The 57,671-nt window shown below is 33.8% G+C and carries 45 protein-coding genes and 1 riboswitch (1 of these 46 running past the window's edge); of the genes, 18 read left to right on the top strand and 27 right to left on the bottom strand.

Translation table 11 applies throughout. The annotated features are described in order from the left end of the window. The 9 genes from NNH57_RS04345 to NNH57_RS04305 form a co-directional block, all read right to left on the bottom strand. Positions 1–73: the start of a glycoside hydrolase family protein gene (locus NNH57_RS04345; RefSeq protein ID WP_108808322.1), read on the bottom strand. It extends 1,061 nt beyond the left edge of the window; 73 of the gene's 1,134 nt are visible here — the first part of the coding sequence; its start codon is at positions 71–73; the stop codon falls past the left edge of the window. Positions 74–322: 249 nt separating this feature from the next. Continuing rightward, entirely contained in the window at positions 323–1,378 is a 1,056-nt protein-coding gene (locus tag NNH57_RS04340; protein ID WP_025665113.1) for an NAD(P)/FAD-dependent oxidoreductase, read from the bottom strand. After that, the gene (locus tag NNH57_RS04335; protein WP_025665114.1) at positions 1,375–1,968 is read right to left on the bottom strand and encodes a precorrin-2 dehydrogenase/sirohydrochlorin ferrochelatase family protein; all 594 of its coding nucleotides are present in this window, start codon (positions 1,966–1,968) and stop codon (positions 1,375–1,377) included. The genes NNH57_RS04340 and NNH57_RS04335 overlap by 4 nt, the downstream gene beginning before the upstream one ends. 21 nt (positions 1,969–1,989) lie before the next feature. Continuing rightward, entirely contained in the window at positions 1,990–2,757 is a 768-nt protein-coding gene (gene cobA / locus NNH57_RS04330) for a uroporphyrinogen-III C-methyltransferase (protein ID WP_108808321.1), read from the bottom strand. A gap of 8 nt (positions 2,758–2,765) precedes the next feature. Further along, entirely contained in the window at positions 2,766–4,856 is a 2,091-nt protein-coding gene (locus tag NNH57_RS04325; RefSeq protein ID WP_074408514.1) for a HEPN domain-containing protein, read from the bottom strand. Between the two features lie 106 nt (positions 4,857–4,962). Further along, on the bottom strand, positions 4,963–6,210 hold the full coding sequence (locus NNH57_RS04320; protein WP_108808320.1) for a sulfate adenylyltransferase subunit 1: 1,248 nt from the start codon (positions 6,208–6,210) through the stop codon (positions 4,963–4,965). A gap of 148 nt (positions 6,211–6,358) precedes the next feature. Then, positions 6,359–7,318 carry a sulfate adenylyltransferase subunit CysD gene (gene cysD / locus NNH57_RS04315; protein WP_234423394.1) on the bottom strand — a complete coding sequence of 320 codons (960 nt, stop codon included), beginning with the start codon at positions 7,316–7,318 and terminating at the stop codon, positions 6,359–6,361. Positions 7,319–7,339: 21 nt separating this feature from the next. Next, a complete protein-coding gene (locus NNH57_RS04310; RefSeq protein ID WP_108808319.1) occupies positions 7,340–7,966 on the bottom strand; it encodes a phosphoadenosine phosphosulfate reductase domain-containing protein in 627 nt (208 codons plus the stop codon). Positions 7,967–7,998: 32 nt separating this feature from the next. After that, positions 7,999–8,265: a DUF2061 domain-containing protein gene (locus tag NNH57_RS04305; protein WP_025665120.1), complete on the bottom strand. Its 267-nt coding sequence runs from the start codon at positions 8,263–8,265 to the stop codon at positions 7,999–8,001. A 326-nt stretch (positions 8,266–8,591) separates the two neighbouring features. On the opposite strand from NNH57_RS04305, the gene NNH57_RS04300 reads away from it, so the two are divergent. The 3 genes from NNH57_RS04300 (at position 8,592) to NNH57_RS04290 (ending at position 9,764) form a co-directional block, all read left to right on the top strand. Further along, a complete protein-coding gene (locus NNH57_RS04300; RefSeq protein WP_074408517.1) occupies positions 8,592–9,134 on the top strand; it encodes a hypothetical protein in 543 nt (180 codons plus the stop codon). 239 nt (positions 9,135–9,373) lie between these two features. Beyond that, positions 9,374–9,559, top strand: coding sequence for a hypothetical protein (locus NNH57_RS04295; protein ID WP_108808318.1), 186 nt, complete (start codon positions 9,374–9,376; stop codon positions 9,557–9,559). 13 nt (positions 9,560–9,572) lie between these two features. Continuing rightward, positions 9,573–9,764, top strand: coding sequence for a hypothetical protein (locus tag NNH57_RS04290; protein ID WP_074408518.1), 192 nt, complete (start codon positions 9,573–9,575; stop codon positions 9,762–9,764). Between the two features lie 99 nt (positions 9,765–9,863). Here NNH57_RS04290 and NNH57_RS04285 read toward each other — a convergent pair whose 3' ends face one another. The 5 genes from NNH57_RS04285 to NNH57_RS04265 form a co-directional block, all read right to left on the bottom strand. Then, a complete protein-coding gene (locus NNH57_RS04285) occupies positions 9,864–11,042 on the bottom strand; it encodes a trans-sulfuration enzyme family protein (protein WP_074408519.1) in 1,179 nt (392 codons plus the stop codon). Continuing rightward, positions 11,039–11,464: an OsmC family protein gene (locus NNH57_RS04280; protein WP_074408520.1), complete on the bottom strand. Its 426-nt coding sequence runs from the start codon at positions 11,462–11,464 to the stop codon at positions 11,039–11,041. Before NNH57_RS04280 ends, NNH57_RS04285 begins: the two co-directional genes overlap by 4 nt. 146 nt (positions 11,465–11,610) lie before the next feature. Next, on the bottom strand, positions 11,611–14,025 hold the full coding sequence (gene thrA / locus NNH57_RS04275) for a bifunctional aspartate kinase/homoserine dehydrogenase I (RefSeq protein ID WP_108808460.1): 2,415 nt from the start codon (positions 14,023–14,025) through the stop codon (positions 11,611–11,613). A 13-nt stretch (positions 14,026–14,038) separates the two neighbouring features. Beyond that, complete coding sequence (locus tag NNH57_RS04270; protein ID WP_108808316.1) at positions 14,039–15,001, bottom strand: alpha/beta fold hydrolase; 963 nt, start codon at positions 14,999–15,001, stop codon at positions 14,039–14,041. Between the two features lie 82 nt (positions 15,002–15,083). Next, positions 15,084–16,370 carry an O-acetylhomoserine aminocarboxypropyltransferase/cysteine synthase family protein gene (locus tag NNH57_RS04265; protein ID WP_074408522.1) on the bottom strand — a complete coding sequence of 429 codons (1,287 nt, stop codon included), beginning with the start codon at positions 16,368–16,370 and terminating at the stop codon, positions 15,084–15,086. Positions 16,371–16,486: 116 nt separating this feature from the next. Next, positions 16,487–16,595, bottom strand: a riboswitch (SAM riboswitch). Between the two features lie 330 nt (positions 16,596–16,925). Between NNH57_RS04265 and metK the strand changes: the two genes are divergently transcribed. The 3 genes from metK (at position 16,926) to NNH57_RS04250 (ending at position 19,609) form a co-directional block, all read left to right on the top strand. Beyond that, positions 16,926–18,182, top strand: coding sequence for a methionine adenosyltransferase (gene metK / locus NNH57_RS04260; RefSeq protein WP_074408523.1), 1,257 nt, complete (start codon positions 16,926–16,928; stop codon positions 18,180–18,182). Between the two features lie 214 nt (positions 18,183–18,396). Further along, positions 18,397–18,762: a hypothetical protein gene (locus NNH57_RS04255; RefSeq protein ID WP_108808315.1), complete on the top strand. Its 366-nt coding sequence runs from the start codon at positions 18,397–18,399 to the stop codon at positions 18,760–18,762. A gap of 505 nt (positions 18,763–19,267) precedes the next feature. Next, entirely contained in the window at positions 19,268–19,609 is a 342-nt protein-coding gene (locus tag NNH57_RS04250) for a hypothetical protein (RefSeq protein ID WP_132065762.1), read from the top strand. A 77-nt stretch (positions 19,610–19,686) separates the two neighbouring features. Here NNH57_RS04250 and NNH57_RS04245 read toward each other — a convergent pair whose 3' ends face one another. Beyond that, positions 19,687–20,109: a DoxX family protein gene (locus NNH57_RS04245; protein ID WP_074408526.1), complete on the bottom strand. Its 423-nt coding sequence runs from the start codon at positions 20,107–20,109 to the stop codon at positions 19,687–19,689. Between the two features lie 181 nt (positions 20,110–20,290). On the opposite strand from NNH57_RS04245, the gene NNH57_RS04240 reads away from it, so the two are divergent. Then, positions 20,291–21,439, top strand: a complete 1,149-nt coding sequence (locus NNH57_RS04240) for a hypothetical protein (protein WP_074408527.1) — start codon at positions 20,291–20,293, stop codon at positions 21,437–21,439. A 191-nt stretch (positions 21,440–21,630) separates the two neighbouring features. Here NNH57_RS04240 and NNH57_RS04235 read toward each other — a convergent pair whose 3' ends face one another. Continuing rightward, positions 21,631–22,797: a heparan-alpha-glucosaminide N-acetyltransferase domain-containing protein gene (locus NNH57_RS04235; RefSeq protein WP_108808314.1), complete on the bottom strand. Its 1,167-nt coding sequence runs from the start codon at positions 22,795–22,797 to the stop codon at positions 21,631–21,633. Positions 22,798–23,009: 212 nt separating this feature from the next. On the opposite strand from NNH57_RS04235, the gene NNH57_RS04230 reads away from it, so the two are divergent. Continuing rightward, positions 23,010–23,351 carry a hypothetical protein gene (locus NNH57_RS04230; RefSeq protein WP_074408529.1) on the top strand — a complete coding sequence of 114 codons (342 nt, stop codon included), beginning with the start codon at positions 23,010–23,012 and terminating at the stop codon, positions 23,349–23,351. Positions 23,352–23,425: 74 nt separating this feature from the next. On the opposite strand, the gene NNH57_RS04225 is transcribed toward NNH57_RS04230, so the two are convergent. The 3 genes from NNH57_RS04225 to NNH57_RS04215 form a co-directional block, all read right to left on the bottom strand. Further along, complete coding sequence (locus NNH57_RS04225) at positions 23,426–23,944, bottom strand: DUF302 domain-containing protein (protein WP_074408530.1); 519 nt, start codon at positions 23,942–23,944, stop codon at positions 23,426–23,428. 50 nt (positions 23,945–23,994) lie between these two features. Then, entirely contained in the window at positions 23,995–26,739 is a 2,745-nt protein-coding gene (locus NNH57_RS04220; protein WP_108808313.1) for a carboxypeptidase-like regulatory domain-containing protein, read from the bottom strand. A gap of 111 nt (positions 26,740–26,850) precedes the next feature. Then, positions 26,851–27,675 carry a GLPGLI family protein gene (locus NNH57_RS04215; protein WP_108808312.1) on the bottom strand — a complete coding sequence of 275 codons (825 nt, stop codon included), beginning with the start codon at positions 27,673–27,675 and terminating at the stop codon, positions 26,851–26,853. A 123-nt stretch (positions 27,676–27,798) separates the two neighbouring features. Between NNH57_RS04215 and NNH57_RS04210 the strand changes: the two genes are divergently transcribed. The 4 genes from NNH57_RS04210 to NNH57_RS04195 all read left to right on the top strand — a co-directional run bounded on the left by NNH57_RS04210 (position 27,799) and on the right by NNH57_RS04195 (position 31,438). Then, positions 27,799–29,307 (top strand): sensor histidine kinase, encoded by a 1,509-nt coding sequence (locus tag NNH57_RS04210; RefSeq protein WP_074408533.1) that lies wholly within the window; start codon positions 27,799–27,801, stop codon positions 29,305–29,307. Beyond that, positions 29,300–29,980 carry a response regulator transcription factor gene (locus NNH57_RS04205; RefSeq protein WP_074408534.1) on the top strand — a complete coding sequence of 227 codons (681 nt, stop codon included), beginning with the start codon at positions 29,300–29,302 and terminating at the stop codon, positions 29,978–29,980. Before NNH57_RS04210 ends, NNH57_RS04205 begins: the two co-directional genes overlap by 8 nt. Positions 29,981–30,152: 172 nt before the next feature. After that, positions 30,153–30,767 carry a deoxynucleoside kinase gene (locus NNH57_RS04200; protein WP_024770627.1) on the top strand — a complete coding sequence of 205 codons (615 nt, stop codon included), beginning with the start codon at positions 30,153–30,155 and terminating at the stop codon, positions 30,765–30,767. A 14-nt stretch (positions 30,768–30,781) separates the two neighbouring features. Beyond that, the gene (locus NNH57_RS04195) at positions 30,782–31,438 is read left to right on the top strand and encodes a DUF2461 domain-containing protein (protein ID WP_074408535.1); all 657 of its coding nucleotides are present in this window, start codon (positions 30,782–30,784) and stop codon (positions 31,436–31,438) included. Between the two features lie 48 nt (positions 31,439–31,486). On the opposite strand, the gene NNH57_RS04190 is transcribed toward NNH57_RS04195, so the two are convergent. Beyond that, the gene (locus tag NNH57_RS04190) at positions 31,487–32,728 is read right to left on the bottom strand and encodes a 3-deoxy-D-manno-octulosonic acid transferase (protein WP_108808310.1); all 1,242 of its coding nucleotides are present in this window, start codon (positions 32,726–32,728) and stop codon (positions 31,487–31,489) included. A 105-nt stretch (positions 32,729–32,833) separates the two neighbouring features. Between NNH57_RS04190 and NNH57_RS04185 the strand changes: the two genes are divergently transcribed. The 4 genes from NNH57_RS04185 to NNH57_RS04170 all read left to right on the top strand — a co-directional run bounded on the left by NNH57_RS04185 (position 32,834) and on the right by NNH57_RS04170 (position 39,351). After that, entirely contained in the window at positions 32,834–33,979 is a 1,146-nt protein-coding gene (locus NNH57_RS04185; RefSeq protein WP_074408537.1) for a DegT/DnrJ/EryC1/StrS family aminotransferase, read from the top strand. A 151-nt stretch (positions 33,980–34,130) separates the two neighbouring features. Further along, entirely contained in the window at positions 34,131–37,031 is a 2,901-nt protein-coding gene (locus tag NNH57_RS04180; RefSeq protein WP_108808308.1) for a DEAD/DEAH box helicase, read from the top strand. A 298-nt stretch (positions 37,032–37,329) separates the two neighbouring features. Next, complete coding sequence (locus NNH57_RS04175) at positions 37,330–38,604, top strand: metal-dependent hydrolase family protein (RefSeq protein WP_108808307.1); 1,275 nt, start codon at positions 37,330–37,332, stop codon at positions 38,602–38,604. A gap of 6 nt (positions 38,605–38,610) precedes the next feature. Further along, entirely contained in the window at positions 38,611–39,351 is a 741-nt protein-coding gene (locus NNH57_RS04170; RefSeq protein WP_108808305.1) for a phosphodiester glycosidase family protein, read from the top strand. 109 nt (positions 39,352–39,460) lie between these two features. On the opposite strand, the gene NNH57_RS04165 is transcribed toward NNH57_RS04170, so the two are convergent. From NNH57_RS04165 to NNH57_RS04135, 7 genes are all read right to left on the bottom strand, one after another. Continuing rightward, positions 39,461–40,117, bottom strand: a complete 657-nt coding sequence (locus NNH57_RS04165; RefSeq protein ID WP_132065760.1) for an IS1 family transposase — start codon at positions 40,115–40,117, stop codon at positions 39,461–39,463. A 435-nt stretch (positions 40,118–40,552) separates the two neighbouring features. Then, positions 40,553–41,095 carry a hypothetical protein gene (locus tag NNH57_RS04160; protein ID WP_074408544.1) on the bottom strand — a complete coding sequence of 181 codons (543 nt, stop codon included), beginning with the start codon at positions 41,093–41,095 and terminating at the stop codon, positions 40,553–40,555. Between the two features lie 7 nt (positions 41,096–41,102). Beyond that, positions 41,103–45,875, bottom strand: a complete 4,773-nt coding sequence (locus NNH57_RS04155) for a DUF6443 domain-containing protein (protein WP_254504110.1) — start codon at positions 45,873–45,875, stop codon at positions 41,103–41,105. An 8-nt stretch (positions 45,876–45,883) separates the two neighbouring features. Continuing rightward, entirely contained in the window at positions 45,884–49,084 is a 3,201-nt protein-coding gene (locus NNH57_RS04150) for an RHS repeat domain-containing protein (RefSeq protein ID WP_254504109.1), read from the bottom strand. Between the two features lie 310 nt (positions 49,085–49,394). Continuing rightward, positions 49,395–49,667 carry a DNA-binding protein gene (locus NNH57_RS04145; protein ID WP_108808768.1) on the bottom strand — a complete coding sequence of 91 codons (273 nt, stop codon included), beginning with the start codon at positions 49,665–49,667 and terminating at the stop codon, positions 49,395–49,397. Positions 49,668–50,296: 629 nt separating this feature from the next. Further along, positions 50,297–51,283: a 6-phosphofructokinase gene (gene pfkA, locus NNH57_RS04140; RefSeq protein ID WP_074410229.1), complete on the bottom strand. Its 987-nt coding sequence runs from the start codon at positions 51,281–51,283 to the stop codon at positions 50,297–50,299. A 59-nt stretch (positions 51,284–51,342) separates the two neighbouring features. After that, on the bottom strand, positions 51,343–55,749 hold the full coding sequence (locus tag NNH57_RS04135) for a translocation/assembly module TamB domain-containing protein (RefSeq protein ID WP_234423415.1): 4,407 nt from the start codon (positions 55,747–55,749) through the stop codon (positions 51,343–51,345). 105 nt (positions 55,750–55,854) lie between these two features. Here NNH57_RS04135 and tsaD point away from each other — a divergent pair, with 105 nt between their 5' ends. Further along, entirely contained in the window at positions 55,855–56,877 is a 1,023-nt protein-coding gene (gene tsaD / locus NNH57_RS04130) for a tRNA (adenosine(37)-N6)-threonylcarbamoyltransferase complex transferase subunit TsaD (RefSeq protein ID WP_074410230.1), read from the top strand. A 51-nt stretch (positions 56,878–56,928) separates the two neighbouring features. Further along, the gene (locus NNH57_RS04125; protein WP_074410231.1) at positions 56,929–57,633 is read left to right on the top strand and encodes a 16S rRNA (uracil(1498)-N(3))-methyltransferase; all 705 of its coding nucleotides are present in this window, start codon (positions 56,929–56,931) and stop codon (positions 57,631–57,633) included. Positions 57,634–57,671 lie beyond the last annotated feature (38 nt).

Raw genomic sequence — 57,671 nt, 5'->3', positions numbered from 1 at the left:
TTTCAGTTTCAGCTTTATTTTTACAAGCAATTAACACAAAAACAATCGAAAGAATAGAAAATAGCTTTTTCATAAGAACGTTTAAAAAAAATTAGAACCATAGGTAAAGAAAAAAAACAGGGTTTAAAATTTTTTTCTACAAAACACATCATTTCATAGAAGTACAACCTATTTTGTAATCTATTATACCATTTTTAATAACGTTAAAATGAGATATTGAAGCAATTTAATCTTTGTTCATAGGGTTCTAAAAAAAGGACAGGTGTATACCGAAAATTGATTTTCGGTATACACCTGCTTTATTTTTAAAATAAACTCTTTTCTAATTAATAGCTTTTACTACTTCTTTTTTAGCTTCTTTTTTAGTTCCATCAAATCCTTCTACTCCACCAACGGTTGTATATTTCATCACATACTTTTTATCTGGAAAGATTCTTTGATAAGCACTCTGACACATAATGGCTGCTTCATGAAAACCAGAAAGGATTAATTTTAGTTTTCCTTTATATGTATTTACATCACCAATAGCGTAAATTCCCGGGATATTAGTTTGGTAATCGTATGAATTATCTACTTTGATCGCATTTTTTTCGATCTCTAATCCCCAATCTCCTATTGGTCCTAATTTTGGGGATAATCCAAATAACGGGATGAAGTAATCTGTATCTAAAATAATTTCACCTTTGGTTTTATGTTTTATACCAACTGCTGTAATGTGGTCATCACCTTTCAATTCTTTTACTTCAGCTTCAGTAATCAGGTTTACTTTTCCTAATTTGGAAAGCTCTGCTACTCTTTCTACCGAATCTAAAGCGCCACGAAATTCGTTTCGCCTGTGCACTAGAGTTACTTCACTGGCCACATCTGCCAAGAAAATCGACCAATCTAAAGCAGAGTCTCCTCCTCCTGCAATTACAACTCGTTTATCTCTATATACTTCTGGATCACGTATGATATACGCTACTCCTTTATCTTCGAAATCAGCAATATTTGGAATCGGTGGTTTACGAGGCTCGAAAGAACCCAATCCTCCAGCAATTGCAACTACCGGTGCATTATGTTGTGTTCCTTTATTGGTAGTTACCAAAAAAGTATCATCTTCTAATTTCTCGATAGTTTCTGCTCTTTCTCCTAGAGTAAACCCGGGTTTAAAAGGTTTTATTTGCTCCATTAGGTTATCTACCAATTCTCCTGCAAGTATTTCTGGAAAACCAGGAATATCATATATTGGTTTTTTGGGATATATTTCTGAACATTGCCCACCTGGTTGTGGTAAGGCATCAATAAGATGCGTCTTTAACTTCAGTAATCCTGCTTCAAAAACAGTAAATAGTCCTGTTGGTCCCGCTCCGATTATTAAAATATCAGTCTTGATCATTTTTCAACTTCTTTTTTTCCTATTAATCCTTTGGTAAATTCGTTTAGTGTCTCCACTTTTTCTTCAAAATTACCTTTTATTGTTTTTCTGTACTCGTTTAAATTTTTAACTAAATCATCAATATTTTCAGGTATCGCTTCCTCAAAAAACTGACGTAATCGTTTGGCTGTAGTTGGTGATTTCCCATTAGTAGAGATTGCCACTTTTACATTGCCTTTGGTTACAATCGCGCCCATATAAAAATCACAATACGGCGGATTATCTGCTACATTAACCAGTATACTTCGTTTCCTACAATCTTTATACACCTGCATATTAACTTTAGGAACATCTGTGGTAGCAATCACAATATGTTTTCCTTTAAGAAAACGTTTGTGATATTTTTTATGTATCATTTCCACTCCAAACTTATTTGCTAATGCTATTGTACCTTCTCTAAACATTGATGACACTATAGTCACCTTAGCATCTGGGCTAGATTTTAATAAGAACGTAAGTTTTTCTTCTGCTACATTTCCTCCTCCTACGATAAGGGTTTCAAGGTTTGCAGCCTTTAAAAAAACTGGATATAAATTGTTTCTTTCTTTCATCTTTAAGCTAGTCCCAAACTATTAAGATACAATTTCTTCTCGAACTTCATTATAAATCGAAGCTAGTCGAACTCGTTGGCTTACCACTTCTCCTATTATAATAATTGCTGGTGAGGATAATTCTTTTTCTAAAACTACTTCCTCAATATTCTCTATTGTACTGTATCCAAACTTCTCTTTTTCTGTGGTTCCGTTTTGGATAATAGCTACTGGAATGTCTTGCTTATTTTCGGCAGCAAAGATACTAACTATTTCATTCAACTTACTCATTCCCATCAAAATTACCACAGTTGCATTTGATTTTGCTGCCAGGCATATATCCTGTGATAATTTGTGGGATTTTGTAGTTCCTGTAATTACCCAAAAGCTTTCTGAGGATCCTCTTTTTGTTAACGGGATTCCCTGGTATGCTGGAACAGCTAAAGATGATGATATCCCCGGAACCATATTGGTTTCTACATCAAACTGTTGTACATAATCAATCTCTTCTGCTCCACGTCCAAAAATAAAAGGATCTCCTCCTTTTAATCGCACTACATGCCCATGGCTCTTGGCTCTACTTACTATTAATTCATTAATCTGTTCTTGTTGATATGCATAGCATCCTTTTCTTTTACCAACAAATATCTTCTCTGCATTAGACGCGTAACCCAATAAGGTTTCATTAATGAGTGCATCATATAACACCACATCTGCAGACTCTAAAGCTTTAATTGCTTTAAGAGTGATCAAATCCGGATCTCCCGGACCTGCTCCTACTACTGTTAATTTTGGTGTTTTACTATTCATTATTTTCTTTATGCATTTTCTACTTCAACAGCTCTAAACTCCTGCACTTTTTGCAAAAATTGCTCTGCATTTTTTATATAATCTACTGCAAAATCTCTAGTGGGTGCATTTTTTTGAAGTTGATAAATCAAGTCTGCAAATGTTCCTTCTAATTGTACTTTTCCGCTTGCGACAAATTCTTCGTCAAACTGACGAATGATTCCTGCATGTGTATTTGTTTTTTTGTTTTCGGCTAATAATAATGCTTTTGCAGAATTAACTAATGAGCTGTATGCATGATATACAGCATCAGAGTATATTTCATTCTCAAAAGATATTTTCGCATTTTCTATTTTCTCTTCACTTTCTAAGAACAAAGTAGCTATTAAATCTATAACTACTCCTGCACATTCTCCTACTCCGATTGCTTTTACATAATTCTCTTCTGTTCCCCAATCAATAAAATCTTCTTGAGTAAGACTATCTACATTAGATAAATCGGTAAGAAAATCATAGAAATACTTTTCTCCTTGCTCGGTATAATAGTCTATAAAAGTTTTACCGTTAGCATTTGCTTCAAAATCATTAAGAATTCTACGTAATGCTTCTGGCCCTCTTCTACTTGGTATTTTTACTACTTTATCCGCAAAACGACCATTACCATCTCCTAAGTTCCCTCCTCCTAATAATACTTGTAATGCAGGTGCAACTAATTTATCCTTAGTACGCACAGACATTCCCTGAAAACCAATATTTGCCATATTGTGTTGCCCGCAAGCATTCATACATCCACTAATTTTGATCACCAAATCTTCTTTTTCAAGATATTGAGGGTATTCTGTCTTGATTACTCGTTCTAGTTCCTCGGCAATACCTGTACTACTTGCAATTCCTAGATTACAGGTATCTGTTCCTGGGCAAGCGGTTATATCTACTGCTTTATTGTAACCAGATTCTACAAATCCTAATTTTTCTAATTCTTGATAGAAAAACGGTACTATATCTTCTTTTACAAAAGGGATCAAAATATTCTGGCGCAATGATAATCTTATTTCTCCTGCCGCATATTTCTCAACTAAATCTGCTAGTAATCTAGCTTTATCAGTATAAAAATCTCCTAATAGTACTTTGACACCTATGGCTACATACCCCTCTTGTTTTTGTGCTATTACATTGGTAGATTTCCACAGGTCAAAGGTTTTTTGGTTTTTGATCTCTACTTGAGGTGCTTCAACTTCAACTGGAACTGAAGTTTTATATGCTTCTGCATCAATCACAACAGTTTTCTGTTCTATTGCGTTTTGTTCTGCTTCTACTAATTCTTTGAACGCTTCAACTCCTATGTCTTTAAGTAAAAACTTCATTCTTGCCTTGGCTCTACTTTTTCGTTCACCATGACGATCAAAAATCCTCAAAACCCCTTCCATCAAAGGAATAATCTTTTCTGATGGCAAGAAATTGTACAACTCATCTGCATGTCTTGGTTGCGACCCTAATCCACCGCCTAGCATTACTTTAAATCCTCTAACTCCATTTTCAATTTTAGCAATAAAGCCAAGATCATGCATATAGGATAGTCCTGTATCTTCTTCAGTTCCTGAAAAAGAAACTTTGAATTTACGTCCCATTTCCTGACAGATAGGGTTTCTTAAAAAGAAACGAAATAATGCATCTGCATAAGGTGATACATCAAAAGGTTCTTTTGGATCAATTCCGGCAGTTTCTGATGCAGTTACATTACGAACTGTATTACCACAAGCTTCTCTTAACGTTACATCATCTTTTTCTAACTCTGCCCAAAGTTCTGGGGTTCTATTTAAATCTACATAATGAATCTGAATATCCTGGCGTGTCGTGATATGCAATCTTCCTCTGGAATACTCATCAGAAACTTCGCAAATACGTCTTAGTTGATTACTCAACACTTTACCATAGGGTAACTTAATACGAATCATCTGCACTCCTTCCTGGCGTTGACCATATACACCACGTGCCAAACGAAGGCTACGAAATTTTTCTTCATCAATCTTACCCTTATGGAATTGCTCAATTTTATTAGCTAATTCTATAACATCTTTTTGAACAATTGGGTTTTCTATTTCGGTTCTAAAACTTTGCATCTTTTTTCGTATTTCTGCCTTTAAAAAAGGTCATAGTTATGACTTTTGTATGATGGTTTTATGATTCTAATTTTTTGTTTTTCTTCCTATAAAGAATGACTTATATTTATTCTATAAAACCAACTCCTGAAGTAGTATTGGTTTGTGAATCTATTAATATAAATGATCCTGAAGCTTTATTCTTGCTATAAGAATCAACTGCTAAAGGTTTGCTCAACTGTATCTGAACTTTTCCTATTTCGTTTAAACTCAAAGCATTTTTTGAAGTATCGTCTCCAGAAAAATCGGTTGCTATGGTTCCGTTTATACTTTTCACTTTTACTAGAATTCTATTACTTCCACTTTGTATAAAGTAATTTGTTCCTGGATTTAGGTCTTTACTATCCATCCAACATACTGTTGCAGTCAATTGTTTTTCTACCCGAGGCTTCTCTGATGATTTTACAATCATATCTCCTCGACTTACATTTACATCATCTTCTAAAGTAATAGTACAAGAACTCCCTCTACCTGCGGTATCAAATTTCTGATCAAAGAAGTAAATTTCTTTTACTTTTGACGTAGTTAATGAAGGTAAAATTGTTACTTCATCTCCAACAGAAAGGTCGCCTCCGTATAATTTACCTGCATATCCTCTAAAGTCATGAAACTCATCTTTTTTAGGACGAATTACCGTTTGAATTGGAAAACGTACCTGAGCTTTTTCATATACATCCTGCGCATCTAATTTCTCTAAGTGCTCTAGTAAAGTTTGCCCGGTATACCATGGGGTATTCTCAGATTTATCTACCACATTATCGCCCTGCAATGCACTTACCGGGATAAATGTTATATTCTGTTCTTTGTAGTCACTTTTTTCGATCAATGTTTCAAAATCGGCTTTAATAGCTTCATATTTTTCCTGAGAAAAATCTACCAAATCCATTTTGTTAACTGCTACAATCACGTCTTTAACTCTTAACAGGTTATTGATAAAAAAGTGACGATAAGTTTGTTCTATTACACCTTTACGAGCATCTACCAAAATGATAGAGGCTTGTGATGTCGATGCTCCGGTAACCATATTTCTGGTATATTCAATATGCCCAGGGGTATCGGCTATAATATAACTTTTGGTTTTTGTAGAAAAGTAGATATGAGCAACATCAATAGTAATCCCTTGTTCACGTTCGGCTACTAATCCATCTGTAGCCAACGAAAAATCTAAATAATCAAAACCATTGGCTTTACTTCTGGTTTCAATTGCTTCTAATTTATCTGTCGTTAATGATTTTGTATCATATAGAATACGACCGATCAAGGTACTTTTACCATCATCTACACTTCCTGCTGTTGCTATTTTTAATACATCCATCTTAATTTGATTGATGGTTAATAGTTTTTTGTTGAAGATCTTTTTTATGACTTATAAAAGATTCCTTTACCAATACTATCACCAATTATTTTGATCCTTAATTTATATTCTCACTAATCATTAGAAAACTAATAACCAGGAACTAATTTTAGAAATATCCTTGTTGTTTTCGTTTTTCCATCGCAGCTTCTGATCGTTTATCATCGATACGAGCTCCTCGTTCTGAAATTGTAGATTCTCTGATCTCTGATACTACTTTATCTATAGTGATTGCATCAGAAAGGACTGCTGCGGTACATGACATATCACCAACAGTTCTAAAGCGCACCATTCTTTCTTCTACCACTTCATCATCTTCTCTATACACAACATCATCTTCGGCAGACCAAATCATCCCATCTCTCACAAATGTTTTACGGGTATGAGCAAAATATATAGACGGAATTTCGATTCCTTCTTTTTGGATATAGCTCCATACATCTAATTCTGTCCAGTTACTAATTGGAAACACTCTTACATTTTGGCCTAAATCAATTTTTCCGTTAAGATGATCAAACAATTCAGGACGTTGGTTTTTCTCGTCCCATTGACCAAAATCATCTCTAACAGAGAATATACGTTCTTTGGCTCTGGCTTTTTCTTCATCCCTACGAGCTCCACCAATAGCTGCATCAAACTTAAATTCTTCCAGAGCATCTAAAAGTGTGGTAGTTTGTAAACTATTACGGCTAGCGTATTTTCCTTTTTCTTCTATAACCTTACCTTGATCGATAGAATCCTGAACATTGCGAACAATAAGTTCTACCCCTAACTCTTTAACTAATCGATCTCTAAATTCTATAGTTTCGGGAAAATTATGCCCCGTATCAATATGTAATAAAGGGAAAGGAATTTTTCCTGGATAAAATGCTTTCTGGGCCAATCGTACCAAAGTAATAGAGTCTTTTCCTCCAGAAAAAAGTAATACTGGTTTTTCAAACTGTGCTACTACTTCTCTAAAAATATAAATTGCTTCACTCTCCAAAGGATTTACCTTAAGAACAGATGCTCCAGCCAGATTTCCTGCCGTCCCTTCTAATTGTTCTATTTTCTTTTCTAGTATTTCCATTCTTATCTTTTTCGTATTTTATTAGTTAGTATGTAATCCACACTCTCTATTTTCCAATACTTTAGTTGGATCAAAATATTTAAATTCGTTAGGTAATTTATGTTCTTCTAAATACACATCTAACTCTTCATCATTGTAATAGTAAAATGGACTTACTTTTAAAATTCCATCTTTACCCATACTTACAATATCCAGCGAATCTCTAAGTGCCGTTTGTCCTTTCCTTAGGTTTGTAAACCAAACATCAGGAGTAAAATCCGACATTGCTCTTCTAAATGGTTCTAATTTTACTTGTTCTGTAAAAATTTTATGTTTGGGATCATCAATATCCGGAATTCCCATAGTTACATCTCTATGTGCTGTGGTCTGTTTAGGAACATATAATTTAACATTTAGTGCTAGCATATCAATAACCTCTTCGGCATGTCTATAGGTGTTTGGAGTATTGTATCCAGAGTCACACCATATTACCGGAATATCTGACAATGCTTTTGAACAAACATTAAGAATTGCAACCTCATATGGTCTAAAATTAGTAGTTACAACCGGAGTTTTCGCATTTAAAACTGCCCATTGTACAATTTCTAAAGGTGTTTTATCCTTTAGAGATTTATTTAAATTTTCTATTTCTTTTCCTGTTAAACTCATAGCCTACTATACTTGTTTTTCTACTATAGCAATTATTTCCCCCATTTAATACGATTCCAAATTCTTTCGTGAAAAAAATACAGAATCATTTTTGTCACAAAATCAATAGATGCAATCGAAGTAGCAAGAGCGATCTCTCCCGTTAACACATAAGACACTATTAATGTATCTAATGTACCCACGACTCTCCAGCTTACTGCTTTTGCGATACTACGTATTGGTTTCTCAGAGGTTTTATCATCCTGATACGTTGTTTTCTGTGTAGCTACTTTATCTAATATCATTTGATCTAAAATCATTTTTTTTCAAAAAATCTATTACCCTATCGGAATAGTAGATTATTAAACAAATGTATATATAATATTTTGTTTAAAGCATAAAAATCTCAAAAGTTCTTGTAGAAAATCGTAAGAATTATGATATTTTCAACAAAAACCCTAGTAACTTAGTAGATTATTAAGTCAACCCTGTAATCTTTGTATAATTTATTGAAGAACATCCTATTAAACTTTTATTAATTATCCTTAAAAATCACATAAAAAGAGATTTTGTCTAGAAAAATTGACAATATGTGAATTTCTAACTCGTTGATAAAAGTAATATTAACCCAAAATATATAATCGAAATGAAAAGATTTGCAATGCTTTTATGTTTAGCAAGTACCCTACTATTTGTTTCTTGTAACAACGATGATGATTCTCCAATTGAAATTGATCAATCCTTAATCCCTGGCGAGTGGAGTCTTTCAGATGTCAAATCTGAAAATGGGAAAGTTACTGCTACTATTGAAAACATACCTGTGAGTGGCAGTTATTCTATATCGGGTAAAGATTATACTGCAGAAGCAACTTTTACAGAAGTTTCTGATACCGATAAACCCAATACTTTTATTAGCTCTGGAGGGTTTACATTAGTAGCAAAAATAACTATCCCTACACAATCTATTGATTATGAAGAATCAATTCCAGATTTTATTGGAGCTGGGGAGTGGAAAATAGATGGGACCAAATTAATTACTACTGTTGCCGAAAAAGATGCGTCTTTTGATATTATTGCATTAACAGCACAAACCATGAGTATAAAAAAAGACATCAAAGAAACGGTAGAACAACAAGGAATTACTTTTGAAGTTACCGGAAGTCAAATTTTTACTCTGACAAAAAAATAAGGCCATAAGCTTCTAAATTCTTTGAATAAAAAAACTGAGGAATTCCTCAGTTTTTTTATTTGCTCATTTTCCTAAAACCTGTTTTTATAATCAAAAACACATATTCCCCTGTTTACGGGGGTATATATCCTTTATTCAAATTTTAAATTTGAGAAACTAAATCTATAGAATTGTTCATTTAACCAATAATACCCCGATTTAAAGGCGCAATTCTATTCATTCTTAAAACAAATTACATTATGAAAAAAGTTTTAAACTTAGGAGGAGTTACCCTATTAAGTAAAAATGATCAAAGTCAAATTTTGGGTTCGCGCAGCGGGACTCCTTGTTTTCAAAACGGAAATCAGTGCTGTAGAGAAACTGGTAACGGAAATTTCTGTGATGTAGGGCAATGCCTACCTAATGGATATTGTGTGTATTCTTAAAACAAATTATTTTATGAAAAAAATTTTAAATTTAAAAGGAGTTTCCTTATTAAGTAAAACCGAACAAAGTTCAATCTCTGGTTCGGGAGCAAGAGGTTTTGGTTGTTATCAAAACGGATATCAATGCTGTACCTGGAGAGGTGGAGTACGTTTATTTTGTGATGCAGGTACATGCATGTCAAACGGGCGTTGTCATTTTATATAACCGTAAAAATTAATTAATTTTCATCAAAAAATGCTCTGAAAAATTAATTTTCAGAGCATTTTTCATTTTATACTAATACTACAAGAAGTTTTATAGCTTCTATATTTTTTCTAATGCTTGTTCTATATCCGATATAACATCATCGATATGCTCTAACCCCACAGAACAACGCACCATTCCATCTGTAATCCCAACAACAAGCTTATCTTCTTCGGCTAGTTTACTATGTGTTGTTGAAGCGGGATGTGTAATTATGGTTCTGGTATCACCAAGATTGGCAGACAGAGAACACATTTGTACACTATTAAAAAAAGTTTTACCTCCTTGTACACCTCCTTTTACTTCAAAAGCAACAACATTACCTCCCATTTTCATTTGCTTTTTGGCAACTTCATATTGTGGATGAGATTTCAAAAATGGATATTTCACCCAGTTTATTTTAGGATGTGATTCTAAAAACTCTGCTAGTTTTAGTGCATTCTCACAGTGACGATCTACCCGAACCGCCAAGGTTTCTAAACTTTTAGACAATATCCACGCATTAAAAGGCGATAGTGATGGTCCGGTATTACGCGAAAAGAGGTAAATTTCTCTTATCAGTTCTTTTTTACCAACAGTCACTCCTCCCAGAACCCTTCCCTGGCCATCAATTAGCTTAGTTGCAGAATGAATTACTAAATCTGCACCAAACTTAATCGGGTTTTGCAAATATGGAGTCGCAAAACAATTATCAATAACCAAAAGCACGTTGTGTTTTTTTGCTATCGCTCCCAACAATTCTAAATCTAAAACATCTACTCCCGGATTTGTTGGAGATTCTGCATATATAATTTTTGTATTGGGCTGGATCAAGCTTTCTACTTTATCCACCTCATCTACTCTAAAATAACTGGTTTCTATATTCCACTTTGGCAAATATTTGGTAAACAAAGTATGCGTAGAACCAAATACAGACCGAGCCGAAACAATATGATCACCAGCATCTAACAATGCAGCAAATGTAGAAAACACTGCTGCCATACCCGTTGCAAATGCATACCCGTCTTCTGCTCCTTCTAATTTGCAAATCTTATCTACAAATTCTGTTGTATTAGGATTACTAAAGCGACTATATAGATTTCGTTCTTTCTCTTCTGCAAAAGCAGCTCTCATCTCTTCTGCATCTTCAAAAACAAAGCCCGAGGTTAAATACATTGGAGTAGAATGCTCTAAAAACTGTGTTTTATCCGTTTGCGTTCTTACCGCTTGTGTTTCAAAATTTAAATTTTTAAGGCTCATACTTCTTTATTATTAACCACTACCTTGTACTCTATTGTAGCTGTAGGTTCTAATGTTTTGGATACCGAACAATATTTCTCAAATGACAATTCTGCAGCCCTCTGTGCTTTTTCTGGAACAATATCCCCCTCGAGATAAACAGTTACCGTAATTTTCTTAAAAGGTTTTGCCCCATCAATTTCTTCGCGAGCACCATCTACTTCTGCTCTATAGCCTGTAATTTCTTGTCGTTGTTTCTTTAAAATAGAAATCACATCAATAGCACTACACCCAGCGACTCCCATTAATACGTATTCCATTGGACTTGGTGCCTGGTCATGTCCTCCAACTTTGGCCGTACTATCTATATAAGTTACATGCCCTCTTTCATTTTTTAATTCGAAATGATAATCGTTGTCTATTCTTTTTAGCTGTATTTTCATTGTATATTGTTTTGGGCGTTCCCCTAATCAATTAGGGGCCAGGCTTTCAGCTATATCTTTTATAATCTATCAAAATCCCTTGATTCTATTTTAGGGTGATAGGGTTACAAAAGGATGTCGCTTCAATCCCTAACGCAATTATAATTTCATCCTTTTTCTGCTAATCGTAAGACATCTCCAAACACTCCTCTTGCTGTTACAGCTGCTCCGGCACCAGCTCCCTGAATTACGATAGGTTGATCGCCATATGATTCTGTATAAATCTCGAATATAGAGTCGGAACCTTTTACCTGTCCTAACGCACTACTTTGAGGTACAGAAACTAATTTAACATCCAAATTCCCTTTCTCTTGTGACAAATCACCCCAAAGATCACCAATATATCGCAATACATGATTAGGTTTTTGCTCTTCTTTAACTTTTTTATAAACAACATCCAACTCTTTTAGCCTTCCTAAAAACTCTTTTGCTTCTCCAGCCCTTAATTCTTCAGGAATTAGATTATGAATATTAATATCTTCAAATTCGTTACTTAAATCTAATTCTCTTGCTAGAATTAATAATTTTCGCCCTACATCATTACCACATAGATCTTCTCTAGGGTCAGGCTCAGTAAATCCTTTATCAATTGCCTCTTGCAATACCTCACTAAACGGTCGTTCTTCTACAGAAAAAGTATTAAATAAATAACTTAGTGACCCAGAGAAAACACCTTTAATTCGAGTTATATTTTCTCCTGACAAATGCAGTAATTTAATAGTATCAATCAATGGCAACCCAGCTCCTACGTTAGTTTCATACAGGTATTGTTTTTGATTTTCTTCTAGCCTAGCTCTTAATTTCTTATAAAAATTAAAACTTAATGTATTAGCTACTTTGTTAGAGGAAACTAAATCAAAACCGTGTTCTACCAAATTGATATAGTTTTCGGTAAACCCTTGACTAGCTGTATTATCAATAGCTATCAGGTTTTCTAAATGATGATCATCTGCAAATCGAATCACATCTTCAACCGTATATGAAATTCCTTTTTCACCGATAGCATTTTTCCAGTTTTGCGCGACCCCGTTTTTATCTAAGAGTACTTTTCTAGAATTTGCTACTGCAAAAATATTGAGGTTGATTTTTTTTCGTTTTTCGATCTGCTCTGAAGATTTTAAGATTTGATCTATCAACGTACCTCCTACTAATCCATGACCAAATATAGCTATGTTGATTTTTTTAGAAATTTCGAAAATCTCACCATGAATCACATTTAAGGCGCGATGCAATTGTTCTTTTCGCACTACCAAACTCACATTCTTTCCTGTAACCGTATTATTAAACAATAATGGAATTACCTGATTCTTAATCAATGCATTGTATGGCTTATGAAATGTGCTTAGATCCTGGCCAATAATAGAAATCACAGAGACATCTTTTTCTATTGAAATCCCACTAACATCACGTTTATAAAAATCTGATTCGAATTCTTGTTCTAATATAGATTTAGCTTCTTTTGCTTTATCAGCTTCGACAACAAAACCTATCCCACGTTCTGATGAACCTTGTGAAATAATACTAACACTAATATTTTTATGGGCTAGTGCTTTAAATATTCTTGCATCTACTCCTACTTTCCCTAAGAGTCCTCTTCCTTCAAGATTGATTAGAGCTACATTTTCTAAAACCGAAAGAGATTTGATTCCCTTTTCACTCGCTTCTGATGTAATTAAAGTTCCTTTATTTTTATGATCAAAAGTATTCAAAATCCTAAGTGGGATATTCTTTTCAATTAATGGGATTATAGTTTTTGCATGTAAAATATTAGCTCCAAAATATGCTAATTCATTAGCTTCTGTAAATGATAGTTTTTCAATTTTTATAGCATCAGGCACTAAGTCTGGGTTTGCCGTATAGATCCCGTTTACATGAGTAAAACTTTGTAACTCCTCTGCTTCTAAATAATTTGCTAGCAATGATGCTGTATAATTACTTCCGTTTCTTCCTAAAGTGGTTGTTTCATTTTTGGTATTAGATGCTATAAAACCTGTAACAATATTTACTGTAGTACCATTATACGTTTGAAAGTGATTAATTACATTTTCTTTGGATAACTTATCGAGTGGCTGGGCATCTCCGAATTGGGCATCTGTTATGATCAGAGTTCTACTATCGGTAAAATTAGCTTTGATGTTTTTCTCTTTAAGAATTTGCGTTACCAATTTGGCCGAAACAACTTCGCCTTGTGATAGTATTTGATCTTTTACCCTCTTACTATAGTCTCCCAAAAGTGAAACTCCTTCAAAAAGTTTGTCTAATGTTTCGAACTCCTTGGTAAAATCAGCATTATCAAAATCTGCAATTTGGTATTTTTTAAGTGCTTCTAACTGCAACTGGTAATTTTTTCCTTTAACGGCTTTTTCAAGAATTTCTTCAAGCTCATCAGTTGTATTACCACGAGCAGAAAGGACAACGGTAATCTTTTCACCATTTTTAACCTTATCTTCAATTATATCTATCACTGCATGAATTCCTTTTCCGTTAGCAAGTGATTTTCCTCCAAATTTTAAAACTTTCATTTTTTCTTTTTCTTTAAAACACATCTTTCAATAATGCATTCAATTGTTCAAATTCTATTAAAAAGGCATCGTGGCCGTGAACCGAGTTAATTATTTTATGAGTAACATTTTGTTTTACTCTTTTCAGCTTTTTAAATGTAACCCTATCTTCTGCCGCTGTAAAAAATATATCAGAATCTACACTGATGACATGAATATTGGATTGGATTGATGCGGCTACTTCATCAAAATTTCCTCGTCCTTCTGTTATATCGATATTTGCCAGGATATGATTTAGTTCCTTGTAGGCAGAAAGTGCAAATCTACCGTCTAGTTTTTCTCCATGATACAATAGCCAGCTTTCTATATTATACATGTCTTTTTCATCATTATAAGTACGATCAAATTTTTGCTTAAATGATTCTGGGGATCTATAGATCAGCATAGCATGTAATCTGGCATCATGAACAGGGTTTTTAGAATTCAATAAAATCTGTTCTTGTACCAAACAATTAGCTTTTAACCAATCTGTAGATTTCCAATCTGTAGCTACCGGAATTAAATGGGTAATTAAACTAGGATTAAGAGCTGCTAATTCCCACGCAATACCACCACCAACAGATCCTCCAATTACAGCATGTAGTTTATCAATTTTCAATAGTTTTAACCCTTCAGAAAAGATAATAGCAATATCTCGTGCATTAAATATTTTATACTCTTCAATTAAGTTTTCTTCTTTTCCATCATATCCATTTCCAGGAATATTAAAAGACAAAACGGTGTATCTATTGGTATCAATGCACTTATCTTTCCCTATCAAGCCGTTCCACCAACCATGCTCTCCACATACAGCAGAATTGCCGGTAAGAGCATGGTTAACTAAAACAATTGGTGCCGTATAGAGAGGTTTCCCAAATACTTCGTATGTGAGATGAATCTGATCAATAGATCTTCCCTTTATTGTAGTATAGTTTAAGATGTCTAATTCTTGAAGCATTCTTTATAATTTCTTTGAGGTTATTTTAATACTCCCTCATTATTATAAATCCTTATAAAAAGGATACCGATTTTTGGATCTTTTAAATTTTAACTTTTACTTTATTAAAAGCTTCTTTTAAATCTTCTTTTAGATCCTCAATATCTTCGAGTCCAACTGATAATCGTATCAAATCCTGAGTTACCCCAGTAGATTCTTGCTGTGCAGGGTCTAGTTGTTGGTGCGTGGTACTAGCAGGATGTATAATTAAAGATTTAGAATCTCCTATATTTGCTAGTAAAGAGAAAATTTTTGTTTCATCTGCTACCGTTTTAGCAGAGTCAAAACCACCTTTTACTCCAAAAGTGATGATCCCACTTTGCCCTTTTGGCAAGTATTCTTTAGCTAGCTCATAGTATGTATCATTTTTGAGTCCCGGATACTTTACCCAACTTACCTCTTCTTGCTCTTCTAACCATTTAGCAAGCTTCAATGCATTTTCGCTATGTTTTTTTATTCTGATTTCTAAGGTTTCTAAACCTTGTAAAATCTGAAATGCATTAAATGGACTTAGTGCAGCTCCATGATCTCGCAATCCTTCTATTCTTGCTTTTGCAATAAATGCTGCTGGTCCTAATGCATCGTGATATACTAATCCGTGGTATCCCGGTGAAGGCTCTGTAAACTCCGGAAACTTGCCACTAGACCAATCAAAAGTCCCTGCATCGATAATTGCTCCTCCAAGAGATGTTCCATTACCACTAATATATTTTGTAAGGGAATGAATTACGATATTAGCCCCATACTCGATAGGGTTAAGTAATGCCGGTGTAGCAACTGTATTATCAACTATTAAAGGTACTTTATAGGTTTTGGCTTCAGACGAAATTGCTTTTAAGTCTAATACATCTAGCTTTGGGTTTCCTAATGATTCTACAAAAAATGCGCGTGTATTCTCTTGTACAGCATCTTTAAAATTATTCGGGTTTGAAGGATCTACAAAAGTTGTTGTAATGCCAAATCTAGGCAATGTAACATTTAACAAGTTGTATGTCCCGCCATACAAACTACTCGATGCTACTATATGATCACCTGTTTTTAGTAAGGTTAGCAAAGTCGTATTGATTGCTGCTGTCCCCGACGACGTTACTACTGCCGCAATACCTCCTTCTAATGTTGCAAGGCGTTGTTCTAGGATATCATTTGTCGGGTTATTTAATCTCGTATAAATAAATCCTGTTTCGGACAAGTTAAATAGATTGGCAGCATGATCAGAATTGTTAAAAACATACGATGTTGTTTGATAAATTGGCACCGCTCTTGTTCCACCATTGGCAGATACATCATGACCTGCATGCAAAGCTCCTGTTGCAAATTTTTGTATACTCATAATTTTCTATTTTAAATTTTAAACAAAATTCAAATACATCAAACACTCGATTATAGTGTATGTAAATAGAAAATTAAAAAGAAAGGAAAGACAATTACAGAAATAATAATTGTATCGAGTTATCTTCTCCCAATTAATTGAGATAGAATGTAGCACCTTCTTTAATAAATCAAAGGGTTGCTAAGGTTTCACCGGGTCTATTCCCTCCACCTTTCTTAATAACTTACTAATATGTATAAGAAACTTCGGGGACAAATCTAGTAATTATTTTTTAATCAAATCATTTTTCCTTCAAAAATTATTTGATTAAAGTTGGCTTCCTAAAAATAATCTTCATTAAAGAAAATTAATGATACGTTAAATGCTTTTAAGTATTATCATTTTTTTTACCTTTGCCAAAATATTTTCGGGGAAAGATTTGACTGATTGCAACCCAAATACTGAAATAATTTTTTTTTACAGTATAAAAAATGCTAAAGCAGTTCGATTAAGATGTTCTGTCGAAAGCTTCACATTGCAATTACGTCTAAGTATTTTCTCATAAAACAACAAAGAATGGCATATTTATTTACTTCAGAAAGTGTATCTGAAGGACACCCAGATAAAGTAGCAGATCAGATAAGTGATGCATTATTAGATAACTTTTTAGCTTTTGATGCTGACTCTAAAGTAGCCTGCGAAACGCTTGTAACTACTGGTCAGGTAGTACTTGCCGGAGAAGTAAAATCAAAAACATATCTCGATGTACAACATATTGCAAGAGATGTCATCAATACAATTGGTTACACCAAAGGTGCATACCAATTTAGTGGTGATTCTTGTGGAGTAATCTCTCTTATTCATGAACAATCGCAAGATATAAATCAAGGGGTTGATCGTGAGAATAAAGAAGAGCAAGGTGCTGGTGACCAAGGAATGATGTTTGGATATGCTACCAAAGAAACTGCTAATTACATGCCTTTGGCTCTTGATATTTCTCATAAAATATTAATTGAATTGGCCAAACTAAGACGTGAAGGTATAGAAATCCCTTATTTACGTCCTGATTCTAAAAGCCAGGTAACTATCGAATATAATGATGACAATGTACCTCAACGTATCGTTGCTATTGTAGTATCTACACAGCATGATGATTTTGATAGCAATGATGATGTAATGCTAAGTAAAATAAAAAATGATATCATTTCTATTTTAATGCCTAGAGTAATTGCTCAATTACCTAGTTATATTCAACAATTATTTAATGATCAGATCACATATCACATTAATCCAACCGGAAAATTTGTAATTGGTGGTCCTCATGGAGATACTGGTCTTACCGGAAGAAAAATTATAGTCGACACTTATGGTGGTAAAGGTGCTCATGGTGGAGGTGCTTTTTCGGGTAAGGATCCAAGTAAAGTAGATCGTTCTGCTGCATATGCATCCAGACATATAGCCAAAAATCTTGTAGCCGCAGGAGTAGCGAATGAAGTATTGGTACAGGTATCTTATGCGATTGGTGTTGTTGAACCTACTTCTATTTTTGTAGACACTTACGGAAGTAGCTCACTTGGATTAACTGATGGTGAAATTGCAGAAACAGTAGGTAAAATCTTCGATATGCGTCCAGCTGCTATCGAGAAACGTCTTAAATTACGTAATCCTATCTATCAGGAAACAGCTGCCTATGGTCATATGGGTAAAGAACCACAAACGATTACTAAGGTTTTTGAAAGTCCGTATTCTGGTAAAATTGAAAAGGAAGTAGAGTTATTTACCTGGGAGAAACTTGACTATGTAGAAGCTGTTAAAAAAGCTTTTAATATCTAGTTTTTATCTGGTTTTATAGTTATTCATCGAAAAATTAGGTGAAGCTCTGAAAAAATGAGGTTTTCCCGTATTACGAAATCAAGTATTATCATTACATTTATCACATTAATATAATGAGGTACATAAACATATCTATTTGGAGGGAAAATAATTTCGATATGTTTTAGTTTTAGAATTTTAGTGTACCGCTATTAATTCATTTAAATTTAGGGAAATGAAATTAAAATTTGCATTCAATATCGCTTTTTTATTAGTGTTTAGTATGTCTTTTGGTCAGGATTTTGAAAATGATCTGACTTCGGTAAAAACTATTGATAATCAAATTCAGGAAGAGCAATATAGTACTGATGAAATTGCTATGACAGATCGTTTGGTGATACATGCTCCTATAAAAATGAAGGATAAGGATTTTTATAGTAAAAAAGAGTGGCGAAAAATCAAAAAACAACTCAAAAAAAATAAAAGAAGAGCTTCTAATGCAAAACATAGTATTTATGCTTCAAAGGTTATGGATACTATATATATAGATATTCCTGCATATAATATAGGTAGTGGTCAATCTCGTTTATCGGGTTGGTAAACTATATAATTAGGTCTATAATATTCTGAAAAAAGCAACTTTTTCAATTACCTTATATCACTTTATTAACATATAGTTATTTCTATATAGTCTAAAATTTGACGTTTTTCACCATTTTGTGAAATAAAAAACAGGCTGATTTTCTTGAAAAAAGCATTATTTTCAAGAAAATCAGTTTTTTTATTCGGTTTTTCAAAATAGCTTTCATCCCTTATTACCACTTGATTAACTCTATATTTTATATTTTTCTTGTATAAAATATAAAATAAAATTTTCGGTTACTATTTAGAAAAAAATACGAGTAACCACAGTACTTCTCAGCACATTTTAGGGGAAAAATCCCTGTACTATATTGCGGTTTTTCCGTAGTCAAAATTGAATTAGTATAACTATCTTAGTAACTGAAGATCAGATATTTATTTAATATCCAGATTATAAAAATTAATCTTATATAAATAACTTCAATTTTATACTTATGATTACTAACCCCCCAAAATCTAAAAAAATGAAAATTGCTATGACTACAGTACTATTACTATGTATATCGTATTCATCGATAGGACAAAGTAACACAACTGATTTCAAACCTATTACTAATAACACGTTACAAAAACAAGCTTCCTCTTATACTACTAACTCGGTAGAGGCAAATAAAAATGTAGCTCAGCAATCAAAAAACACTACTATTTATAGTGAAAAGAAGTGGAAAAAAATAAGAAAACAAATTGAAAAGAATAAAAAAAGAGCTTCTAAATACAAAAGCAATGTTTATGCTTCAAAAAAAATAGACACTATATACTTAGACATTCCTTCTAATAGTGGGAAATCCCGCTTATCGGGATGGTAAAAAATAAAAAAAACCGCTCAATGAGCGGTTTTTTTATTTTCGAAATGCACTAAACTCTTTATTTTGTTTTTATTGTTTCATTGTTGCATTTTTAGATAGTAATCTACAGAATGTTTCCCCGAACCGTAGAACAAGAAAAATACACATAATAACAAAATTATACTAGCAATAACAAGGTTTGCCACATTCATCTCTCCCACAAAATTGATAAGAACTGCACCAATTAATAATGGAAGCTGTGCTGTAACCGACCATCGAGTAAGTAATCCAAAAGAAATAAGTAAACCTCCTATTAAATGTGCCGGAGCTACATAATGAATTATAATCATAGCACCCGCAAGGTTTTGAACAGGTTTAATAAGATCTACTAGAATCTGGCTATTACTAATAAAATTTATTCCTTTTATAAATAAGAAAACTCCTAATGCAATTCTTAACAAATCTAACGGATAATACGTATGTGCATTAGCCCATTTGTTTAATGATTTTATTGTTGGCATGACAAAATGAGTATTGATTAAACCACTATAAGATACTGATTATTAGAATAATAAAAAAATATGAAATGAATTCTTTTTTAAAAGAAACCTTTCACTGAAAACAGGGTAATTCTTTTTGATATAACACTATAGTTTCGCATAGAATATAACACATAATATTAACATAAAACATCTTAAAAGTATGACTACAATCAAAAAAATAGCAACGCTATCCATGGCATTAACTATTGTTTTTTTTACCTCTTGTGAGAAAGAAGAATTTCAAGTTGATTCGATTGAAAAACCTATATTAGAACCAACACCCATTGCTTTTGACAAACTAGAAAGTAAAACAAGATCAGTATCAACATTGGCACAAGCAAAATCAGAAACTATAATTACTTGGGCAGCTATTGATGGATATTATTATGAAAAAACAGGAAATACCATACATGGAAACCCCAATACTGGAGATACTGAAAAATATAATCTTCAACATGAAGGTATTAATTTCACATACATATCGAGTGTTTCTAGTGGTCGATATATTGCCTTACCAAATTCAGGAATCAATACCTTAAGAACTTCCTATGTATATAATTTTACAAAACAATCCTGGGTAGCCGACAAAAAGTTTAGATATTCAATACAAAAATCTGATGATGATTTTAGAATATATTATAGCAATATCGATGAAGATAGAATTAGATTTGGTTGGTATATTGGTTCATCATCAACATATGCTGATTATAGATATGACATTTTTGTAGATGGAGTAAAAATTAAAGAAAATCATACTTTTTCTGCTGCTGGACATTACTTTAGCATTAATTCTTTAAAAGAAAATACTACTTATTCTATAAAAATTGTAGCAAAAGATCAAGGTAATGACGCTAAATTAAAGATCAAGAACTTTTCTGTAAAAACCCCTAAAAAGATTTTAATATCTGATTTTGATTTTAAAGTAAGTAATATTACAAAACGTAGCGTAACCCTTTCTTGGACAATCCCAGACATTACCCATTCTTCGGCAGCAGTTGAAAAATTTTCATTATCTCTTGCATCCAATAGATTAGGCGCATTTTTAGGAAACACTGTTGGTGTAGATACAGAGGTGATTATTAATTTTACATTTAATGAGAGCGGAGAAATTACTGGATTTATTTCCCCAGAGACCGTTGGTCATGGCTCTTCTACTCCCGGTTATACTCAGGTTTTTTCTAAACCAATACCAAAATCAACACTATTAACTATGGATGTAACTGCTATAGTTCCTAGTAATAATCCGAACGAACCTTATTATACCGAATATAAGAGGGTTATAGCAGATCCGATTCAGCTATTACAATAGTAAATATGTAAACATATTCTATAATAAAAGTAAAAAAACCTCGAATTGTAAAAGATACAATTCGAGGTTTTTTAATAAAGAGTACAATTACACTCCCGACAAGAGTACTAAACTCAAAATCTAGTGACGAAGCTGAATTACATAACTCGAAGCACCACTATACAGCTCATTGAAACTATCTCTATATAATACTATCGCCTCGTATATCTAATGTTTCGATATGTACGAATAATAGTATTTTTAAATAACACAAAAGCTTCTGGTAAGATAGTTTTCTTAAGTATATAATGTGTTTGAAGCTTCAGTTCTTCTTCATATTTATAATAATACAAAACTGTTGCACATATACTAATTATAAACAATAATGCTCCTATAAAAGTTTGTCCCGGTGTTAAACTGTGATAAAAAAAACGACTAAGTCCCAGTCCGAACCAACTTCCGTAAAGTACAAAAAAGTGAACTATATAGATTGATAGTGTTCTCCCTCCTATTTTGGTTATCATCTGATTTGTAACATAGTTTTTCATCAAAATAAATACAGAAAAAAGGATACACACATTTCCCAATCTTATAAATAAGAAGTTGTTATAAGCTACTGATTTAAAAATACCAATATCTGTTATATTATAAATAACCATTAGTATAGCCGAAGAATAAAACACCAATAATACCCCTACGAATAAAAGTGCGATAATGGCATGAGGGTAAAACATTTTTTGTTTTCCGTATTTTAAAAACAGGCTGGCCATAAAACTACCAATACACACATATCCAAACCAGGGTAATAATGTAAAAATAGAACCATTTCTATTTGTAAAATAATTTGCAACTGTTTGTGGCAAAAACTCTAGTATACAACTACCATACATAGGCTGGAGAAGAAAAATAATCACTCCAATACCTAACACTACATTTTGAAACCAAGTTTCATTAATTCGACACAAAACAAGATATATTCCTATTAACAGCAACAATGATGTGCCTATACATTGTAATACATCTACATAGAAAAACGAAGGGTTCACTCTTCCTGTAAAAACTTCATAAAAGCTTACTCGCAATAAATACCCCCAAAAAATAACTTTAATAGCACGTTTTACGCCTTTCAAAACTCTTGGATTATCTATTCCTTTTGTGTTCTGTTTTAGTAGTAAATACGTAAAAATAAAGCCTGTTATCGTAAAAAATGTAGGAGCAGTCATACCCCTAAAATATTCCCAGATCGCGTATACAATATTATTTTTGTCCCTATATACATCTCCTAAAAGAGAATGTACAAAATGTCCTTGAAGCATCATAAGAATTGCAAATGCCCGAATTGCATCAAGAAAATGCAATCGACTAGTACGTTTAGTCATTATTGTGGTTTGGTTAGGTTGTTCCCGAAAAACGAGTTTTTGGGTTCTATTATTGCTTAAAAAAGCGCAAATCTAGGTAATTTTTATTGGTTTTTGCATTGATTTTAAGGCATTTACTCGTCTAATCTCTTAATATGCATAAGATTTCATATAAAGAAAGCTAGGTTTTGGCACCTTTATTGGTATTTTTTAACAAACAAAAACTATACTTTATGAAAACTGATACGTATACCAAGTCTATAATCACGATTATCGCTATCTGTCTTGTTATTATTGTAATAAGAGATATAGATATTTTTCCAAAAGCATATGCAAATAATACTCCCACAACAAACTATGGGTTACTCCCTATTAACGATGATGGGTCAATAACGGTTCGACTAAGCAATACTGATGAGATCGATGTAAATATTAAAAACATTGATACTTATGATAAGCTTAAAATAGATCTTAACAGTATCAGTACACAAGACGAATTGGATATTAATATTGATGAAATAGGCGGAAGTTATGTATCCAGCGGAGGCCCAATCAAGGTAAAACTAAAAAATTAGCCTCCAGAAATAAATAGTATATATCCTGGAGACATTTGTATTGAATGTTGGGCTAACTCAAGTATTGTAGGTTATTATATTCCTGTTGCTCCTTTCGAAAGATTATCCAAAGCTTTGGAAATGATTGTTAAGACATCCTCTTTACCTGTAATCTCATGACGAAGTTTTAAAAATTCGGGATCATTGTATGAAACATTAACAACACCATTATCATCTTGCCATATTAGAATCTTTTGAGGAAGATCTAATCCTGTAATTTGAGAATTCTGCATTAAAGGAGTTCCTAATTTAGGATTACCAAACATGATTACTCGTGTGGGGTTCAATTCTAGATCTACAGATGCAGCATTAGCTTTATGGTCTAATTGCGCTATAATCTTCAGGTTAGGATTATTGGTAATGATCTCGACTAATGTATTGTATGTATCTTCAAAGTTTTTAGAGCTTATTTTTGTGATTATGCCTTGTGCCTTGGTAACTTCCATCTCTTGTTGTGAATTCGTTTGTACATCTTTAGACGTGTTTTTTTGACTTTGATTACAAGATATCATCACTATCAAAAATAAAAACCCCAATACTTTATATGTTGCCATTACGTTTTTTTTAGATTACCTCTAATTGGTCGTAATCATCTATACTATAATTACAGATTATATTTTATACTTAAAATCCAGTAACGAGGTTGGATCACATAACTCGATGTACTGTTATATAATTCATTAAAATTGTCTTGATTGATACTTTTGGTATCAAGAATATTGGTTACCGACAGTTTATACTCCCATTTACTATTTGGCTTTTGATAAAACAGATCTGCATCCCAAAAACTATATTCATTTAGAGTCGTTTTTGTATTGCGATAATCATAATACCTATAAGACGATTTTATCAAAAACCCTTTGGCAAAAGACCAATCTAATCTCGCAAATGGTTGACTGGTATAAAATGTATTTTTGGCTCCATTATTATCATAATCATTAACCGTAAGACTATATCCTAAATCAAAATTAGGTCCTTTTTTAAAATTGGTTGACCACTCTGTACTATACACTTGTGTAAAACTTACGCTTTCACTTGGGAGCGTATTTACGATATTATTAAAACTCGACCAACTTATATTTGCTCTCAGGTTTCCTTTTATTTTTCCAAACGTGCGAGCAAAATTTCCGTTGGCAGAAAGTATTTGATCTTCCATATTAGAATTAATAGGTGTATCTACTCTATTTATTCCCGTAATCACACTAGTATTCTTAATAGGATTACGCCGATTGCTATACGATATCTGAGCAAAAATATTAGTGTAATTAAACATATTAAAATTGAAATAGTTTAATGAATAATTATCATATAATGAATTTTCCAGATTTCGGTTTCCCTGAAATAATGAATTATAATTATTAAACACATAACCAGCTGCCAAACGGTTAACATCTGTATATTCTGCTGTTATCGAATAATTAAATCGTAAGCTTTCACTTTGCCTTAATTGAGCTAAAACAAAAAGATCTGGTAACACCTGCCATTCATTCTGGGTTATTTCAGTTCCTAACTGTTGATCTTTTAAACCATAATTATGCACACTCACCCCTGGATTAAATGTAAAAATCCCCTTAATAAACTTATAATGCAAACCAGCATATAGATCACTAAAGCTATATTTTACATCGTTATTAAACTTATTAGCTTCAAAGTTATTTTGATTTCCATTATCTAAAATCTGAAAAATATTAGATTCAAAATTTTGATTGCTTAATGTACTTCCAAATGTAAAATTGAGGTTACTTTTCTTATTTAACACATAATAATAATCCAGTTTTGCATCTAGTTTATTTGTTTTCACTTCCTTTTGTTGATTAACACTATAGTTTTCAGATTCTTCTAATGGATCAAAAGTATCTGTATCAGGAAGCAAAGGATTATTTATTTGTGTAAAAACTCCCCTAAAAGGAATTTCTGATCGTATTGCATTATAAAAAGGATCTTCATTTTGAAATAGATGTTGTGCTTCTAATGAAAATATATGCTTTGTACCTAATGTATAGTACGCATTCATATTTTGCTGGATCGAAAATGTAGTATTTTCAAGTTTCTCATTTATATCTTCAGAAATCGTTGATCTTATAGATCGAAAAGCACCATCTTCCTTTTGCCTGGAAAGTTTTCCAAAGATATCATAATCCATTCTAAAACTGCTGTTAGGTCTATAACTTGCACTTAATTTTAATAAACCCAACTTACTTCGTTGCCAGGTGTTATCAATAGTTTCTTCTACCGTGTTATCTGTAGGATCCGTAGTATCATCAATATATACTCTCTGTGTGTTAGTGATCAAATCTACTCTGGTATCACTTGCGATTCCATATCCACTAAGATCCAGTTTTTTATTGGCTGTAAGACTAAAGTTTGCCGCACCAAATTTGGTATCAACTTCATTAGCTCTATTATTTTGTAATGTCGCAAAAGCAAGATCATCTGTAGAAATGTTAAAAGATGTACCACCACGACCTAAATTTCTAAAACCTCCTGTGAAATTAAAATAATCCCTCATCGTAAAAGGAACCTCGCCAATATCATTAATATCTGTAAGCACATTAATACTGTACTTTGGACTATAATAAAACAGTTTAGGTTTTATGATATAACGCTCTGTCTCTCCTACTCCAGAACCTGCAGTTATATCACCGAACCAGAAGTTCTTTTTGCCTTCTTTTAATTTGATATTAATGGCTATCTGATCTTGCGAATTACGCAGCCCGCGCATTTGTCCTACATCTTCATAATTGCGTAACACCTCAACCTTATCCAATGCATCAGCAGGGATATTTTCTGTTGCCAGTTTAGAATCTCCGTCAAAAAAGTCTTTCCCCTCTACCATTACCTTAGAAACAGTTTTACCTTCGACTTCAATTTCTCCATTTTCATTAACCTCGACTCCTGGTAGTTTTTCTAACACATCTCCTAATTTCTTTTCTGTACCATTCACAAAAGAATCGGTATTATACACCAAAGTATCACCTTTTACTACTACTGGCATCTCATAAACGATTTCTACTTCGTCCAGGCTATTTTCTTTGGATTTCATTTCAAAATCTGAAATTACATCTTTGGTAGTTACTGTAATTGATTTTGTTTCTGCGGTAAGACCGATAAAACTCACTTTTAGCAGATACGTTTCATTATTAGGGACTGAAATTTTGTACCTACCCTGATCATTCGTAATTCCGTAGCTGGTCATGGCATTATCCAACTTCTTATACGCAATTACATTAGCCATTGCAATAGGATCTCCTAATGAATCTTTAACAAAACCAGTAATTTGTACTTTTTGGGCAGTAGATGCCAAGGATATCCCTATAAGGAATACCAATAGTCCTAATTTTTTATGCATTTTATAATGATTTTATCTATTTCTATAACCAGAGTTATAGAAACAGTAACTCTTGATGAAGAGTAGAGTTACTGTTATCTAATTAGTATTGTGTTGGGTTAGAATATAAATTTATCCTCCGATTCGTATTTCGAAATCTCCACTACCTCTTCGTGTATTCATTCTATCTCTCATTTCTTTCATTTTCTTTTCCATTATTTTTTCAAATTTTTCTTCTGTAACAACCTTACCTTTTGTCGGTTCTTTGATATCAATTTTCTTTTTTGAATTCAATACCAATTTAGTACTTAGTATACTTTGATCCCCATTATTGATTTCTAATATCAAACCAGGAAGCCCCCAATAACTTCCGGGCCCATTAGAGATTGGTATCTCTGGTGTATACCAGGCCGTAATTGTAATTTCTTCTTCTTCAGGCTCTGTCATTTCTTCTTCACTATCAGCACTAATTGTCATACTTTGCATGCGCTGCCCCATTCGTTTTGCCGTTGCTTTATAACATGTATAATTCCCTATTTTTTTTGTTTCATCTTCGAGCTTCCAATTCAATTTTTCCAGGTTATCTTTGACCAGAAATAGCTTACCCATCATATCTTGTTTCCTGGCAAAGCGTTTTTCTTTAATGTTTTTATACAAAATATTAGATGCTCCGGATCCTGCAATTACAATCTGAACCCCAGAGGCTGGTTGTGGCCCTCCTAAACTTTCTTCTTCTTTATATATCGATTCTGAAGTATTAAAATTTAATACATACTCTTTTTGAAATTGCTTTTTCAACATCTCCTGAAGTTGTTTTTGCATATCAGCATTCATTTTAGAGTCTTCCATATTAAGATCCACTTTTCTATTGGTCTTATATGTTACAACACCCTGAAAATCCTGAGCAAACAAGCTTTCAACCATAAATAGTGCTATCAATATTATAATTCGTACCATGATTAGATTTTTTTGATTAATACGTTACAAATATGAAAACTGAATCCTAACCAGAAGGTTAACCAGTGTTAACGTGTGTTAACCGATTGGTTTTATATAAGATAAGAACCTTACTTTTGAAGTATGCAAAAGAATCGTTATAAGAGCATATTGTATTTTATTTCAGCCGTTATTCTGGTTACCCTAGTGATTCAGATATACTGGAATTTCAAAAATTATCAGATTTCCAAACAACAATTGGTTAATGAAGTACAGATTAGTTTAGACAATGCTGTTGACCAGTATTACGAAGAATTAGCGAAAAACCAAACCTTTGGCTTTATAACCAATCCAAAAAACTCAAACTATTTCTCGAGTAAACAATTAGATAAAATTTTAAAACAAATTGATTCTACAAAAAAGCATTTCAGTAAATCTGATCTATCAGATTCTATCAGAACTTCAGAAATATCCTTCTATAGAAATAAAAACATTGATTCTACAAAACAGTTTATAAAGGTTTTACAAATATCTGACTCTATTAAGACTATGCTAAATATATCAGAGCATGATTCCATTACCGTTTCTACTAATAAAAATCCATTTGAAACCTTGACTTCTAAAATTGTTATTTCTATAAGTCAGGATGAAGTGAATCTTAATAAAATAGATAGCTTATTAAAGGTTGAACTCGTTCGAAAAAAAGTTTCTGCTGATTATACTTTAAAATATACCAATCAGTTAGAGCAATTACACAATAATAGATGTGATACTTTAACAGTCGATAAAAACCAATTATACACTCAATCTAAATCTTCGTATTTACCTCCAAATAGTTCTCTAAAACTTTTTTTCACCAATACCACAATCGCTATTCTGAAGAAAAACCTGCTTGGTATACTTTTGTCTTTTATATTAATGACTGCGGTAATTGGTTGCTTATTGTATCTACTTCAAATCATTAATCATCAAAAACACCTGGCCGCGCTTAAAAACGATTTAATAAGTAATATCACACACGAATTTAAAACTCCTATTGCCACCATAAGTGCTGCTCTGGAAGGTATTCAAAATTTCAACCAGGAAAACGATCAGAAAAAGACAAAAAAGTATATCGAAATGTCTTCGGGTCAATTAAACAAACTTAATACCATGGTCGAAAAAATCCTGGAAACAGCTACACTAGACAGCGATGAATTGCAATTAAATCTGGAAGAAACGAATTTAATAAAATTGATTCATACTATTGCAGAAAAGCATAAGGTAAATTCACCCGAAAAAAATATAACCTTTACCAATTCTCATGAGAATATTTGGAGAAAAATAGATGTATTTCACTTTGAAAATGCCATAAATAATATTGTTGATAATGCAATTAAATATGGAGGAAACACAGTGGGTATTAGTATTATAAATACAGATCCACATATCATCATAGAAATTAAAGATAATGGAACAGGATTAACTAAAGCCCATAAAGAGAAAATATTCGAAAAATTCTATCGTGTACCCAAAGGAAATACACACGACGTTAAAGGTTTTGGCATCGGTCTTTTTTATACCAAAACCATTATTGAAAAACATAAAGGAACCATACAATTATCATTAGATCAAGGGTTAACCAATTTCAAAATTACTTTACCTAATGGCTGAGACAATCGAAATACTACTTGCAGAAGATGAACCTTCTCTAGGTCAAATCATTAAAGAGAGTCTGGAAACCAGAAGTTTTAAAGTACACCTGGCCAAAAATGGAGAAGAAGCCTATGATATATACAAATCTGTACAGCCCAAACTCCTTGTTCTGGATGTTATGATGCCTAAAAAAGATGGTTTTACGCTCGCCAAAGAAATTCGACAAGAAGATAGCACCATTCCTATCATATTTCTTACAGCTAAGTCTCAAACACAAGATGTGGTAGAAGGATTTACAATTGGTGGTAATGATTACCTAAAAAAACCTTTTAGTATGGAAGAATTGATCGTAAGAATCAATAATTTACTGCATCGCATTACTTTACAACAGAGTGCAGAAATTATTAGCATTGGGGCCTATACTTTCGATTTCCCTAAGCAATTACTTACCTACAAAGAAGAAACATCGCAACTTACACATAGAGAAGCCCACCTGCTGTTTCACCTTATCAAAAACAAAAATCAAGTACTGGATCGTTCTATGATTCTTAAAAAGCTTTGGGGTGATGATGATTTCTTTAGTGGTAGAAGTATGGATGTATTTATCACTAAACTTCGCAAAAAACTAAAACAAGACGAATCTATTCAAATTATTAATGTAAGAGGATATGGATATAAACTAGTATGCTAAAATCAATTTTTGTACGTTACTTATATTGATTAAGCAAGCACTTAAGTTTTTAAAATATGCATCTTACAGAAATTCTTTTCTATCCTTTTTATGTTACTCATAAAATCCACTATATTTACGCCCACACTTTAACGCACATTTTTACAAAACCCCTCAAGAAAAACAATCAACTATGCATATAGCAATAGCTGGAAATATCGGAGCCGGAAAAACTACATTGACCCGATTACTTGCTAAACATTACAAATGGGAAGCTCATTTTGAAGATGTATTAGAGAACCCTTATCTAGAGGATTTTTACAATAAGATGGAGCGTTGGTCTTTTAATCTTCAGATTTATTTCCTTAATAGCCGTTTTAGACAAATATTAGATATTCGTGAAAGCGGAAAAGATATTATCCAGGATAGAACGATCTATGAGGATGCATACATTTTTGCTCCAAACTTACATGCAATGGGGCTTATGACCAATCGTGATTTTGAAAACTACAGATCACTTTTTGACCTTATGGAAAATGTAGTAGAAGGGCCTGATTTACTAATTTATCTTAGAAGTAGTATTCCTAACCTGGTAAATCAGATTCATAAACGTGGGCGTGAATATGAAAATACAATTAGTATTGATTATTTAAGCAGGCTTAATGAACGATATGAAGCCTGGGCGCATGATTATGATAAAGGCAACCTTCTTATTGTAGATGTAGACAACATCAATTTTGTAGATAACCCAGAGGATTTGGGCAATATTATAAATCGTATTGATGCTGAGTTAAACGGGTTGTTTTAATTTTTTGGATCAAGATGGATTTTAATACACTCTTTCTGTTTTTACAAGATTTGCAGGCCAATAATCATAAAGAATGGATGGATGCTAATAGAAAACAGTATCAAACTATTCGTAATTCATTTATACAATGGCTAGATGAATTGGATGGGAAATTGGCAGCAATAGATCCAAATTACTATCCTACTTCAGGTAAAAAAGGTATTAACCGTATTAATAACAATTTACTTTTTCACCCAAATAAACCGGTTTATAAAGATCATTTTGCAGCAGGACTGGATCAACGTACCAAACAAGGTGATTTTTATATCCAAATTGGGATTAACGAATGTGAGTTAGCTGGCGGTTACTGGAGACCAGAAAACAAAATGCTTGCCAGTATTCGAGAAGCAATTGACTATAATGGTGAAGAACTGGTGAAAATTTTAAACAAAAAAAGCTTTAAACAGACCTTTGGAGGGATGTATTTAGATAAGGACAAACTAAAAACTACTCCCAAAGGATACGCTTCTGATCATGAATATATTGATTTACTACGTCATAGAACATTTGCCGTTATTCATCCTCTAAACCAAGAAGAGATACTGAAAGATGATTTTATGGATAAGGTGATTGCTGTATATAAAGAAATGCTTCCGTTTAGACGATATTTTAATCAGGCCGTTACTGTATAATTAAAAGTGAAAATCAACGGTTTTTTGTTGTTTTTCAGCTTTTTTATTTTAATTAATTTTCTTAATTAAATATGCCATAATCATTGCTGTAGCCCCAGTATTACTATTGATAAAGTGACCAGAAATCATTCCTGTTTTTTCTCTAAACTTTTTATCCTCAACAAGTTTATGTAGTACCTGGTTAAATTCATCAGCACTTGAAACCGAAAATAGCCCAGCCAATTTTTGAAGCTGCTTGGCCTCTCTAAATTTTTCAAAATTTTTACCGATAACAATAGGGATTCCGAAAGTTGCCGGTTCTAAAATATTATGTAACCCTCCTGTTCCCATAGCTCCGCCAACATATGCTATATCTGCATAACTATATACCCGAGATAAGTATCCGATAGTATTCATTATAAATACCTGCTGATCTTTCAGCACTATCCCTTCTTTTTCAGAATATAAAATGGTTTTCTTTTTAATCTTTTGTTTTAATGTATTTGTGCTATTATCTTTTATTTCGTGAGGAGCAATAATAAAACAAACCTTATCCGAAGCTTCGTTTATATAATCTATAAAAACATCTTCGTCTTCTGGCCATGAGCTTCCCATTACTATACAAAGTCGCTCATTAATAAATTCTGAAATAAAATCAACATGGTTATCCATTTCTATTTGGTGTGACACACGATCAAAACGTGTATCTCCACTCGATGTAACGTTGGTAAAACCTTGTTTTTCTATTAATGTTTGTGATATTTTATCCTGAACAAAAAAATGATCTACGGTCTGTAAAGTTTTTCTCATAAAACCACCATACCATTTAAAAAATGCCTGATCTTCTCTAAATGTAACAGATATAAATACTGCTGGAACATTTTTGTTTTGTAATACTTTTAGGTAATTAGGCCAAAACTCATATTTTACAAAGACAGCAAGTTCGGGTTTTACCAATTGAATAAATCGAATAGCATTTGCATTGGTATCCATAGGTAGATATACAATAATATCAGCCAGTGTACTATTTTTTTTAGCTTCGTAACCAGAAGGGGAAAAAAAAGTAACTAATACTTTATGATCCGAATATTTTTTCTTTAACTCCTCTATTACAGGAACACCTTGCTCATATTCTCCCAAAGACGCACAATGAAACCAAAGAATACGATCTTGAGAAGGGAAATGCTGCTCAAGAGTTTCGAAAACTGTTTTCCTTCCATTAGCAAACAATTTAAGTTTAGGACTTAATAGCCCTACTATAGGAAGTATACTATTAAATATTGCAATAAAGATGTTATATAAAATGCCCAAAAATGATAATTTTTATGAATTGCTAAAATACATTTCTTTTATCTAAAATTACATTGGCAATAGTATCAATATTTTGTACTTTCGTGAGGTTACAATAAAACATTTATGAAGAAGATACAAATGGTTGACCTTAAGGGTCAATATGAACAAATCAAAGAACGCATAGATTCATCTGTTCTGGATGTTGTGCAATCTACAGCTTTTATTAATGGCCCCGAAGTACATAGTTTTCAAAAAGAACTAGAGGATTATCTTGGTGTAAAACATGTTATTCCTTGTGCAAATGGCACCGATGCATTACAGATTGCCATGATGGGACTAGGTCTACAACCTGGTGATGAAGTAATAACGGCAGATTTTACTTTTGCTGCTACAGTAGAAGTAATTGCCTTACTACAGCTTACTCCTGTACTAGTAGATGTAGAGCCAGATTCTTTTAATATTGATCCCGAAGCTATAAAAAAAGCAATTACTCCTAAGACAAAAGCTATTGTACCTGTACATCTATTTGGGCAGTCCGCCAATATGGATGCCATTATGGCTATTGCCAAAGAGCATGATTTATATGTAATCGAAGATAATGCCCAAGGTATTGGAGGAAGTTACCATTCTAAAGATGGAAACACTTCAAAATCAGGAACGATCGGCCATGTAGCTTCTACTTCTTTTTTCCCTTCCAAAAATTTAGGATGTTATGGAGATGGAGGTGCTATCTTTACTAATGATGATGATTTGGCACATATCATAAGAGGAATTGTAAACCACGGAATGTATACGAGATATCATCATGATGTTGTAGGTGTAAATTCTCGTCTGGATTCTATACAGGCAGCAGTGCTAAGAATAAAACTTCCTAACTTGGATCGCTATAATGATGCCCGACGAGAGGCAGCAAAAAAATATACGACAGCTTTTGCCGATCAGGAACATATTATTACTCCTGCTATAATTGATAAAGAAGACACACATGTGTTTCATCAATATACGCTTAGAGTGATCGATGTAGATCGCGATGCTTTGGTTAAACATCTAAATGATAATGGAATTCCTTGTGGTGTTTATTACCCTATCCCTCTGCACAGTCAAAAAGCATATCAGGATAAACGCTATAATGAAGCCGATTTCCCTATAACCAATCAGTTGGTAAAAGAAGTAATTTCTTTACCAATGCATACAGAATTAGATGATGAACAAATTGATTTTATCACTAGTACTGTTATCGATTTTGTAGGCAAATCTGTCACAATCTAAAATATTTAAAAAACTAAAAAAATTAGATAAAGTCGAAAAACATTGAAGAAGAATTTCTTTGATGTTTTTCGACTTTGTTTGAAATGAAAGAAGAAAAAGAAATCTAATCTTTTCAACACCTAATTTAATCTCTTAAACTTATTCCTTTTTCATGGATTCACTTTGCATCTGTTATAATCTTGTTGATCATAATTTTTCTGAAATCCCGCTCTTACCAGAAGCATATGTAGTACCAATAACTAATGGGCATCTTGGTTATGTAGAAAAACAAGCAATCCCCGAAACTTTAGAAAGCTACAATATAGAATTTCGGGACACTCCTCATGAGCAATTGTTAGAGATATGTTCTCATCTAAAAATCAAAACATTAGAACAACAATTTATGCCTGTAAAAAGGAGGAAAAGTTTACGTTTCTCAGATGTATTAAAAGATCCAAAAATAAAAGAAGTTGTACTTGATTATATAAATAAAAAATTATCTGTTTTCTATTCCTTGGTTGTTACACATCAATATGCAATAACCAGTAATGCTCAAAGAAAAGATCCTTTCGAAAATCATAAATTATCGATTGGTAAAACGATACTCAAACCTATACTCGAATTCACTAAGACAGATGAAGGTATTGAATATGCTTTTTCTCTAAAAAATAAAGACACACTCATTATTCCTAAAAATAATGATATTAGCATACTACTTAATGAGCCTTCCTGGATTATTGTAGATAAATACCTATATCAAATTGAAAACCTAAACGCTAATAAATTAAAACCCTTTTTTGATAAAGAAAAAATTACCATTGCCCATAAACATATCAAAATTTACCTGGAAAAAGTAATCATCCCAATAATCAAAAATATAGATGTTATAACTCATGGTTTTGATATCATTACACATAAAAACATGGCATCTTATGGGATAGAAATCATCCAGGATTTTATCCAGAATACTTATGTGATTAAGGTCATTTTTGAATACAATACTATTCTTTTTGATTATAATAGTGCAAAAACTACGGTTTCTAATGTGCGTCTAGAAAATGATGATCAAATTCAGATTATTCAAACCAAACGTGATCCAAAAGCCGAACAAGAAATCATTGGTCTACTCACATCCAAAGGGCTGCAGGTAAATAATAACCTACTATTAGAAACTAAAGCTTCTGATGATCCTTTTGAAATCCTGAATTGGCTAAAATCGAACAAAGCCCAATTAGAAGCTGATGGATTTGAGATAAAACTACCTCTATTGGATGATAGGACAGTTAATATTGCTCCATATACCATTGAAATCGGCAGTCAACAAAAGAATGATTGGTTTGATATTAAAGGAGTTGTTACCATTGGAGATCAGGAAATTCCTTTTTCAAAATTTATACCATATATCAAGCAAAATAATCGTTTTTTTCCAATTGATGAAGATCAGGTTTTTATTATCCCTAACGAATGGATGACGCGATATAAAAAACTTGTAGATTTTGGTCAGATACAAGATAAAAGTATACGTATCACCAAAAGTAATTACATCTTGTTAAAGGAGATTATTCCGCCAGAAGAAATTAGTATAGAAGATGCTACCAGTCATCATTATAAACCATCAGCAAAACTTAAAGCAACATTGCGTCCTTATCAGGAAGAAGGAGTGCAATGGTTGGTCAATCATCATTACAACAAATTAGGTGCATGCTTAGCAGATGATATGGGATTAGGAAAAACTTTGCAAACTATTGCAATGTTGGTATATGCAAAAGAACAGCTAGAACCTATAGATGAAAAGGTTGAGAAAATTCGATTAGAATTGTTTAGTGATCCTCTAGAGGTAAAGACCTATCTCAAAGCTTTGATCGTACTCCCCTCTTCTCTGGTATTTAATTGGGCACAGGAGATATTAAATTTTGCCCCCCACCTCAATATCGTTAAATACACAGGTTCTGATCGTAAAAAAATCACTCCATATCTAGAGACTTACGATATTATTCTTACCACCTATACTACGGTATCAAAAGATATCACTGCCTTAGAAAAAGTTAATTTTACCTATCTGATCACAGACGAGAGCCAGCAGATCAAAAACAAAGAGTCTAAAATATTTCAGGCGATAAACAATATACATACTACTCATAAGATTTCTCTGAGTGGTACACCGATAGAAAACTCATTATCCGATCTTTGGTCTCAGATGGAATTTATTAACCCAGGAATGTTAGGTAGTTATCCTTTTTTTAAGGATCGCTTTAAAATTCCGATAGAAAAACACCAGGATCAAGAATGTATCAAAGAGTTAAAAGCATTAATAGATCCTTTTATATTAAGAAGAACCAAAGAACAGGTTGCCAAAGATCTTCCCGAATTGTCAGAACAAACTATATACACAGAAATGCTTTCTGAACAGGGAAAGCAATACGAATCTCAGAAATCTGCAGCCAGAAATCTACTGTTGGGTATCGATCCAACTTCGACAAATAAGATCCATATTCTTAATACACTCACCAAACTTCGCCAGATTGTAAATCATCCTAAACTTGTAGATGATAAAACAAAAGATCAATCAGGAAAATTTCAGGATGTTACGCATTACCTAAGCACACTCGTCAAAGCCAATAAAAAAGTACTTGTGTTCAGTTCTTTTGTTTCTCATCTTGATCTGTATCAAGAATGGTGTACGACAAATAATATTTCCTATCTAACGTTAACTGGGCAAACCAAGAGTACTAATCGAGAAGCTATTGTAAATGAGTTTCAACAAAATGATGATATCAATTTGTTCTTTATTTCGTTAAAAGCGGGAGGTGTTGGATTAAATCTTACCAAAGCATCTTATGTAGTATTATTAGATCCGTGGTGGAACCCGTTTATTGAAAAGCAAGCGATTGCCAGAGCACATCGTATAGGACAAACCAATAATGTAATGGTCACCCGATTTATTACTAAAAATACGATCGAAGAAAAAATACTGCAATTACAAGAAAAGAAAAAAGGTTTATCTGATGAGATTATCGATATTAATGCCATCCCCCAGTATATAGAACAAAACCTGGACGAGTTATTAACGTAATATCTTTATAGTTATTTTGGCGTTCGAGGCAGGCTATTCGCTATATCTTTTTATTATTATTTCGAAAAGTTATTCGAGAAATAATAATAAAAAGGATACCGCTTCTATCCCTAACGCATTCAAGGTCATCGATAAGACCTCACAGGTTTGTGAAACCCGTGAGGTCTATAAAAACTAACCCCATATTTCAAAAAGAAATCATAATCACCCTCTTAATCACAACAATTTATTTTAAATTGTTCCTTTTGTATATTCAAAACTCAATTTTAATTTATAGTAACTTTTCACATTATCACACATGAAATATCTATACACAGTCCTTTTTGTATTTATAAGCACGACTATTTTTGCTCAAAACACCTATTTACAATGCGGAAAACTAATCGACACCAAAGCAGGCAAAGTACATACCGAAAAAACGATTGTCATCTCTGGAAATAAAATTATTAAAGTCGAAAATGGTTTTATTACCGGTAAAAAAAACGATATCACTATTGACCTTAAAAATAAAACTGTTCTGCCTGGCTTGATCGATATGCACGTACATCTAGAAGGCGAAACAAATCCAAAGGCATATTTACAAAAATATACAGATAGCGAAGCAGATGTCGCTTTTAATTCGGTTCAGTTTGCTAAAACGACACTAATGGCAGGCTTTACTACCGTGCGAGATTTAGGAGGAAGCGGAGTAAACATTTCGCTTAAAAAAGCAATTAAAAGCGGACGCATAAAAGGCCCTAGAGTATTTACAGCGGGCAAATCTCTGGCTACAACTGGTGGACATGCAGATCCTACTAACGGTAGTAAAAGATCATTAATTGGTGACCCTGGCCCAAAAGAAGGTGTAGTAAATAGTATCGAAGATGCAAAAAAAGCAGTACGACAACGCTATAAAAATGGTGCAGATCTTATCAAAATTACAGCTACAGGCGGCGTATTAAGTGTAGCAAAAAGTAGTTCTAACCCTCAGTTTACTGTAGAAGAAATTAAGGCGATATGCGAGACTGCAAAAGATTATGGATTTCATGTTGCCGCACATGCACATGGTGATGAAGGAATGCAACGTGCTATTCTGGGAGGTGTAAAAACTATTGAGCATGGTACATTAATGAGTGAAAAAACTATGGATTTAATGAAACAGCATAATGCTTATCTGGTCCCTACTATTACTGCCGGAAAAGAAGTTACCGAAAAAGCAGCTATCGATGATTACTATCCTGCTATTATTGTTCCTAAAGCGCTAGAGATTGGGCCAAAAATCCAAAATACATTTAAAAAAGCATATGATCGTGGTGTAGGTATCGCATTTGGTACTGATGCAGGAGTATTTAAACACGGACAAAACGGAAAAGAGTTTGGTTTTATGGTCGAAGCAGGTATGCCTGCAATGGCTGCCTTACAAAGTGCAACGACCACCAACGCCAAAATCCTGAATATGCAAGATCAGATCGGGCAAATTACTCCTGGCTATTTAGCCGACATTGTAGCCGTAAATGATGATCCGACTCAAAAAATAAGCACTATGGAGAATGTAGTGTTTGTAATGAAAGATGGAAAAATATATAAGAAGTAGTATGTAATGAAAAAAATCATTGGTTCTATAGTAATACTTGGGACTCTGGTACTATTAACCAGTTTCTTTTTTGTTAAGAAATCAGAAACTCAGGTTAAAAAATCCACATTTTTAAGCTACGAGATAAATCCATTGCAACAAGAATTACATTTCTATTGGAAAAATAAGAACGCTACGAATTACAAAAGTTTTCAAAATTTAAAATCAGAACTTGAAAAAGAAAACAAGGAATTGGTTTTCGCAATGAACGGGGGGATGTATAATAAGGACCTATCCCCCCAGGGGCTTTATATTGAAAATGGAAAAACCAAAACCAGGATCGATACATCCCAAAGTGGATATGGTAATTTTTATCTTCAGCCCAATGGGATATTCTATTTGACGAATAAAAACAAACCCGTCATTTGTACCACAAAGATGTTTGTGCGTAATGAGCACATCAAATATGCTACACAATCTGGTCCTATGCTTTTGATTAATGGAAAAATCCATCCTAAATTTAGAAAAGGATCTTCTAATGTTCATATTAGAAACGGAGTAGGAATCTTACCCAATGGAAATTTACTTTTTGCAATCTCTAATGAGAAAACAAACTTTTATGATTTTGCCTCCTATTTTAAGCAAAACGGTTGCAAAAATGCATTATATCTGGATGGTTTTGTATCCAGAGTATATCTACCTTCTAAAAACTGGAATCAATTAGATGGAAACTTTGGAGTAATCATAGGAGAAACTAAAACAAAATAATAGATCTAAGAGGAAAGACATTGTGCTTAATCCATGAATACAAAGTATTAAAATAGTAAAGTTTATCAATAACAAATCGAGGTAGAAGCAGTTTTCTTAATCATAAAAACTATCCCCAAAAATAGATTCGCAAATGTGCTATGAGATATCTTTTGTTTCTCGAAAAACAAATCGTTCTTCTTGATACTCTTTTAATATGAGTACGTAAGGTTAAATTTTTACGCTCTATCCTGTTGGTACAATACCGAAACACTTTATGAATTTCTTTAGGGATCAGTCCCGGATAAATATTTAATCGGTCGGTATAAATGCTCTTAGGATGTAATAGCAATAATTTATCTATCAAAGGCCTGATCGTATCTTTTGTTTTTCTACCTACAAAAAAATCAACAACACTTTTGGTCTCTCTTTCTATAGCATAGGTAATCCAGGTTACATTATCCTTACTGCCAATAAAGCTCCACAGCTCATCGACCTCAAATTTGCAACCTAACCTATTAAAACATGGAACTTTAATTTGATGGCTAATTTTTAGCATCCTGGATAATACTGTGTTTTTTGAAATACCTATAATTCTAGCAATACTCAAAACACCGCAGCTTTCTTTGAGTAAACTTTTAATTAAAGCATCTGTTGTGGTTTGATATGCTTTATAAGAGTATGAGTTTTGAAATGAAGTATGACAATCTTTACAGAAATAGCGTTGTTTACCATTTCTCTTACCTCGCTTTATGCAATTTGATTGGTTACAATTTTTACAATTCATAGCTGCAAATATAACCAAGCACCAATTAGACCCATGTAGCAATACAAAACCCTTATTTAATAGCTTCTAAGCAATGTTAAGTAGTGCAAATAACATAAACAAGCCTCAATAAAGAGGCTTGTTTATGTTATAAATAATTGGTAATCAGTTTTAAAAACATGCTTTTTCTCAAAAGCACCAGTTTGGGACATTACCCATAATTACCTGCATACTCTGTTGTCGATGAACTTCCCTCTGTGGTAATCTTTTTTAATTTTACCCCAGTGGCATCGTAAATATAACATATTATTAAACTAAAGAAGTCACAATCTTTTTATCAATTGTGACTTTTATTTATTACTCTTACCTACCAATATTTGACGCCACTAGCCAAGAGGCATAGCGGGAGCGATTAATTACACGCTAGGAGCAGCAGGGGGGAGACAGGGATATTCTCTATTCGCAAGGTTTACATTTACAATTGACAGTCATACCATAATTGTCTTCAATTAAATATTCTCCAAAGTCTCTGTAATTCTCTAAGTTTTCTAAAACATCATTATTTCCTTTCAATTTTGTTTTTGCAAATGCTATAAATTTATCAAAATCGTCTCCTTTGTCAATGCAGTTTATAGATTTAAAAATCTTTATATTTCCATCTTCTAAATATGCAATATGACTATAAGACATTGACATTATAACTGGTGCAAAGTGGTAGAAGTGGTTTTCTATAAACTTAATACCGTCTCCCTTATCATCAGGTGTTCTCTTATTTATATTAGTTGTATCTGTTAAATCTCGAATTGTATAGCCAATAGTCACACCTTTGTCAGTATTTGAAAAACCAATATCTGTAATTGATTTATATTCAGGAACTGAATTGTTTAATACAGTATTTAACTCTGTCAATACTTTTTCTTTATCGTAAAGATTAGTCTTTTGGGTATTTGCACAACTTAAAAACACTAACAAGCATATAGAAACTAACATTACTTTCATTATATATTTAATTTTTCTTACGATTATCTTTAATTTCTTGATGAACTTGTTTCTGGACTTTATACGCAGGTGGCTCAACACTATAATTGTTTTCTACTCCGTTTCCTCGGTCTATAACTGCTTGAACAGTATTTTGATTTAAATTATGGTCAACTTCGTGTGCAAATGTTCCTGTCATTGTGTTAGACTTAGTTAAACCACTATCCCAAACACTTGTTTTTCCCAATACTCCAAATTTATTCTGAGAATCATTATTAAAATTTGATTCAAAAATTGTTATTGTAGCTTCTGTATAAACTGTATTTCCATTTGAATCAACAAATGTATCGGCTACACCATCAAAACTTTGTGTTGATGAATCCCAATTTAAAGCATTACCATCTGCATCGTGTGGTTGATGTAAACCATTTAAAGATATACCATTTGCTCCAGTATCTGTTTTATTAACAACAAGATTTACTTTTCCTTCGCTATCAGCAACTCCTTTAAATTGATTTTTGGCAGTTTCACTACCAGACTCATTAATACCTGCAACTATCTGTTTTGTGTCAGCGGTAGCATTATCACTTACAGTTAAATTCCCGTTTGCATCTTCAGAATAAGTTATAGCTTTTCCATCTGTACCAGGGACCCATTCTGCTGACCTTCCATCTGGGTCAATATATCCAATTGGGTCATTCATCATTGCATTGTATGGTGAGTAAGTATAAAACTCTTCTGCTAATGGATCAATATTCATCCATCTACCTAAAGAAGCATCATAATTCCTAGCTCCAAAGTCTAACCATGCTAAACTAAGTTCATCTTGTTCTTCTTTATTACCGAAACCATAATTATGATTTCTCCCGCGTAATGTAGTATTATATCCAGAATGAGTCATCCCAAAGGGATAATAATTCTTCTCCTGCACGATCTCACTTTGCGTTATAGCACCATTCTTATCAGCATCTTTGTACGATAACCTAATATTCCCTAAGTGATCTTTAAACTGGTATACATACTTATATCCATCTGCTTCATGTTCTACAATACCTTCTGGATGGTTAAAGAACTCCAGGTCGCCATTCTTATAAACATAATTCCCGGCATACTCTGTTGTTAAAGAACTTCCCTCTGTTGTAATCTTTTTTAATTTTACCCCAGTGGCATCGTAAATATAGGTAATATTTCCATTATGAGAAGCATTATTTACTGTAACTGTTTTAGGCAAGTTTAAATGATTATAGATAATGCTTGTGATCCCTTTGTTTTGATCTATAGTCATATTACCATTGGCATCATAGGTATAATCATCATTGGTATTGGTACCATCTTCAAACCCACTGGCTCCATCGATTTGTTCTTCTACAGTTAAGAGTTTATTCCCTGTATCATAAGTATAGGATAGGTAATCCAATGCCACATTTTCTTTTTTATGTCTTTTTAATGATTTTAGGTTACCGTTCTTATCATAGGTAATCCCAAAAACCCTAAACCAATCCTGCTCACTATTATCCTGACTATTATAATTTGCATCGGTAATTCGGTTTAAAGCATCATAGCTGTATTTGTAATGTCGCTCTACATTATCATTTGCAGTTTTCCAAGTAGTTTCAGAGATATTACCATTAAACAATGCCGTAGCTCCATGTTGTGGTGTATTGTAATTGATTTTAAAAGCAAAAAGCTTGTTTCCAAGAGCTGTATTAGGATCGTTGATCTTAGTAAGCCAACCTCGTACATTATAGGTATAATCCACCTCTTGTAATCCACCTCCTGTTTTCTTACGTTCTAACTGTCCTAATTTATCATACCTATTTTCAACAATAGTTTCAACCCCTTGATCATTGATCTTTTGGGTTTGTATCAACGGTCTACCCATATCATCATACGTAAACGTATCTATGGTAACAATTTCAGCATTATTACCTTTCTTATGTCTAGTAGTAGTTTCTTCTACCTTACCTATAAAATCCAACTTGGTTTCTATAATATCTGTAGTGTTTAGATACTCATTTTTACTTGCGATATATATAGGTCTTGCTTTTTGATCATACCAGGTAACGGTAGTAATCCAATCATTGGTGTCTAGCACTCGCACTTTACTTCCTGTGGGTAGAGATTTTGTATGGTTAAGAACAGTCTCACCATATACGGTACCGGGATTGGTTAGTCCTACAAGATCAAAAGTATAATCATCGTAATAATTGATGGTATACACCTTATAGATACTTGTTGGATATGCATCTTTAGAATAATAAACAGTTGTACCCCCAATAGTAATAGGAGAATCTAGTTTAGACTCATACTGTGGGGTTGTAGCGTCATTTACTCTGTTCTGAATAACTTTTCTGTTACTCCCATTAATAACCGTTCCTGTATACAACACTCTACCAAAGCCATCGTATTTAGTAAACAACCATTGATCCCATGCCTTACCCGTCATTTCTTTTCTTAAACTGGCATCCTGAGTAAGAATAGGTTGGTCTAGTTTATTATACACAATATACTCCCAATCCTTACCAGGGATCTTCTTTTCGATAAGCCTATTACGATTATCGTATTTGTATTGATAGCACAATTCAGATAACTCATTATCTGATACACCGTCATTTGTAGTTACTTTAGGAGGGATTACATAGGTTAAATTCCCAAATCTATCGTATACATAATAGGTATCATGCGCCTCTGGGGTTGCTGAGCTTGTCGAAGCATAGGTTCTTTTTAAGATCACTCTACCTTGTTTATCCTTGTACTCTTTGGTCGTATGGTTATTGCCATCTGTCGCAGTCCAGTTCTCATCTTTGGTGATGGTAACATACAACTGATTGGCAGGGTAAAAACCATCTTGTACTAAGGCTGGGGTTTCTGTATCACCAGGGTTGGCAAAATTTACCTTAAAAGTAACCACTTCATTAGCGATATTGGTATCCCAATTAAATTTAATCGTATGATCTGTGTCACTATCTTTATTAGCCTTCCAATCCTTACCCGGAGCTCCCTGTTCTACTACTCTGTTAAGAGGAGAAGCTTCAAACACACTTTCTGAATAGGCATTAAAATCCTTATGATCTTTTGCTACTCCGATAAAATCATCGGCGTACTTAGTTTCATAATACTGGTTAATATCGTTAACAATATCAACATCTTTATAACTGCCAACGCTAGTATTCGACTCAAAAGGCAGGTATTGTTTGTCTTGCCTGCCATACTCATCATACTCGATGTGGGTTACAATATCTTTACCATCGGGTGAAGCTTTGATCGCTATTTGTTGTTTGGTTCTGCCCAATCCATCAAAGTAAGTAACACTCTCTACCACATCTTTATTATAATGTAGCTCATCTGGTGAGGTCATGGGCTTTTGATACACCCGGGTAAACACATAGTTCTCATTAGAGAGATAAAGCTGGTGAGGAATAAAAATACAGCCTTGTTGGGGGCCTGATTTTTCTGGACATTGATCATTATTATTCAATACATATCCCGCAGGTTGAATACACTGTTGTTTTAAAACATTAGGATCCCCAAAACCATCTCCATCGGTATCTGCATACCAAACCGTATTAGGGTGGATGGCAGCACTACCATCATCACAATCTCCCAGGGGTTTTACCGTTAAACTATAGCCGCTACCTGGATGAGCACATTGGGTTTTGGTCGTACTGGCAAAACCATCACCATCACTATTCTTATACCAAACCGTATTGGGGTGGATAGCTGCATTACTATCATCACAATCCCCCAGTGGTTTTACCGTTAAGCTATAACCAGCTCCCGGATTACTACATTGGGTTTTGGTCGTACTGGCAAAACCATCCCCATCACTATTCTTATACCAAACCGTATTAGGGTGGATAGCAGCATCACTATCATTACAATCTCCCAGAGGTAATTCTTCATAAGTATACTCTGCTCCCGGATTGATGCATTGCACCTTAGAGGTACTGGCAAAACCATCACCATCACTATTCTTATACCAAACGGTTTCGGGGTGGATATTAATGTTATGATCATTACAATCTCCTACCTTTTGTGTATAACCGGTTGGTTGGCTACATTGTCTCTTTACCGCTCCCAAATCAGAGGCCGTTCCCCAGCCATCACTATCACCATCAGGATACCAAACCGTATTAGGGTTTAAACTACTATCGCCATCATGACAATCGGTAACCGGAAGCACACTAAGGGTATATCCTGCTCCCGGGCTGCTACATTGCTTTTTTGTTGCAATCGCAAAACCATCACCATCACTATCCTTATACCATACTGTATTAGGGTGTATGGCACTACTGCCATCATTACAATCACTACTATTGGTTACATATCCAGAGGGTTGTACACTGCGATAGGTGCTTATACCAGGATGACCATATCCATCGCCATCGGCATCTCTATAAAAATGTCGAGGTGCAATATTGGTAATCAGACTGGTACTGTCATCTCTATCACTATTATTGGTTACATAACCAGAAGGGCGTACACTACGATAGGTTACTATATTGGGATTACCCCAACCATCTCCATCCGCATCTCTATAAAAGTTCTTAGGTGGGATATTGGTAATCCATTGATTATTATCATTAATATCTCCGTATTTAGAAACATATCCACTGGGAATGGTAAGCTGGCAGGTTTTGTTGTTATAATCTCCCCAACCATCACCATCGGCATCACGGTAAGAAGTAATACCACAATCTCCCAAAACAGGATCTCCACCCCCAAACTGGGAGAACATCATTGTACTGCTCATCATTAGGACAAGCAAAATTATATACTGTTGTATCTTAGTATTTCTCATTGTTTTCCTTATTTTTTATACCCGTATTTGTTCTCTGAAATCAGCTTTCCGGCATCATCCTTTACATATTCCAATCTATTGAAGGTATCATAGCTATAATGCATAGTATATCCTTTGGGATCGGTAACAGAGCTTACCCCTATCAGTGGGTCATAGGTATAGGAAGTAATCTGTGCATCTGCAAAATAAGGATGTGCCCGAAGCTGAGCCACCAGATCTCGCATGCTTTGCTCTTTTGCGGTAGTATCTTCACTGTTTGAAACCGTTTTTAACTGATCAATCAAACTCGTTACTGCTGCTGGCATACCCGCCGTATAACTGGATTTTACAACCTTGGCAATAGGAAAACTATCCTGATACCCCCAGATATAAATAAGGTGACTCCCCTCTGATTGTTTTACCTCTAAGGGATTCCCTTTGGCATCATAAGAGAGGTATTCGATACGATCTTCCAGGGCCCCTCCTGATTTAGAGGCTTGAATCGTCTTGGGTAAGGTCATACCATTCCAAACCTTATATGTCGTACGTTGTACACTTACTTGTTGACCCCCTACCCAGGTTTCTTGCTGGATAGGCTCTCCTATACGATAACTACTACTCTTTTTAAGAGTACCTATTGCCGTATACTCCTCGGTAGTAAGAGGTGCTCCAAGAGCGGTAGCAGAGGTTACATCATCTGCAAAAAAGCGTTTAGAGGTTATCGTCTCCCCAAAACTATTGGTAGTGGTAGTTGCTATAGGGATGGTTCTCCCCTGATACCCTATATCATAACTATACTGAGTCGTCGTTTTTACATCTCCCGACGGATAATATGTTGTTGTTTCTGTACCAGAGGGTAAATAGCGTTCACTGATGTTATCATATCTTGCATGTTCATTAAGATCTCCAACCTTACCCATCATCAGGTTTTGTGTTCGTAAATCATCGGTAGGGGTATAGATCGTTTTTGTGGCTTCAGCTATGGTAAACTTACTTGTTGATTTCTCATATCGATACTGTTTCTCTTCTAATAACTGCCCTCTACGATGTGAATAATCTGTTGCAGGAACCATCAAATTACCAATACCATCAAATACATTAGTAGCATTAATACTCCCATCTGCACTGTAGCTATAGATGTACTGGGTTTTTCCATTTTCTTGACCCTGATTATATTCGGTAACATTTGTATAATTTACATGAGAACCACCTTGACCATTGAGTGGAAAAATTGAATTTGATCGTAAAACATCCTGGCTACAGTCACTAAAAGGGATCCTACGCGATACAAAAACTGGAGGGTTTAAAGACCTGCCACTGGATACTGTAGCATCATCAAACTTTTGATAGTCATATTTTTTGCTGTTAATCATGGTATTATCATGATCCATAAACTGAATTTCTTTTATTCGTAAGCCTCCAACTATTGCTTCATTGGCCTGGCTTGCATTAATGGCTATTTTTTGAGTAAAAGCAATACTCACAGTATTCCCCGTTTGAAATGGACCATTTTCAATTTTTATAGTATAGCTACCAGCAGATAAACGCTCAATACCAGTCTCATTGGCGGTATTAAAAGTCGTTATAATAGCATCGTCTTTATATAAACGTATCGCCGGACAATCGTTGTTACTGTATTGACAGGAGGTTTCTGCTGCTACACTATAATAGGCATCAGTAGATTCACTAAGGGTAAAGGTGGTAGAAAAAGTAGCCCCGGGTTGTGAAGCGTCGTTATGCAACTGGGCTCCTGGGATTTGTTGGTCTACCATTTTGGTTCCTATAAAAAAATCTTGATTCCCTGATAAGGTATTGGATTCAAAAATAAACTTGCTTTTTCCTCCTGTGGGATAAACAATCTCTTCTAACAATAAAGCCTTGGTATGCAATTCGCTTACGGTTCTATCTGCTCCTGCTACCTCTACAGCAGAAGTATAAGGAACATACACAATACCAGGATATAGTTTAGCATTATTTACTCCATTATAATACCCCCATAAATCCTGTGAAAACGAAAAACGCTCTGGTAATTGATGAGCCTGGTTATAGGTAAAACGATGAACTTTATTATCTGTACTACCTTTTTGTTGGGTGATGGTTTTAAGATAAAGGCGCTTGGTACGCTGATCTGTATCACCATAATTCAATAAATGCTCCATACCTCCAGCAGAAGTAAAATATCCTTGTTCCAATACATATCGATCAATAGTAACATTGTTGCTATCTAACAGTTTGACCCCAGTAAGCGCTTTGTCATTTTTAAGATCTATACGGGTATCATTATATTCTAAAACAATACTGCCTTGAGTAGTAGTGATAGATGATAAATAGGTAGGGGTATACTTATCTTCTGTCAAAGAAACAGGCTCTGCTGCAGTACTGCTACTACACGATGATCCAACTCCTATTAAATTTTTACTTTGCCCCGTTATATTCCAATAGGTAATCTGCTGAGTCCCCTTGGTATAGTTAAAATTAATTTGATTCCCGCGATAATCAGAAATCTGAGTTAAGTACCATCCCGTAGTATGTACACTAATTTTTGAAGGTAAATTAGTTCCTTGCGAAAAAAAACGGGTCTCCTTGATTTCAGCTACCTGTTGAGTAGTTCCCGGAATCTCTCCAAAACTATAGAGCACTCCTTCTGGGGTGGTCACCTGCCATCCTGAAATGGTAATCCCATCCCGAAGCGCCACAATCTTTAAATCACTCTTTTGGTGCATAACGATAGTACCGTTCTGATTAAAAAAGAACTTGCCGGACAACCCGGCGACATTGATATGGTAGACATCTGATTCAAAATCCTGGTTGTCTGATATGGCGGATTGAAATAATTGTGATCGCCCATTGGCATCCTGGGCAAAATAATGATCTATTGTGTTACTGGTATTAATAAAGCCTTCGGTGTGATCATCGGCAATACCGCGAACCTGGCGGGAGATCATACCTCCGCCATGAAGTGACCAGCCCAATCCCACTCGGGAAGCCATCTCACCTACTCTAATCCCTGAAGCATGATAACTCACAGAGACCGAAGCATTCAGTATTCCCTCGGAGATACTGGCCAGTGGAATCGAAATATTAGGAGTACCTGTAAAAAGACTCACAGGCACATCAAGATACTTACCCATAGCGGCTACCTCTGGAGTAGGAGGAGCCAGATCTGGTAACTCCTGACCCGCCATCACAGCACTCAGCATAAAAACAAAGAATAAAAGTTGTTTTTTCATAAAAGTAATTTTTGTAATGATTGAATTGTTCAATTGCTTACCCATAGTAAACTCCTAACCAACTATGAAAACAAACCAGAAACTCTATACTGGTGAAGTCATCTTTAGTAAGCGTCTAAAAACACAGGTAAAGCATTATAAATGAACTTGTTTTTTGTTTTTTTAATCGTATTCCCAATGCAATATTAAAGCATCCCAGTTTCGTTTTTCGGGACTGAGAAAAAAAAATGAAAGTTTTTTTAAAAATAAATTCGAAGGGGTTTTAGGTATCTGGTATCTGATATTTGGTTTGGGTTAACCGTTCTCTTAGCTACCCTATAAAAGGGTTAATAATATTTGTTTTTCGATCTTTTGTATAGAACCCAAAAGTAAAATCAACGGGCTCGGCGTATACAAAACTTTGTACCGTGATGTCATACTCGATAGGAGCGTTTAAACTTTTCATTGTATTAATAATGCGGTACAGTTTGGTTTTTGAGATCCCTAATTTAGAGGACAGTTCTTCTGGTGATCCTGTTGCTTGCAATCGAATAAGTTGATCAATACGTTCTACAAGTTCGATCTGTTTGATAATACTATTCATAATGAGTTGCAGATTAAACCCAGATAATGCATTAGAACTTTGATATAAGTGCTAAAAATGCAAGGAAAGATGTTTTCTAAACATCGACATAACCTCAATATGCTTTTTCTAAAAGCATAATGACATGTCATATTTTGCTATTCGTTCAACACAGCACGTATTTCCTAATACATTATCTAAGGCAAAGTAATGAGAATATTAGTCATTGTTTAATGCAATTATGGGGTAGTTTACATTAGGTACGTAATGGGGCTAAAAAAGGTGTTTTGTTATATACATCCTTTTAGGATATTTGCTATAAATCTGTTTCTTTTGGTATCCTTTGTATTGGGTCATCTTACTATTTTTTTGTTTCCTCAAATGTACGGTTACAACGTAATCAAAAACAAGAAAAGTAAGTCGGTATTTATCAAACACGACTTACTTCATTATGTTTAAAATACTGATTTTAAAACACTTAAATACAAATCGTTTTCAAAATCAATATTTCAGAAAAAACACAAACTTGAAAGGTTTTCGTAATAAAATGAGAAAAAAATGATGCTAATGCATCAAATTTTTAAAAGTCTCATGTTACAATCTTAATTGTAGTTCAGGTAAAATTTATATTTTGAAGTGGGATAAAAATTTTAAGTAGAAAGAATATCAGAAATGCGAAGTAATTCTTTATTAATTTCGTGGCCTTCTTTTAGACCAACATCAAAACTGGTTGCGGTAATTTCATTACTAATAATCCCTACCATTACATTTTTCTCTCCGTCAAGAAGTAATTCTACCGCTTTAACACATAATCGACTGGCTAGTGTTCTATCAAAACATGATGGGGATCCACCGCGTTGCATATGTCCTAAGACAGTGACTCTTACTTCGTAATCTGGTAGGTTTTCTGTTACATAGTCTGCCAATTCATATACATTTTTCCCTGTTTTATCGCCTTCACTTACCACAACTATACTCGACGATTTACCCGATCGTTTACTGCGTTTTAATGACTCTAATAATCGGTCAAGCCCTAAATCTTCTTCGGGAATTAAAATTTCTTCTGCTCCTGCACCTACTCCACTATTTAGAGCAATAAACCCAGCATCACGCCCCATTACCTCAACAAAAAACAATCGATTATGTGAACTGGCTGTATCTCGTATTTTATCTATCGCATTAATCACTGTATTTAAAGCAGTATCATAGCCAATCGTATAGTTTGTCCCTGCAATATCATTATCTATAGTACCGGGAACACCAATAACAGGAATATCATATTCTTCACTAAAAATCTGTCCTCCTCTAAACGTCCCATCGCCACCAATAAGAACCATAGCCTCTACTCCTATTTTTTTAAGCTGATCTGCTGCTGCTTTTCTTCCCTCGGGAGTTTTAAAATCTACAGATCGGGCAGATTTAAGTATTGTTCCTCCTCTACTAATAATATTACGAACGCTTCTGGCATTCATTACGGTATAATCACCTTCTATCATCCCCTGGTATCCTCGATAAAACCCTATGCATTTTACATTATAATAAGCGCATGCTCTCGCAACAGCACGTATTGCTGCATTCATTCCGGGAGCATCTCCTCCCGAAGTCATAACACCAATGGTTCTTATCTCTTTTGCCATAATTAAATATTTAGTAGATAAATTGATCTGTAGTTGAAACAAAATCTTTGCTCAACAGATTAGTTGTTCTTCTCGGTAAAGTTAATAAAATTCGGAGTTTCAATTTTAGTAGTATCCTTAGGTTTTGCAATAGAATCTTTCGCTTTTTTATTTTTGAAAATCTTAGTCCATAACTCATTAAAATTATCAAAATCAACTGAGTATGAAAGTCCGATCCCTTGTTCATATCCTTGATTTCCTGCACCGACAAATTGAATTGTATTTTCTCGATTAAAAATCTTTCCTCTCAGCGATCCATCTTCATTAAAAAGATACTCTACCTCAACATCTCCAACGACACTAGATTCGTTAACTCCTCCGATAGGTACTCCTACTCGTCCGTTAATTAGAATTCTATTACTTATCTGGGTAGAAAGCGTTAGTCCAAACTGATCTGCATCCTCCTGATCCAAGCTTTTAACACCCTGAACGTAATTTAACCCTACCTGAAACTTATCATCCTTATCAGAGAAAACATTATTAAAAAGGTTGGATGCTCGTTCTGCCACCAAACCACCTGTAAGTGCATTGGCATCAAGGGTTCCGTTGTAAAACTGCCCAGAAGAGACTAAAGACAGTGCTTGTAATTCTTTATTAGATTGATCGCTTAGTTTATAATCCAACTCACTTTTTATCACAGAGCTTAAGTTGGGGAATTCTATATTAAAATTAACATTAGGTTGAATTAATTCTCCCTGAAGATCTATAACTACTTCTACCGGGATTTTACGATTTATAGAAGAGTTTTCTAACAATATTGCAGGGTTTGCTTCTGTCTTGTATACTGCACTAAGATCTAAAAGCGCTCTTGTAGGGCTCCCATCCCAATTAATTGTTCCTCCTTCTCTAACGGTAAACAGTTTTTCTACAAAGGCTCCATATCTAAAATTATATGTTCCCTCATAAGCTACAAAGTCACCCCACATATTAAATTTACCATTGGTATTAATCTCAATAAGTAATGTCCCAGCTCCACGTCCTTTTAACGAACTCCCTGTACTTTTATCTACAACGACCTCTACTTCGGCATTATTATTTACATCAAGTTCAAAATTAAGTTCTAGTCCTTTTATATCGTCTAGTACAATTTCTTTTCCTTCTAATCGGGCTCGTTTCTCCTCGGGGCTTAAAAAGTGGATATATGAATTATCTCCTATAGATTCTGTTTCGTTTAACGGGATTTTAAAAATAGTGCCTCTTTCTGTTTTTGCATTAACATCGATAACCAATTCATCGGTTGGCCCTTTAATAGTTGCTTCGCCACTTATAAATCCGGTACCATAATACAGAGATTCTTCGTCTTCTTCGGTATCCAAAACCAGGAGTCTTTCATTAGCCAATACTTCTAATCCAAGCTCCCATTTAGAAAATCTTCGATGTGCAATATATCCTCCCAGAATACCTTTGGTATTATATTTTGTATCTGTAATATCAACATTATCAAAGTTAAAACGTTGTTGTTTTAAAATAACTTTTGAGTTATCATCTAAATCGAGATCAATATTGAGGTAGGGTACTGTAAGTCCGGCCTGATCTAATGTCAATATTCCATCCATAGATGGGTTTTTATAACTCCCCGATATTTTTGCTTCTCCCGAAACAAATCCTCTTATATTGGTAAGCACGATTCCCCCGAGTGCACTAAATTCTGAAATATCGAAATCATCTAATTCCAGATCTACATCTATTGATGGATTGGTTTTTGAAACATTAATTCCTCCTATGGCTGATAATGTTTTTTGTTTTTGATTGTTAATCAACCGTGTATTCACGTTATATTGTGTAAGATCTTCGTTTCCGGAAACATTAAATCTTAATTCTCCCAGCAGTGTCTTATTAACTTCTAAATCTCGAATCACTATAGTAGATGTAGGTAAATAATTACCACTTTCCTGAAGAACCGATAATTCTCCATCTACTCTCCCCTTAAAATTTAAACTATCAATCCTGGGTGTTATTTTATTGAGATCTACATTTTCAAAGGTTGCTTTTAGATCCTTATAATCTTTACCTCTGGTAACCCCATTAAGCTTGATCTCTTCATCCAGATAACTAAAGATTACCGATCGTATATCTATATTCTTAAAATCATTATCAAAAATAATCTTATTGTTTGCTTTACTCTTTTCTCTATTGGCATACCAGGTATGGCCTTTATATGTGAAATCAGATTTTTTTATCCCTACTACAGAATTGTTTTCTTCGTTTATTGTATGATAGAACTCCAGATTAAAATTGTCCTTATTGTTTTCTCCTCCCTTAAATTCTGAGTGCATAAATAAGGTGTCTTTTAAGGTTACATTAATTAAACTAAACTCAGAAACATCATAATATTTTGAATCAATACTATCAATAGCTATATAGGTATTAAATAATGGGTTTTTATTATCTATCTGGATATCGACATCTTCCATAAAATTATCAAAAGCCTGAATCGATGGTGATTTAAACGTAAGTTTAAACTCTGATTCATTACTCTCTACTTTTCCTTTAATACTGGTATTTGGTGCAAATTGAACTTCTGGAAAGAATACATCAACTATTTTATTATAAATATTGAAATTAAACTCCATAAACTCATCATCGGTAATCTCTGTGGCTTCAAAATTGGTATACAGGCTTCCTATAGAATTTCGAAACAGGTCATATACATTTTCGAACCTAAAAATTCCTTTTACACTACCTTCTACAATATCTGGGCTATTGATTGTAATGGTACGTATATTCTTATCATCAAAACTTGAAGCGATCTCAAAATCTTCAAAATAAAATCCTGCATCCTGATTGGTATACAGTGTTTTTTCAAAAGCAATAGTCCCAAAAGCATCATTGATCCCCGTTCCTTTCATATTCATGTATACATCGCCATTAAAAACAGAAATACTATCTCGGGTAAATAAGTTTAGTTTATTAAGATCCATATGATCTACATAAGCCTTAAAATTGTAATTATGTATTTCTTGTGATAAATCAGCTACCCCATTAAAACTAAATCTTATGTTAGGATCTCTAGAATTAAGATTACCGTCAAATACACGGTCTTTAAGGTTTCCTTGAGCTTTTAAATCTGTATACGTATACCCATTAAAGTCAAGTTTACTAATATCTCCTTCTATCTTAGTATCCAGGCTTTTTAAAGTAAAACCTGTTCCGTCTACATGAATATCAAAAACAGAATTTCCTATTGATTTTCTACCTAATAGCTGACCGACATTAAAATTATTAGAAATAATATTTCCATTATAGGATGCACGTTCTATATCATTAAGGTTTTCTAGCAAAACAAAGGCATTAATCTTTCCTAATTGTGAAAACAGATCCATATCTATATCTACAGCTTTTGTAGTTACAATAGCATTACCAACTGCACGTACACTACCAAATTGATATAATTGCCGTGGTAAAGAAGTGCCTAGCACATCTGGTAATAAATTCACCAGATCATAATAATTACTGGTTAAGTTTTTAAAATCTCCTTCGAGTTCAAATTTTGTAGCATCGCTTACTGCATTTTTAATTCTTATATTTCCTTGTATTATGGATCTATCTAATCCCGAAATGTTCGCATTAACTATTCTAAAATCATTAAGCACTCCTCTAACCGATGTGTTTTGCATCCTAAGCATTTGGTTTTTTCCGAATTCGCGGTAAAAAGGAATCAAATCATTAGTAGAAATAGTCGCATTATCAAAATCTGCAGTAATATTTACCTTATTTTCAAAATCGTTTAACCCTCCAACATCATAAGAGAATAGAATTTCACCTTCGATCTTAGAATCTTTGGTTTCTATAACCAATTCCTGAAACTTCATATCTGTAGAAGTTATCGTAAAACAAGTTTGAAGTTTAGAAACTTCTAATCCTCTAAAATCTTTAAATGATAGGGCATCAATAGTAATATATACATCATCGCCGTCTACCAAAAGACTCTCTGCATCAAGAACAATATCGGTATACTCTACGGCTTTCGGGTTTCTTAAATTCTCATTGGTAAAACTATATTTTCCTCGCTGCAGGTCGATATTTTTTGTTGAAAGAATGAATTTTTCTTCAGAAGGTGGTTTTTTCCCTGTATTGAATTTTCTAACAAACGTCATCAGGTTATCACTACTTTCATCTTTATATATTTTCATATCAAAGATCAGGTCTTCTATAGACACTTGTCCCAACTCGGGTCTGCCTTTGGTTACTTGTGTAATACTTCCTATCGAAGTTTTTATACTCCCGGCATATATTAATGTATCCTGATGATGGTCTCTGACCAAGATTTCCTCGAGATATACATTACCTGCATAAGTCAATCCTATTCGGTCAATATGAATATCAACACCATAGGTTTCATTAAGATAATTGGTAACTTTTTCTGCAAAATAGGTTTGAACCGCAGGAATAGAAAACAGCACTACCAAAAATGCAAATAGCGACAAAAGGACAAGAAATGTCCTTAACAATATTTTCCTAAATTTCCTGATACGTTTTATTGTTTTAACTTTGTTGACAATATTAACAATTTCTATGCCCTTTTCCTCATAATGAATCCACAAAAAATATACATCCTTGGTATTGAGTCTTCATGCGATGATACTTCTGCTGCTGTATTATGTAATGGACAGGTTTTATCCAATGTTGTTGCATCGCAAAAAATACATGAGTTATATGGTGGTGTTGTACCCGAATTAGCATCTAGAGCACATCAGCAAAATATTGTTCCAGTAATCGATCAGGCAATTAAACAAGCAAATATAAAGAAAGAAGATTTACATGCTATTGCTTTTACCCGAGGCCCCGGGTTAATGGGTTCCCTATTAGTGGGCACTTCTTTTGCCAAGTCATTAGCCCTGGCTCTGGATATCCCATTAATAGATGTTAATCATATGCAAGCGCATATTTTGGCTCATTTTATTGAAGAAGATGAGTTTGAGACTCCAGAATTTCCTTTTTTGGCAATGACAATAAGTGGCGGACATACACAGATTGTTAAAGTTAATGCACATTTTGATATGGAAATTATTGGTGAAACTATCGATGATGCTGTTGGAGAAGCTTTTGATAAAAGCGCAAAGATATTTGGATTACCATATCCCGGAGGACCTTTAATTGATAAATATGCACAGATGGGAAATCCAAAAGCATTTCCTTTTCCTAAGCCAAAAGTTGGTGATCTCAATTTTAGTTTTAGTGGGCTTAAGACTTCTGTTCTCTATTTTGTTCAGAAAAAAGTAAAAGAAAACCCTGATTTTGTAGCTGAAAATCTTAATGATATATGTGCATCTCTACAGTATACAATTATTAATATCCTAATCGATAAACTAAAAAAAGCTTCTAAACAAACCGGTATTAAAAGTATTGCAATCGGTGGTGGTGTTTCGGCAAATTCTGGAATTAGAAAAGCACTAAAAGAAGGAGAACAAAAGTATGGATGGAAAACTTTTGTTCCCAAATTCGAATATACTACAGATAATGCTGCAATGATCGGGATTGTAGGCTATTTAAAATATCTGAAGAAAGATTTTACAGATATGAGTGTCGTAGCCAAAGCCCGAATACAATTCTAATCTATAGTGTTATATAAATGTATAACCTGATTTTTGACCATAAAATATAAAATGCAATTATTCTATAACCATACGTTAACAACATCGAGTAGCGAAATAAAATTTTCGAGAGAAGAAAGCAAACATATTGCCAAAGTATTACGAAAAAAGGAAGGAGATCAATTGCATATTACCAATGGTTATGGTTTTTTATTTATTGCTCGCATCACATTTTCTAATCCATCCCAATGTATTGCCAAAATTGAAAGCTATGAGCAACAACAGCATAGAAAGTATAAAATACATCTGGCTGTAGCTCCTACTAAAATGAATGATCGATACGAATGGTTTTTGGAAAAAGCTACTGAAATTGGTATCGATGAGATTACTCCTGTTATTTGTGATCACAGTGAGCGAAAAATCGTCAAGGCAGAACGATTTGAACGTATCCTGCAAAGTGCGATGAAACAATCGCTGCAATGTTATTTACCAAAGCTAAACCCTGCTATTACATTTTCTGAATTTATAAAACAGGAAAATGAAGATCAGTTATTAATAGCACATTGCGAAGAAACCAAAAAGCAATCTTTGAAAAGTGTTCTTCTGCCAAAAGTAAACACTACCATTCTTATAGGTCCCGAAGGAGATTTTTCGACAAAAGAAATTGATATAGCATTAAGTACGGGATATACACCGGTTACATTGGGAGAAACCCGATTACGTACCGAGACTGCAGCAATCGTTGCAGTACATAGCATAGCTTTTTTAAATAATTAAATGAGCTACCTCAAGATAATAGAAGCAGCTCATTTTTA

Origin of the sequence: Aquimarina spinulae (genome assembly GCF_943373825.1) — a bacterium.
GTDB classification, from domain to species: Bacteria; Bacteroidota; Bacteroidia; order Flavobacteriales; family Flavobacteriaceae; genus Aquimarina; species Aquimarina spinulae.
This window is presented reverse-complemented; position numbering and strand designations above follow the sequence as displayed.

What these genes read in the sequence shown, in the direction of transcription:
- NNH57_RS04340 (WP_025665113.1), bottom strand. Translation starts at nt 1,378, where the DNA reads ATGATCAAGACTGATATTTTAATAATCGGAGCGGGACCAACAGGACTA.
- NNH57_RS04335 (WP_025665114.1), bottom strand. Translation starts at nt 1,968, where the DNA reads ATGAAAGAAAGAAACAATTTATATCCAGTTTTTTTAAAGGCTGCAAAC.
- cobA (WP_108808321.1), bottom strand. Translation starts at nt 2,757, where the DNA reads ATGAATAGTAAAACACCAAAATTAACAGTAGTAGGAGCAGGTCCGGGA.
- NNH57_RS04325 (WP_074408514.1), bottom strand. Translation starts at nt 4,856, where the DNA reads ATGCAAAGTTTTAGAACCGAAATAGAAAACCCAATTGTTCAAAAAGAT.
- NNH57_RS04320 (WP_108808320.1), bottom strand. Translation starts at nt 6,210, where the DNA reads ATGGATGTATTAAAAATAGCAACAGCAGGAAGTGTAGATGATGGTAAA.
- cysD (WP_234423394.1), bottom strand. Translation starts at nt 7,318, where the DNA reads ATGGAAATACTAGAAAAGAAAATAGAACAATTAGAAGGGACGGCAGGA.
- NNH57_RS04310 (WP_108808319.1), bottom strand. Translation starts at nt 7,966, where the DNA reads ATGAGTTTAACAGGAAAAGAAATAGAAAATTTAAATAAATCTCTAAAG.
- NNH57_RS04305 (WP_025665120.1), bottom strand. Translation starts at nt 8,265, where the DNA reads ATGATTTTAGATCAAATGATATTAGATAAAGTAGCTACACAGAAAACA.
- NNH57_RS04300 (WP_074408517.1), top strand. Translation starts at nt 8,592, where the DNA reads ATGAAAAGATTTGCAATGCTTTTATGTTTAGCAAGTACCCTACTATTT.
- NNH57_RS04295 (WP_108808318.1), top strand. Translation starts at nt 9,374, where the DNA reads ATGAAAAAAGTTTTAAACTTAGGAGGAGTTACCCTATTAAGTAAAAAT.
- NNH57_RS04290 (WP_074408518.1), top strand. Translation starts at nt 9,573, where the DNA reads ATGAAAAAAATTTTAAATTTAAAAGGAGTTTCCTTATTAAGTAAAACC.
- NNH57_RS04285 (WP_074408519.1), bottom strand. Translation starts at nt 11,042, where the DNA reads ATGAGCCTTAAAAATTTAAATTTTGAAACACAAGCGGTAAGAACGCAA.
- NNH57_RS04280 (WP_074408520.1), bottom strand. Translation starts at nt 11,464, where the DNA reads ATGAAAATACAGCTAAAAAGAATAGACAACGATTATCATTTCGAATTA.
- thrA (WP_108808460.1), bottom strand. Translation starts at nt 14,025, where the DNA reads ATGAAAGTTTTAAAATTTGGAGGAAAATCACTTGCTAACGGAAAAGGA.
- NNH57_RS04270 (WP_108808316.1), bottom strand. Translation starts at nt 15,001, where the DNA reads ATGCTTCAAGAATTAGACATCTTAAACTATACTACAATAAAGGGAAGA.
- NNH57_RS04265 (WP_074408522.1), bottom strand. Translation starts at nt 16,370, where the DNA reads ATGAGTATACAAAAATTTGCAACAGGAGCTTTGCATGCAGGTCATGAT.
- metK (WP_074408523.1), top strand. Translation starts at nt 16,926, where the DNA reads ATGGCATATTTATTTACTTCAGAAAGTGTATCTGAAGGACACCCAGAT.
- NNH57_RS04255 (WP_108808315.1), top strand. Translation starts at nt 18,397, where the DNA reads ATGAAATTAAAATTTGCATTCAATATCGCTTTTTTATTAGTGTTTAGT.
- NNH57_RS04250 (WP_132065762.1), top strand. Translation starts at nt 19,268, where the DNA reads ATGAAAATTGCTATGACTACAGTACTATTACTATGTATATCGTATTCA.
- NNH57_RS04245 (WP_074408526.1), bottom strand. Translation starts at nt 20,109, where the DNA reads ATGCCAACAATAAAATCATTAAACAAATGGGCTAATGCACATACGTAT.
- NNH57_RS04240 (WP_074408527.1), top strand. Translation starts at nt 20,291, where the DNA reads ATGACTACAATCAAAAAAATAGCAACGCTATCCATGGCATTAACTATT.
- NNH57_RS04235 (WP_108808314.1), bottom strand. Translation starts at nt 22,797, where the DNA reads ATGACTAAACGTACTAGTCGATTGCATTTTCTTGATGCAATTCGGGCA.
- NNH57_RS04230 (WP_074408529.1), top strand. Translation starts at nt 23,010, where the DNA reads ATGAAAACTGATACGTATACCAAGTCTATAATCACGATTATCGCTATC.
- NNH57_RS04225 (WP_074408530.1), bottom strand. Translation starts at nt 23,944, where the DNA reads ATGGCAACATATAAAGTATTGGGGTTTTTATTTTTGATAGTGATGATA.
- NNH57_RS04220 (WP_108808313.1), bottom strand. Translation starts at nt 26,739, where the DNA reads ATGCATAAAAAATTAGGACTATTGGTATTCCTTATAGGGATATCCTTG.
- NNH57_RS04215 (WP_108808312.1), bottom strand. Translation starts at nt 27,675, where the DNA reads ATGGTACGAATTATAATATTGATAGCACTATTTATGGTTGAAAGCTTG.
- NNH57_RS04210 (WP_074408533.1), top strand. Translation starts at nt 27,799, where the DNA reads ATGCAAAAGAATCGTTATAAGAGCATATTGTATTTTATTTCAGCCGTT.
- NNH57_RS04205 (WP_074408534.1), top strand. Translation starts at nt 29,300, where the DNA reads ATGGCTGAGACAATCGAAATACTACTTGCAGAAGATGAACCTTCTCTA.
- NNH57_RS04200 (WP_024770627.1), top strand. Translation starts at nt 30,153, where the DNA reads ATGCATATAGCAATAGCTGGAAATATCGGAGCCGGAAAAACTACATTG.
- NNH57_RS04195 (WP_074408535.1), top strand. Translation starts at nt 30,782, where the DNA reads ATGGATTTTAATACACTCTTTCTGTTTTTACAAGATTTGCAGGCCAAT.
- NNH57_RS04185 (WP_074408537.1), top strand. Translation starts at nt 32,834, where the DNA reads ATGAAGAAGATACAAATGGTTGACCTTAAGGGTCAATATGAACAAATC.
- NNH57_RS04180 (WP_108808308.1), top strand. Translation starts at nt 34,131, where the DNA reads ATGGATTCACTTTGCATCTGTTATAATCTTGTTGATCATAATTTTTCT.
- NNH57_RS04175 (WP_108808307.1), top strand. Translation starts at nt 37,330, where the DNA reads ATGAAATATCTATACACAGTCCTTTTTGTATTTATAAGCACGACTATT.
- NNH57_RS04170 (WP_108808305.1), top strand. Translation starts at nt 38,611, where the DNA reads ATGAAAAAAATCATTGGTTCTATAGTAATACTTGGGACTCTGGTACTA.
- NNH57_RS04165 (WP_132065760.1), bottom strand. Translation starts at nt 40,117, where the DNA reads ATGAATTGTAAAAATTGTAACCAATCAAATTGCATAAAGCGAGGTAAG.
- NNH57_RS04160 (WP_074408544.1), bottom strand. Translation starts at nt 41,095, where the DNA reads ATGAAAGTAATGTTAGTTTCTATATGCTTGTTAGTGTTTTTAAGTTGT.
- NNH57_RS04155 (WP_254504110.1), bottom strand. Translation starts at nt 45,875, where the DNA reads ATGAGAAATACTAAGATACAACAGTATATAATTTTGCTTGTCCTAATG.
- NNH57_RS04150 (WP_254504109.1), bottom strand. Translation starts at nt 49,084, where the DNA reads ATGAAAAAACAACTTTTATTCTTTGTTTTTATGCTGAGTGCTGTGATG.
- NNH57_RS04145 (WP_108808768.1), bottom strand. Translation starts at nt 49,667, where the DNA reads ATGAATAGTATTATCAAACAGATCGAACTTGTAGAACGTATTGATCAA.
- pfkA (WP_074410229.1), bottom strand. Translation starts at nt 51,283, where the DNA reads ATGGCAAAAGAGATAAGAACCATTGGTGTTATGACTTCGGGAGGAGAT.
- tsaD (WP_074410230.1), top strand. Translation starts at nt 55,855, where the DNA reads ATGAATCCACAAAAAATATACATCCTTGGTATTGAGTCTTCATGCGAT.
- NNH57_RS04125 (WP_074410231.1), top strand. Translation starts at nt 56,929, where the DNA reads ATGCAATTATTCTATAACCATACGTTAACAACATCGAGTAGCGAAATA.